Genomic DNA, 54,691 nt, shown 5'->3' on the forward strand with positions numbered 1-54,691 from the left:
CACTGCGCTAACAATTCCAGTGAGAGGTTTTTGATGCGCCACGTTCTTATTCGGCAACAACTCTATGACATGATCTGGGAACGTGCCGTGTCAAAGGGGCGCGGGAACTCGGCATTTTCGACGTGGCGCAAACTCTGCGTGAAACATGCAATACGCTTGCCCGGTGCCACCTATTGGACCCGCCTCAACGCGGAGTATCCCGTCAAGCACAAGCCGCTGAGCGTCGCCAAAAGACTTTAGAGACCGGATCGTCATCGAAGCTCGGCCTCTTCTGCCGCCACCGGCCCCGGTGGAAGCCGCCATTGCGATTGCCAAGCAGCCAGTCGGATCGGTGGTTATGCCAGAAAAGCTCCATCCCCTGGTGAAGAAGACACTTTCGCTCGCCCAGAAGGCCCAATCCGACCGACATTGAGGGTATTGCTAACGAGCGGTTCTATGGACGGACAAGAATCTCCCTATTGGGCCTTTCTGGATTGGGCCCAAAAACGGCTCGACAAAATGAACGCTTGGCTGCTGCGCGAGGTGACTGCTCGCGAACTGGAAGGCATCAAAGCGTTCTCGCCGCCCAACATTCCGTCTAACGGCGACCAGTAGAAGTGACGGATTGCGTGCGGCCTCCTACTTAGCCGCGGTTCACGGGTCGTGATTGACGCCGCCGGACATCCGGTCTCCCCACTATCCTGGCGCGACCTTCGAAACATGCCTTGGGACACTCCTCAAGCCAGTTGTCGATCTCTTCAAGATTCCGAACCGCACAGCGCGGCGAAAAGATTGAAAAATATTATGACGGGTGATTTCAAAATGCTTAGGCAGTGGAACAATCGAGTGGGAATGATTTAGGAGCCAGAGGAGTTCCTGCGCCGTAGTGATCACCAATATCCCGGCGCGGGCGTCGCGACGAAGCGATTGCGACCCGAAGGGCACTTCGCCACAAGGCACGGTTCGCCAGCAAATTGCTGGCGATCGACGATAGACCTGTCGAACTGCGAACGGCCGAAGCTCGACCGCCACGCGCCGGGAACCTCGCCGGGATACCGCTGCAAGCCACCTCCCATACAGGGAATAGGTAAGGGGATAACAGCATGGATCGGGGCATCCGATCGCACCCCGCGAGGACAACTGAGCCGCAACAGCGCGGCAAGGGTTCGGCGCTCTGGCCTGTAGCATATTGTGCCAGACCGCTCATCAGGACGTCGCAACTGTCATGGCTGGGGTTCCCCGGTCCTGGTCGCCGACGTAAGTGGTACGGACAATACCCGGTCGTCGGCCGGACCAGGTGTGTCGCCGCGCCCGTCTGTATTGTTGGTGACGAACCAAAGGGTTCCCTTTGGTCCTTTGATGACATCGCGGATACGCCCATAGATGTCTGTATAATACGCCGTCGTGACCGCTTGTCCGGCTGCGTCTATAGTCACCGACCAAAGCCGCTGACCGGTCAGCCCGGCGATGAAGAACGTGCCGTTGATATAAGCAAGACCGCTTGGCCCCATTTCAGATGTAGGCCATTGTACGACCGGGTCGGTGTATTCCGGTTTTCCGGCGCGGCCCTCGACGGCTGGCCAACCGTAATTCTTGCCGGGCTCGATCCGGTTCAGTTCGTCCCACCCCTTGTCGCCGAACTCCGTCTCCCACAACTGGCCCTTGGCATCCCACGCCAGACCCTGTGGATTGCGGTGGCCAATCGAGTACACAACCGATCTCTCGATTGGGTTGTCCTCAGGGACTTTGCCTTCCGGGGTCATGCGCAGAATTTTGCCGGCAAGTGATCCTTGGTCCTGCGAGAGTGCGGGATTTCGCGTCTCGCCGGTGGTGACGTACAGCATCCCATCGGGTCCAAAGGCAATCCGGCCCCCATTATGTCCGCGTCCTACGGGTACGCCTGTGAACACAATCTCGGGATTACCCAGCGCGCCGTTCGCATAGGGCATGCGGACGATCCGATTGTCCGACACGGTGCTATGAAAGGCATAAAGCCAGACAGTTCCGCCCGTTTCGAACGCGGCGAGGCCGAGCACGCCACCGTCTATCGGTGTGTCCACGCTAGGGACCTTCCGAAGCTGTCTTGGCCTTTCACCGGGTCGGAAGGCCACGATAGTCATTTTGTCGCGCTCGCTTACGAGGGCTTCGTCACCGATGAGCACGACTGACCAGGGGACATCCAACCCCTTGGCCACGCTCGTCGGTATGCCTGATGGCGAGACGCCGATCCCTCCAGCTTCTGTCGAGTTGGAGGTCGCCTCAGACGCGGAACAGGATGACAAGGCCAATGGAGACGTTGCGAGAAGCAGGAGTGCGAAGCCGCTGGCGCAAGGCGAAGAATTTCGCCTTCTAACGTCACCGCCTGGGACCGGCGTTTTCGGCATACTGCGCCAATATATGACCAATGCACCAACTCCCGCCGAAGATGAAGATGTCGTGCAAGCAACGAGAACAATCAACTCTTGCACCCTGTGACTGCCATCGCGGTAGGTCGTCAGGCTGACGATTGGCTTACAATTGCGTCAGCTTCATCATTGTACTGGCATGTCGTGCCGCAAATCGGCGGCACGACGATTGCCTAACGCTTGTAATGAAAGAACGTCGCCTTCAATTGCCGCGTGCCCGCGCCGCCCGCTCGTTCAGTTCGACCAGAGCAGTATCAAACCGGCCTTCGGCTTCTGCAAAGCGCTGGAAGTGGACACGCTGGACCAGGATTTCGGGCGGGGTCGGTTGCTGCCGGAAGAGCGCCATCACTTCATCCGTAAACTCGTCGAGGGGAAGATAACCTGGGCGATTTTCCTGGCCGGGCGTCAGACCTGTCTGCACCGCAGGCGGAGCGAGTTCAATCACCTCTACCTTTCCCTTCAACGCCGCTCGCATTGCGACGGTGTAGGAATGGATCGCAGCCTTTGTGGCATTGTAGGTTGGCGTCGCGATCAACGGTACGAAGGCAAGTCCCGACGTGACGTTGACGATTGTGGCGTCGGGTTGGCTCATCAGATGATCGATCAGCGCATTGGTCAGCCTGATTGGCCCGAGAAGATTGGTCGTGATCGTCGCCTCCGCATCGGAAAGATCGCGCACATGATCCAGCGGCTCGGAGCGCATGATACCGGCGTTATTAATGAGAATGTTCAGCGCAGGATGCGCGGTCAGCACTTGATCCGCAAAGGCGGAGATACCGTCTGCGCTCTCTACGTCCAATTCAAGAACGTGCATGTTCTCGCGGCCCGCTGCCGCCTTCTCTAATGTCTCTCGCCGCCGTCCGGCGACGACCACCGTGTTTCCTACATCGTGGAAGCGATGCGCCAAGGCTTCGCCGATGCCCGAGCCGCCGCCGGTTATGAGGATGGTATTGCCGCTCGCCTTCATGATTACGCTCCTTCGACTTGGAGCCGCTTATCTAATGCACTAAGCTCCAACGGGAAGAAGGCACCTTAAAGTTCTATACTTACCACAAAGAGAGTGAGCTATTATGCCCGGTATTCCTTTCAGCGACGACACTATCCGCCAGGCACGTCGGATCGCAGAAACCACGCCGCCGGATGATTACGACCCTAGAGTGGAGGCGTTGGTCAATGATCTGATCGGTCGGGTAGCGGACAAATGGACGATGATTATTCTGGATGTGCTGCATGAACATGGGGAGCAACGCTTCACTGAACTTGCCCGGCATGTACAAGGCATTAGCCAGAAGATGCTGACTCAGACGCTACGGCAGATGGAGCGGGATGGGATGGTCACCCGAACGGTTCATGCCGTAGTGCCCCCGCGTGTCGACTACAATCTCACCGACCTCGGCTCCAGCCTGGGCAAAGCCTTTTGTGGTGTCTGGATCTGGGCGGAGGATAATATCGCACGTGTTGAGGAAGCTCGAGAAAGGTTTGCGGCTCGGACGGGTTCATAGACCTTCGCAGCGCGGTGGCCATCACGGCGCGCAAGGGGGCGTGGTGTCCGAGCGGCGGTTTGCTACCTTGTGCTAAACCTGGGAGCGTCCCCTATGAACTAGTCCGGCTAGAGACCTCTTGTTTTACAGGCAGGCTTCGAGAAATGGCTGGTCGAACCCGAAGCCGCGTGCCTTTTCCAGCGTGTAGGGGCGAAGGCCCATGGCGCGATATTCGCCGATGATCTTGCCGTTCTCGTCCTCGGATATGTATTCAAACTTGAACAATTCCTGGGTGACGATCACGTCGCCTTCCATGCCGATGACTTCGGTGACGTTGGTGACGCGGCGCGAACCGTCGCGTAGGCGCTTGACCTGAACGATCAGGTCCACCGAGTCCGCGATCTGCTTGGAGATCGCTTCCTTCGGGATCTTGATGTCGCCCATCAGGATCATGTTTTCCATACGGCCCAGGCACTCGCGCGGCGAGTTGCTATGGAGCGTACACATGGAGCCGTCATGGCCGGTGTTCATCGCGGCGAGCAAGTCGAAGCACTCCGCGCCACGAATTTCGCCGAGGATGATCCGGTCAGGCCGCATACGCAGGGCGTTCTTTACGAGATCGCCGATCGTGATAGCGCCTTGCCCTTCCAGGTTGGCGGGTCGCGTTTCCAGCGGGAGCCAGTGCGGCTGTTGCAGGCGGAGTTCGGCGGCGTCTTCGATCGTCAGCACGCGCTCGCCCGGATCGATCATCTTGGAGAGGGCATTGAGCATCGTCGTTTTGCCCGAGCCAGTGCCGCCCGAAATCACGATGTTGAAGCGGCACGCGCCCGCGATCTTCAGCGCGGTACACATCTTCTGGTTCATCGCGCCCCATGTCGCGAGGTTGTCCAGCGTGATCGGCTTGGCGGAGAACTTACGAATGGAGATTGCTGTGCCTTTCAGGCTCAGGGGCGGCACGATCACGTTGACGCGCGAGCCATCGGGTAGGCGGGCGTCGGCCAGCGGCGTGGTTTGATCGACGCGGCGACCGACCTTGTTCACGATCCGCTGCGCGATCTGGAACAGATGCTCTTCGTCGCGGAACTGGATCGGGGCAATGGTAAGCTTGCCCTTCTTTTCGATGTAGGTCTGGAGCGGGCCGTTGACCATGATGTCGGTGATGTCGGGGTCGTTCAGCAACTCCTCCAAGGGACCAAGGCCAAGTAGTTCGTCGACCAGCACCTTTTCTAGCGCGAACTGTTCGCGACGGTTCAGCGTTAGTTTCAGTTCCGCCAGCACTTCCATTATGATCGGCCGGAACTCCTCCGCCAACTCATCCTTGCTGAGCGTCGCCGCGGCTTCCGGATCGACGCGCTCCAGCAGGCGGGGGAGGACCTGTTCCTTTATCTTGTGGACAGACGCTTCGAACCCTTGCGCTTGCTCCTGCGGCGCATGTTCGAGGTTGGCGCGGTCGGACAGGCGCGACATCGCTTCGGCATTCTTGCGGTCTTGTGGCGAAGCTGCCGAAAGCGGATCACTGGTATCTAACGCGGCGGGCGTGATAGGCGGAAACTGCTCGCCGCCACGAACTTCAGAGTCGCGCGGCGCGGCGCCCACGCCCTGTTGCATCGGGCGAGCTACGCCAAAGGCAGGCTTGCCGCCACCGGGTCCACTCTTCCGTCCAAATGCGCTCATGATGTTCCCACAACGAATGATCGATCGCGTTCTGTTACCGCCACCATAACAAAGGGTGGCCGATAAAGGTGAATAGGCCGGAAACTTTGACAAAAGGCTAATGGGTACGAGATTGAAATCGGGCCGTGACCTCAAGGAACTATTAACCAAGAGCAGTTAATTCCTTGATGAATTATACAGGGAAACACGATGTCCTTCGAAACACCTTGGTCACGTGCCGCCATTCAGGATTGGGCCCTAACTTTTGACGTTAGCATCGTCATGCCTTGCCTCAATGAGATTGAGAGTCTCCCGCATTGCATTGCCAATGCGCACGAGGCTTTGGCGACGCTTCTCATATGTCACGGGCTGACGGGCGAAATCGTGATCGCTGACAACGGCTCAACCGACGGAAGCCAAGCATGTGCGGCCGACCTTGGCGCGAGAGTCGTGGCGGTTCAGAATAAAGGATATGGCGCGGCGTTGATCGGAGGGTGCAATGCCGCTTTCGGCCGCTTTTTGCTCATGGGTGATGCCGACGGAAGTTATGATTTCAACGAGGGTGTGGCTATGGTGGAGGCACTGAACGGCGGTGCCGACCTGTGCATGGGGTCTCGCTTTCATGGTGGCATTGCTCCTGGTGCGATGCCCTGGAAAAATCGATACATCGGCAATCCTGCGCTGACAGCCATACTTAATCTTTTTTTTCGCTCGGGCATTGACGATGCGCATTGTGGGCTTCGTGCAATCACCCGCAGTGCGTTTCTTTCCTTGGGGCTGAAGGGAAGCGGAATGGAATTTGCCAGTGAAATGGTGATCAAGGCTAGCCTGAAGTCTTTAAAGATCATGCAAGTTCCAGCCACTCTTTCCCGAGACCTTCGTAACCGTCAGCCGCATTTGCGCCCTTGGCGCGACGGGTGGCGGCACCTGCGCTATTTGTTGATGCTTAGCCCCAATTGGATGTTCGGTCTTCCCGCGATCTTGGCAATGAGTTTGGCCACGATCATTTTAGGTGTGGCGCTTTGCATGTTCGTTGGTGTGATTCCCGGACCAGCGCGGTTTGGCACGAGTTGGACGATCGTGGCAGGGTTCTTGTTCACGACCGGTCACTTGGCAGCAATCATGGCAGTTGCTACTCATCTGCATGGCGTCCGAGAGGGGTATCGACGTCCCCAGAATGTTTTAAAGCGTTATCGCCACTTCCTCACCCTGGAATCGATGCTTGTACTGGGCTTGACCAAAATAACTTTTGCTTCCGGCGGATTGTTGGCAATCGGCTATTATTGGTCGCAGAGTAGTTTTGCAGCTTTACCCACAATCCTGCCGCTAGTTCTAACCGCAGTATTAGGTGCGACGGGGCTGCAGTGGATATTCGGAGGATTTTTGCTTTCCATTATATCAGGACATGACGCTCGCATCGCTGACGCAATTGCGTTTTCTTCCGAAAAAGAATTCGGAGAAAAGGTGATGGATAAAGCGGCGTGATCGCCTCGATACGAAAAAGGGGGCCAAAATATATAGCCGTAGGTATTTTTTTCGCGATAATAAGCAACTTTTTTCTAATTGGTCTTGATGCGCTGGGCTTTGCCTATTGGTTGGCCATTACGAGCTGCGCAGCATTTTGTATTCCTGTAGCGTACCTTGCGCAAAGCTCCTTCACATTTGAGGCCCCCTTGAGTTGGGGAGGATTTGTCTATTATAGTGCTGCACAGCTATTCAATATACCTTTGTCTTTGATGGTTATTTATGTTTTGCACGATAGACTTAACATGGCGATGTTCTTGGCAGCCCCCATTTCGACGGGTCTGTCATTTTTGTCGAATTATGCAGCGGGTCATTTGATCTTGCGACAAGAATAGATTGGTCGACGGCGGGATGGCTTTAGCTACCACTTCACCTTGGCTGACAGTAGTGATGCCGGTGCACGCAGGCGAAGGCTTTTTGGCAGCCACACTGGATTCGCTAGTCGCACAATTTGATGACGGCATAGAGATCATTCTGATCGACAGTAGTCCGGATGAGGTTTGTCTCGAAATCGGACGGCGCTATGCTCACAAATTGCATATTCAGCTAATTCGGCGGCCTGACATTAAGCCTTGGACCGAAAAGACCAATGTTGGTGTTTCGCAAGCGCGAAGCGATCACATCGTGATGCTACATCAGGACGACCTCTGGTTGCCCGGGCGCGTAAAGAGCATGCGCCAATGGATCTCTGCTGCGCCTGGCGCGGCTGTGCAATTTGCTCCCACGGCAATTATCGCGGAGGACGGGCGAAGAGTTGGTGCTTGGAGATGTCCATTGGAGGCAGGGCCAATCGATACTGGCACCATTTGCAGCAGACTTATCGTACAGAACTTTGTCAGTGTTCCCGCTCCGTTATTCCGCCGGGACGCTTTTATCGGCGTAGGAGGAATGGACAACAGTCTGTGGTACACTGCAGACTGGGATTTATGGTTGAAATTGGCACAGCATGGTCCCGTTATCTATAATCCGGAGGTCACTGCTGCGTTCCGAGTTCATGGCAAGTCGCTCACCATGTCCGGGAGTCGAAATCTAGCTGACTTTGTCGATCAGATGGAAATAGTCGTGAAGCGCTATGCTTCGAAATCCTGCTATGAAACTAGTCCTGCTACGCACGCGATGGCAGACGCATCCATTGCAATAAACGCCGTGCTAGCAAGCGCAGCTGCGGGGAAGGCAGAAGGCGTATTCTCTGCTATACGCTCTTTTCTTTCTCTGCGCCCAGTCAGCATGCTGCGGTATTTGCATTATTCGCGGCTGCTAGAGCGCGTGTTGTCTCGGGTCCGGGCCGGCCTCCTCTAAAGACACGCCTTTTCCTGCGAAGTATATTCAGTCTGGACAAGTGAACGGCGCAGGATGAATTGTGTCTGCAATGCCGAAAGTTGATCGGACCGGAGCAAGCGATTTGCTATCCATAATCATGGTGCGACTGCTACGACAAAGCACTTTCAACTGATTGTCAGTCAGGTCTTCAAGGCGTAATCGCAGAGGCCGGTTCGATAAATCAGGTCTATTTAAAACGAGATCTTGGGCAAAAGGGGCGGCAGCGGTTTGGATAATCGCTACGCGTGCATCGGATTGGTTAATAATTTGGTCTAGTTTGGCATAAGGAGCAACCATGCTTTGAGCCATATAGGCGTGCATCGGCAGAACCACGCCAAGGCTAATTGCGGTTCCTAGAACGAAAGCACGTTCCAAGTTTTTACCTTTTTGCATTGCCATGTGCCAACCGTAGGCCCCCAACAGGCAAAGGTTGCCAATGACCCCGTGCAGGTAGCGGTAACCCCATCCATGCCCTTGGTACGGTAGTAATATCAGCATTGCCATTGTCGTGAACAGCACAGAGAGTGCCAACGCACGAAAAATTCCGTTTTCCTGCCATACCGTGCGGAATCCCAGAACCAGTAGGGGGAAAAGAAATACGTGCTGCCATGCTAAAAAACGTAGAAGATTAAGGCTCATGAGCCAGATCGCGCCAGTATCCCATTCCTTAAGGAGCATAGCGATCCTGGCCATGTAACTGATTGGAGTGCCACTTTGGTGTATTGGTGCTGAGATGCCGAAACTGCTAATCCAGACCGGCCAAGCCAACCAGAACATGCATATCAGCCCGTACCATAGAACGTAGAAAAGCAGCATTCGCCACTTCCGTTCGTGAAATAGAAGTAACATGAACGGAAGGACAAATAACGGATGAAAAAGGGGTTGGTGGAGTCCGGTAGCGACGAAGCCAACGGCTACTGCTGCCAAATGCGACGACCGATCATTCCGTAAAAATAGCGCTAGCCAAATTAGATTTAAAGCCAGATGCGCCGACATGGCATAAGAAGTCATGCCCATTATCAGAACCTCGGACGAAGTGGCATAGAGTATTAGGGCTGTCGCCTGGGTAGATTTCGAATGGGGCCACAGACGAAGCGTGATGTGCCAAAGGGCGATTGCGCCAAAACCCACAAGTAACGGACTGGTCAGCGCGGGATCTGCCACAGTGTGAACGGCTGCCCGCAATATGGCGTTGGCAGGAAGATATGTCGAAATCCAGCCCTCGTGATTACCTATCGGCAAAATGAACGTCTGGTTTAAAGCTTCCGCATAATCCAACATTGTAGCGGGTAATGGCCAGAATAGTTTTCCACGGCTGAAAGTCCACGCGTCGAAATTAGCCATTTGCTCATCCCGGCTGAGATCATAGCCTTGTAGAACAGCGTAATGTCCCATCCAGCACACAGTGACGAGAACGACAAAAAGTATCGTTATTGTTGCGGCCGGCCATCTACTTAGTGGGGAGGAGGACGAGCACGGCATGGACCAATTAACTGGTCGCCACAGCACTAGGCTAGCCAAAATAACACAAAATACGGGCACGTCTTGCCGTACAAAGAAAAAGTAGCTGAGCGATCCCGGCTCTGGAGAATGACCCGTGAGGTGAGCAGCCGTGATGAAAATCGAAAGTGCAAAAAATGCGAAAATTGGTGCGATCAGAACTTTGGAGGTTTCTCGCTCAAACCTCAACGGCATGCTCCGCAGGGCCCTGAATTAGCATTCAAAATAGCCCTTTTACAGAAGATAGCTGATTGTATTAATTTGTCCGCTCCGCCAGAACGGTCAGACCCTGATCGTTGACTTCCGCAAAGCCGCCGAAGACCGACACTGTTTCGGGCGCGGCACCTTGCGTCCTGACGATCTGGATTTCTCCGTCCCGCACGGTCGACATGAAGGGGGCGTGGCCTTCCAGAACGCCGAAATCGCCTTCGGTGCCCGGCACGACGACCATATAGACTTCGTCCGAGCGGACGAGCTTTTCCGGGGTTACGAGTTCAAAATGGAGAGGCATGTTCTGGCACCTTAAATCCTCCCCCGCCGCAGCGGGAGAGGAGGATTATGCAATGGCTCAGGCCGCTTCCGCAGCCATCTTCTTGCCCTTTTCGATGGCTTCGTCGATGCCGCCGACCATGTAGAAGGCGCTCTCGGGCAGGTGGTCATATTCGCCATCGACCACAGCCTTGAACGACTTCACCGTGTCCTCGACCGCGACGAACTTGCCGGAGATGCCGGTGAAGACTTCGGCGACGTGGAAGGGTTGGCTGAGGAAGCGCTGGATCTTGCGGGCTCGGGCGACCGTGATCTTATCTTCTTCCGAAAGCTCGTCCATGCCCAGGATCGCGATGATGTCCTGCAGCGACTTGTACTTCTGCAGCGTTTCCTGAACGCGGCGAGCCGTGTCGTAATGCTCCTGACCGACGATCGCGGGCGAAAGCACGCGGCTGGTAGAATCGAGCGGATCGACGGCCGGGTAGATGCCCAACTCCGAAATCGCGCGGTTGAGAACCGTGGTCGCGTCCAAATGCGCGAACGAGGTCGCTGGCGCCGGATCGGTCAAATCGTCTGCGGGAACGTAGATCGCCTGCACCGAGGTGATCGACCCCTTGTTCGTGGACGTGATGCGCTCCTGCAGTGCGCCCATGTCGGTCGACAGAGTCGGCTGATAGCCCACCGCCGAAGGAATACGGCCAAGCAGCGCCGACACTTCGGAACCCGCCTGCGTGAAGCGGAAGATGTTGTCGACGAAGAACAGCACGTCCTGGCCTTCAACATCGCGGAAATATTCGGCGATGGTGAGGCCGGAGAGAGCGACGCGTGCGCGGGCGCCCGGGGGCTCGTTCATCTGGCCAAATACGAGAGCGACCTTGGAGCCTTCCGGCGTCGGGTTGCCGTCGGCATCCTTCGCGATGACACCTGCGTCGAGGAACTCGTGATAGAGATCATTGCCTTCGCGGGTCCGCTCACCGACGCCTGCGAAAACGGAAGTGCCGCCATGGCCCTTCGCGATATTGTTGATCAGTTCCTGAATCAGCACGGTCTTGCCGACGCCCGCACCGCCAAACAGGCCGATCTTGCCGCCCTTTGCATAAGGCGCGAGAAGGTCGATGACCTTGATGCCGGTCACGAGGATCGCGGTTTCGGTGGACTGATCGACGAACTCGGGGGCCTTTGCGTGGATCGGCGCGCGGCTGACGGCGTTGACCGGTCCGCGGTCGTCGATCGGGTCGCCGACGACATTCAGGATCCGGCCGAGTGTCTGCGGGCCGACGGGCACGGAAATCTGTGCGCCGGTGTCCGTGACTTCCTGCCCGCGGGTAAGGCCCTCGGTCGCGTCCATCGCGATCGTGCGGACGGTGTTCTCGCCCAGATGCTGCGCGACTTCCAGAACAAGGCGCTGGCCGTTGTTGCTGGTTTCAAGCGCGTTCAGAATGGAGGGCAGCGCGTCGGGGAAGGTCACGTCGACGACGGCGCCGATGACCTGCGAGATGCGGCCTACGTTATTGGTGGTTGCCATGGTTCGTTTCCTTGCCTTCGAGTCTTTTAGAGCGCTTCGGCGCCCGCGATAATTTCGATAAGTTCAGTCGTGATCGCGGCCTGACGGCTGCGGTTATACTGAATGGTGAGGTTGTTGATGAGGTCGCCTGCGTTGCGCGTTGCGTTGTCCATCGCGGTCATCGACGCGCCTTGCTCCGACGCCATATTCTCAAGGAGCGCCTTGAAGATCTGAATCGCGATGTTGCGCGGCAGCAGGTCGGCGAGGATGGTTTCCTCGTCCGGCTCATATTCGACGGTCGCACTGGTTGCGGCGGCCGTGGTGTTGACCGGAATCTTTACCGGGATGATCTGCTGCTCGGTCGGGATCTGCGCGAGCGCGGACTTGAACGTCGAGTAGAAGAGGTGCGCGACATCGAACTTGCCCGCCAGGAACATCTCGGTCAGTTCATGCGCGATTTCCTGCGCCTGATTATAGCCCGGAGCCTTGGCGCCCGTCGTGTCATATTGCGCGACGATCGTGCCGGGGAAGGTACGGTTGATGACCGGACGGCCCTTGCGACCGATCAGGTAGAACTGAACGGTCTTGCCGTCTGCGATCAGCGCCTTTGCCTTGGCGGCGGCGGCCTTGACGATGTTGGCGTTGAACGCGCCAGCAAGCCCGCGATCGGAGTTGGCGACGACGAGCAGATGCACGTCATCCTTGCCGGTGCCCGCCATCAGCGGCGATGCACCTTCGCCACCCACGGTCGCGGCTAGCGAGGCAACGACGCCTTCAAGGCGCGCGCTGTAGGGGCGCGCGGCCTCGGCAGCGGCCTGCGCCTTGCGCAGCTTAGCGGCGGCGACCATCTGCTTGGCCTTGGTGATCTTCTGGGTCGATTTGACCGAGGCGATCCGCCCTTTAAGTTCCTTCAGGCTTGCCATGCTTAACCCTTATGCGTCTCCCCCAGCGTGAACCGGGGGGAGCGTTACATGTTTCAGGCGAACGTCTTGCCGAAGCTGTCGAGTGCGGCTTTCAGCTTCGACTTGCTGTCGTCCGACAGATCCTTGCTGTCGCGGATCGCGGTCAGCAGGTCCGCATGGTCGTGCCGCAGGAAGGAGAGCATCGCCTCCTCATAGCGGTTAACGTCCGAGACCGGGATGCTGTCCAGATAGCCATTGGTGCCCGCGAAGATCGACGCGGTCTGCTCTTCGAAGGGCAGTGGCGAGAACTGGGGCTGCTTGAGCAGTTCCGTCAGGCGCGCACCGCGGTTCAGCAGCTTCTGCGTGGATGCGTCGAGATCGGAACCGAACTGCGCGAAGGCCGCCATTTCGCGATACTGCGCCAGTTCCAGCTTGATCGAGCCGGAGACCTTCTTCATTGCCTTGGTCTGCGCGGCGGAACCGACGCGCGACACCGACAGACCCACGTTGATGGCCGGACGGATACCCTGATAGAAAAGGTTGGTTTCGAGGAAGATCTGGCCATCGGTGATAGAAATCACGTTGGTCGGAATGTAGGCGGACACGTCGCCTGCCTGCGTTTCGATGATCGGCAGCGCGGTGAGTGAACCTGAACCATTGTCGCTGTTCATTTTCGCGGCGCGCTCAAGCAGGCGGCTGTGGAGATAGAACACGTCGCCGGGATAGGCTTCGCGGCCCGGAGGGCGACGCAGCAGCAGCGACATCTGGCGATAGGCCACGGCCTGCTTCGAGAGATCGTCATAGACGATCAACGCGTGCATGCCGTTGTCGCGGAAATATTCGCCCATGGTGACGCCGGTGTAAGGCGCGAGATACTGGAGCGGCGCTGGCTCCGAAGCGGTTGCCGCAACGACGATGGAATATTCCATCGCGCCATTTTCTTCGAGTTGACGCACAATCTGCGCAACGGTCGAGCGCTTCTGGCCGACGGCGACATAGATGCAATAGAGCTTCTTGCTTTCGTCGTTGCCTGCGTTGACGCCCTTCTGATTGATGAAGGTGTCGATCGCGACGGCGGTCTTGCCGGTCTGACGGTCGCCGATGATCAGTTCGCGCTGGCCACGGCCGACGGGAACAAGCGTGTCGATGGCTTTGAGGCCAGTCTGCACGGGTTCATGCACCGAGGTGCGCGGGATGATGCCCGGTGCCTTCTTCTCGACGCGCATGCGCTGGTCGGAAACGATCGGGCCCTTGCCGTCGATCGGGTTTCCCAGGCCATCGACCACGCGGCCGAGCAGGCCACGGCCCACGGGAACATCCACGATGGTGCCGGTGCGCTTGACGGTATCGCCTTCCTTGATCTCGGCATCGGAGCCGAAGATCACCGCGCCGACGTTATCGGCTTCCAGGTTCAGGGCCATGCCCTGCACGCCGTTGGAGAAGGCGACCATTTCACCGGCCTGCACATTGTCCAGACCGTGAATACGGGCGATGCCGTCACCGACGCTCAGCACGGTTCCGACTTCGGAAACCTGCGCTTCGGTGCCGAAGCTGGCGATCTGGTCCTTGATGACCTTCGAAATTTCTGCGGCGTTGATATCCATGTTCAGCCTTTCATCGGACCCTTGCGGGTCTTCAGCCCTTCATTGCTTGGGCGAGAGTGTTCAAACGGGTACGGATGGAGCTGTCGATCATCTGGCTGCCAATCTTGACGACCAGCCCGCCGAGAATGGCAGGATCGACCTTCGCATCGAGCGCGACTTCGCGACCGACGCGGGCACGGAGGCTCTTTTGCAGAGCCGTGATCTGGGTTGCGTCGAGCGGATGCGCGGAAGTGACTTCGGCACGCGCTTCGCCACGATGATTCGACAGCAGCGTCTCATAGTGGCGGATCACCGCAGACAGTTGGCCGAGGCGGCGGTTCTGCGCGAGGACACCGAGGAAATTGGACGTCAGCGGATCGAGGTTCATCGACTTCGCAACGGCGGCCACCGTCTTCACGGCCACTTCGCGTCCCACGACAGGGCTAACGATCAGCGCCTTGAAATCGCTCGATTCGGCGAGCGCTTTCTTGAGGCCGGACAGGCTCTGCGCGACTGTGTCGAGCGCATTGCTATCGCGAGCCAGTTCGAACAGCGCCACCGCATAGCGACCGCTGAGGCTGGCCTGGATTCCGCCGCTTATACCGCCGCCTGTTTCCACGCTGTGAAAGTCCTCCGCTTGAAAAATGGCACTCATGCCAAGAAGGGGAGGTGGTTGCCCGACCCCCCTGATCTGCGGGCCGGTTAGCAGGAGGGGTGCCGCGATGCAAGACGCCTTGGCGATAACAGGGCGGTAGTATAACTTGAGCGCGAAGTTGACGCCTGAAACGCTGTTTTCACGAACGCCGATTATGGCGTGGCGGCGTCGATCTTGCCCTTGCCGCATTGATAGACCAGCCGTTCGTTGGGCTGTAGTGGCAGGATGGCGCGCAGGTCGTTCTGCATCTGTTTGAGCTTGCCGAGCGATCCGGCGTCTGTGGTGCAGGCTCCCGCGTCGGTACGCGCCCGGATTTCGCGGGCGCGATCCAGGGTATCGGCATCGGCAAGATAGCGTTCGGTGCGTAGCATGCCGGTGGCGGGATCGAAGCGGGCGACGGAGATGGCGGCGTCGTCCGGCGTGGTGTTGACGCGGAGCCAGTCGGTCCCGTCGCGCAGGTATTGCTCCTTGCCGTTCGCGCAGCCGGTATCGGTCCAGTTGAGCGGCACGTCAGTCGTTTCGGTGACGGTGATCCGGCTGCGGCTCTCATCGATCCGGCAGATATTGTCGCCGGTAGCCGCATAGCCGATGGTCTGTGCCGTGGTGACTTCGCCGGTGTCGATGGCGGAGGCAGCCACGCGATCCTCGATGCTGGAGAAACTGGGGCGCAGGAAGAAGGCGAGCAACGCGCCGATCAGCAACAGGCCGCCGCCGATACCGAACCACATGGCCGGTCGCCGCTTGCCCTGCGTATAGGTGAGGCCCGCCGCGCCGGTCGCGAGGACAGCAAAGGCGAGGAGCACGGCGGCCAACGCCATGACATTCTCGCGAGCCGATATGACGTCCTGTTCGGCCGCATTGCGTGCCTTGGTAACGGCGGCTTCGCGCGTGGCGGCGCTGGCGCGTTCGGTGGCTTCCTGTCGTGCAGCTTCCTGTGCGGTGCGGCGCGCTTCGGCCTCGTCTATGTCGGCGAGCGAGCGGCAGGGGGCGGAGGTGCGCAGGAAGGTGACGCCTGCCTGCCTCAGGAAAGATGCGATCTCCCGATTGGATACTGCGAAACCAAATTCGGCGTCGTTGCCATCGGAGATCGAGCCGAAGCTATTTAGGCCCAGCACGCGTCCGCAATCGTCCACCAGCGGCCCGCCGCTGTTCCCGGCCGCGAGGGGGGCGGTATGGAGAACCGTATCGAAATTCTTGCCCGAACGGCCGGACGACACGTTGCCGCCGGTCTTCACGGCGTTCATCGGCTCGACCATTTCCTTGAGGCCCAGACCCTGCGCGCGGTCTACGGTGCCGGGATAGCCGATTGCGGTGACATGCTGCCCGTCGGTCGGCGCGCCGGCGTAGAACGTGGCGGGGGGCAAGCGGCCGCTGTCCATCTGGATCAGCGCCAGATCGTTGCCCGGCGAATAGGCGATGACGCGCCCGCCATAGCTCTTCTTGCCCTCAGAGGGCACGATGCCGATGACGAGATTCTTCTCTTCGCGCGTCAGTTCGACGACATGCGCGTTCGTCAGCACCTTGTCCGGCGCGACCACAAGCCCGCTGCCATGCCCGACGAAATAGGCTTCGGAACCATCGGTGGCGACCAAGGCGACGCGCACGACATTGCGGGCGGCGGCGGTCAAATCCATCTGGTCCGCGCGCGCCGTCGCGGCAAAGCCGAGCAACAGCAGGGCGGCGGCTATGCGCCGAAACGTTACGGGCAGGAAAGATGTCATAGGGCGCGATACATATTGCCAATATGCGCGAAGTAAAATGGAAAGGAGAGGGGACGTGCTTTGAAAGCAAGATGCGGGAAGCCTTTGCGCGGGCCACGGCGCAGGATAAAGCCATGACGATAATGACCGATCCCGTTGCCTTTGCTCCCATAGCTGCCGCGCTCGACCCGGACCTGTGCTGGGATGCGTTCTCCCGGCGTGATCGCGATCTGGACGGTAAATTTGTCGGTGCGGTGCTGACCACGGGGATTTATTGCAAGCCGAGTTGCCCGGCGCGGCATCCGCTCAAGAAGAACGTGCTGTTCTTTGCCGATGGCCCGGCGGCGCGAGCTGCGGGCTTCCGGGCGTGCCTGCGTTGCAAGCCCGATGAGGTCGGGCGCGATCGGCAGGCAGTGGACCGCGCACTGGCCTTGATCGCGCAGGCAGAGGCGCCGCTGGCGCTGGAGGCATTGGCGCAGGCAGTGAGCTATGCGCCGCATCATTTTCACCGTCTGTTTAAGCGGGCCACAGGCGTGACGCCTGCCGCCTATGCGCGGAAGCTGCGGGCGGATCGGCTGGAGAATGCTTTGAAGGAGGATAGTCGCGTGACCGATGCCATTTACGATGCGGGCTATAGCGGCCCAAGTCGGGCCTATGCCGATGCGGAACAGCGGCTGGGCATGACGCCGAGCGCGTGGAAGAAGGGCGGGGCGGGCGTGACCATCCGCTACACCATCGCGGACACGAGCCTGGGGCCGATGTTGGTGGCGGCGACCGAAAAGGGCCTGTGCCGGATCAGCTTCGACGAGGATGAAGCGGAACTGCGGCGGCGGTTTCCGGCGGCCGATATCCGCGCGGCAGACGCGGCGTTCACAGCGCTCGCGAACGAAGTGGTTGCGCTGGTCGACAACCCGGCGCGGATTGCGAACTTGCCCGTCGACGTTCAGGGCACTGCGTTCCAGCAGGCCGTGTGGGACGCATTGCGGGCAATCCCGGCGGGAGAGACGCGCACGTATAGCCAGGTCGCGGCCAGCATCGGCAAGCCCGGCGCGGTACGCGCGGCCGGGTCGGCTTGCGGCGACAATGTGCTGGCGGTGCTAGTGCCGTGCCATCGGGTTTTACGCACCGACGGGACGTTGGGCGGCTATGCTTACGGGTTGGAGCGCAAGGAGAAGTTGCTGGCGCTGGAGCGGAAGGGCTAGCGCGCGAGGCGCGCCATAATGGCGTTACGCTCGGCGTCGGGCATGGTGGACCACCGCCCGATTTCATCGAGCGTGCGCCCGCAACCGATGCAGCGCGTCTGCCGCTGATCGAGCTTGCAGATTTTGGTGCAGGGGCTGGGGATCTGCATCACATGAAGCTGTAGGGGTCGATATCGACCGCTACCCGCGTGCCGGATTTCCAGACGACATTGTCAAGCCATTCGCGGATGGCACCCTGCACATCGAGTTGGCGCGTGGCGTGGACGAGCAGGCGGTGACGGTGACGGCCGCGTAGCACGGCGAGTGGGGCGGGCGCGGGGCCGTAGACGCGCATGCCATCGATGTCGGGCGCGCTCTTGCCGATCAGGCGAGCGACGCTGGAGGCTTCGGCGGGGTCGTCACTGGAGACGATGATGGCGGCGAAGCGGCCGAAGGGCGGTGCGTGCGCATGGCGGCGGCTGGCGGTTTCTGTGGCGTAGAAGGCTTCGGTGTCGCCGCTGATCAGCGCCTTGATGACGGGCGCGTCGGGCATGCGCGTCTGGATGAACACGCGTCCCGGCTTGACGCCGCGACCGGCGCGACCGGAAACCTGCACGATCTGCTGGAAGGTTTTCTCCGAAGCGCGCAGGTCGCCGCCCTCCAGCCCCAGATCCGCGTCGATCACGCCGACCAGCGTCAGGTTGGGGAAGTGATAGCCCTTGGTGATGAGCTGCGTGCCGATAATGATGTCGACGGCGCCGCCTTCCACGCTCCGCACGAAATCGGCGGCTTTGGCGGGCGACCAGAGTGTGTCGGAGGCGGCGATGGCGGTGCGGGCGGTGGGCCAGAGCAGCGCGACTTCATCGGCAATGCGCTCGACGCCGGGGCCGCAGGGGACGAGGGCGTCCTCGCTCTTGCAGTCGGGGCAGGCCTTGGGAACCGGGACCACGTGCCCGCAATGGTGGCAGGCGAGTCGGCGGGTCAGGCGATGCTCCACCATCCACGCGGTGCAATTGGGGCACTGAAAGCGATATCCGCAATGGCGGCACAAGGTCAGGGGTGCATAGCCCCGGCGGTTGAGAAATAGCAGCGCCTGTTCGCCCTTTTCCAGCACTTCGTCGATGGCGGTGACGAGCAGCGGCGCGATCCAGCGGCCGCGATCCGGTGGATGGGTCAGCAGGTTAAGGCCGATGATCTCGGGCATTTGCGCGCCGCCGAAGCGGGCGGGCAGCTTGATTTCGGTATAGCGGCCGACTTCGACCTGATGGCGCGTTTCGATGGCGGGGGTGGCAGAGGCGAGGATGACGGGGCATTTCTCCATCAGCCCGCGCATCACCGCGACATCGCGTGCGTGATAATGGACGCCGTCTTCCTGCTTGAAGCTCGTCTCATGCGCCTCATCCACAATGATCAGGCCGAGGTGCGGATAGGGCAGGAACAGCGCGGATCGCGCGCCGACGACGACCTTGGCCTGGCCCGTCGCGACGGCGCGCCACGCGCGGCGTCGTTCGGATTGGCGCAGGCCACTGTGCCACGCGACAGGCTCCACGCCGAAGCGTTTGGTGAAACGATCGAGGAACGGTTCGGTTAGCGCAATTTCGGGCAGGAGAACCAGAATCTGGCGGTTGTCGCGTAGGGCCTGCGCGATCGCTTCGAAATAGACTTCGGTTTTTCCGGAGCCGGTGACACCGTCGAGCAGGAAGGGATGGAAGTCCTTCTTGTCGACTGCCTCGATCAGCTGCGCGGCGGCGGCGGATTGGTTGTCCGACAGGTCCGGCGGGGCAAAATCCGCGTCCGGTTCGGGGAAGGGCGTGTCGGTGCTGACTTCGATGGGTTCGAACGCGCCGACCTTTACTAGGCCCCGAATCACTGCGTCCGACACCCCGCCGATGGTGGCGAGTTCACGGATCAATCCCTGCCGGTCGCCGATGCGCTCCAATGCCTTTGCGCGCTGTTCGGTGAGGCGGTCGGGAGCTGTGCCGGTGGCGCGATATTCGACGGTGGTGCGGGTGCCCTCCAGCGCGGACTGCGAGGCGAGCGCCATCCGCAGCACAGCGGCGGGCGGGGCTAGGTAATAGTCCGCCGTCCATTCGATCAGGCGACGCAGCGGAGCAGGGATCGGCGGCGCATCCATGACGCCCAGCAGCGGGCGCAAGCGATTGTCGCCCACGGCCTCCACATTGGGAAAGCTATCCTCCTCCCACACCACGCCGACCAGTTGACGCGGACCAAGCGGCGCGACGACGATGCTGCCCGGCTCGACGCTCATGCCGTGCGGTACGCGGTAGTCGAGCGGGCCGAGGGCGGCGTTGAGGATCAGGACGCGGGCGCGAGTCATGATCTGTGCCCTACCCCAGGGAAGTTTGCGCGCCTATAGCCAGCCCCACGCGAATCGCTTAGCCGGAGGGGCAGCCCCATGAAATTCTTCGTAGACACCGCAGACACCGCCGAAATCCGTGATCTTGCCGCCACCGGCCTGCTGGATGGCGTGACGACCAATCCTTCGCTGATCGCCAAGTCGGGCCGCAAGTTCGTCGAAGTGGTCGAGGAAATCTGCGGCATCGTGCAAGGCCCCGTGTCCGCCGAAGTCATCGCGCTCGACCATGAGACGATGATGAAGGAAGCCGCCGTCCTGCGGAAGATCGCGGACAATGTCTGCATCAAGGTGCCGCTGACGCTCGATGGTCTCAAGACCTGCAAGGCGCTTTCGGACGACGGCGTGATGGTGAATGTGACGTTGTGCTTCTCCGCCAATCAGGCGCTGCTGGCGGCAAAGGCGGGTGCGGCGTTCATTTCGCCCTTCGTCGGTCGGCATGACGACAACGGCTTCGATGGTATGGCGCTGATCCAGGATATCCGCCTGATCTACGACAACTATGCCTTCGACACCCGAATCCTGGTCGCCAGCGTGCGGCATCCGATCCATGTGCTGGAAAGCGCCAAGATCGGTGCGGACGTGATGACGGCCCCGCCTGCGGTCATCAAGTCGCTCTTCAACCATGTGCTGACCGAAAAGGGCATTGCCGGGTTCATGGCCGATTGGGCGAAGACGGGTCAGTCGATCCTCTAATCACTGCGGCTTTGCACCACCCCGGCCGGTGCCGGGGTGGTGCAAGTGAAGCGCTTACTCCCCGAAGCCTTTAGGCGCGGCGTCGACCACGGCGATGCTGCCGCTGTTCACCTGATTCACTTCGAGCGCGCGTTCCGCAATGCCGGTGCTGCTGAAGCGGAACGCGCCGTCGATCCCGGAGAACCCGCCCGCATCATTGAGGCGTGCAGCGGGGAAGGGTGTGCCGACTCGCCAGTCGCGGGCGATCCGCACCGTCAGCAGCACCGCGTCATAGCCAAGTGACGATAGACGGAACGGGGCGCTGCCGAAGCGGGCGCGATAGCGCGTCGCCAGTTGGCCATAGAGACCATCCGACACGCTGGCGAACCATGCGCCGCGTAGGGCTGGCGTCGATGCGATCGCGTTGTCGGTGTTCCAGAGTTCGGTGCCGAGCACCTGCGCATTGGCACCTTTGGCGCTCTTGCGCAGGACCGGCGCGGCCTGCATCGCCACACGCCCGCCGTCCGCGATCAGCACCGCATCATAGCGCGAACTGGCGTCCAGCTTCTTGATCGCGGCCGTGATGGAGCCGGGCGAGCGGTCGAACGGCTGCATCGAAACGACCGTGCCGCCGGCGCCTTCGACCGCGCGCAGCAGCGAGGTGCCTGCACGCTCGCCATAGGTGCCGCGAGGGACGAGGGCGGCAAAGCTGTTGAGGCCCTTCGACTTGGCGAAGGTCACGACGCGCTCGATCGACTGCGCGGGTGCGTAGCCCATCGAATAGATGCCGTTGCCCGCAATGCTGGCGTCATTTGAAAAGCTGATGACCGGCACGCGTGCCTTTTGCGCGATCGGACCGATGATACGCGCGTCTTCGGCCATCAGGGGGCCGAGGATCAGGCGGTTGCCTTCGGACAGCGCGCGGTTGGCGGCGGCGGCTGCGCCCAGGTTCGTGTCATAGGTCGTGATGCGCACCTTGTCGGCTTTGGTGTCGAGCAGCGCCAAGGTCGTGGCGTTCGCGATCGACTGACCGACGCCCGCGTTCGGGCCGCTCATCGGCACCAGCAGCGCCACGCGATTGCGCGCGGTGTCCGTGGGGAGGCCGGGTTCGACAGGGCGATCGACCGGCTGTTCGGGCGTTGCGGGACCGACCGGCGGCTCGCCGCGGGGCACGATGGTCTGGCAACCCGCCACCATCAGCGCGCCAAGTACGAAGGCAAATCGCGCGCTGCGCTTCACGGTCGGCAATATGCCTGCTTGCGGTCCGGCATCCGTCTCTGTCATCTGGCGTCCTTATGGAAACTGCTTTTGAATCTGTTCGAGATGAATCTCGTTTGGCGCCCGGCCTTTATATCGTCGCCGGGCCTATCGGCAACCTCGGTGACCTGACGCCACGCGCCGCCGAGATATTGCGCAAGGCCGATGTCGTGGCAGTGGAGGACACGCGAGTCAGCGCCAAGCTGCTGCGTGCGGCAGGATCGGACCGGCCCATGGTGCCCTATCACGATCATAGCAACGACAGCCTGCGGCAACGGCTGGTGGATCGCATGGTTGGAGAGGCTGTGGCGCTATTGTCGGATGCCGGAACGCCGCTGATTTCTGACCCGGGATATAAGCTGGTGCGAGATGCGCGTGCGGCAGGAAGATTCGTAACAAGCCTGCCGGGGCCAAGCGCGGCGATCGTGGCGTTGACGTTGAGTGGCCTGCCGACCGACCGTTTTCTGTTCATGGGGTTTTTGTCTTCCAAGGCAAAGGCGCGCGGCGATGCGCTGGCAGAAGTGGCGGCGTTGCGCGCGACGTTAGTGTTGTACGAAAGCGGCCCGCGTTTGTCGGCGAGCCTTGCGGCTATGGCGGAAGGCCTTGGCGATCGTGATGCGGCTGTCGTGCGGGAGATCAGCAAGACATTCGAGGAGACTGTGACGGGCACGTTGCGCGAATTGTCAGCACGCTATGCCGACGCGCCGCCGCGGGGAGAGATCGTCGTGATCGTCGGGCCGCCGGGCGAAGCGCCTGCCGCCAGCCAGGAGGATGCCGACGCTGCGTTGATCGAAGCGATGGCGCGGCTTCCCGTCTCTAAAGCGGCTGGCGAAGTTGCCAAGGCGCTGGGGTTGGACCGGCGCGAACTCTACGCGCGGGCGATGGTGCTGAAGGGGTGACACGGCAGGCAGCGGAGAAGCGCGGGCGGCAGGCGGAGCGCATCTGTGGTTGGTGGCTGCGGCTGAAGGGCTGGCAGATACTCGGCCGCCGCGTTCGCACGCCGTTGGGGGAAATCGACCTGATCGCGCGCAAGTCGGGGATCGTGGCTTTTGTCGAAGTGAAGGCGCGGGGAAGCGCGCAGGAACTGGACTTCGCGATCGACGAACGGCGGCTGTCACGGGTCGCACGCGCGGCAGAAATCCTGGCGGATACCTACTGCCAGCCGGGCGACGACATGCGAATCGACGTGATGCTCCTTGCGCCGGGACGCCCGCCGCGCCATTTGACCAACGTCTGGCACGGGGGGTGAGCAATTCGCCTCGTTTCCCGTTCGGGCTGAGCGAAGTCGAAGCCTTCGCCTGAACGCAGTGAAGGTGCCTCGCTCCGCTCGGCATATCCCTTCGACTTCGCTCAGGGCGAACGGATGTTAAACTGGAAAGGCCGTTATGCCCCTGAATGTCGCCGTGCAGATGGACCCGATGGAATCGATCAAGATCGGCGGGGACTCGACCTTCCACATCATGCTGGCGGCGCAGGCGCGGGGGCATAAGCTTTACCATTATCTCGCGCCCGACATCACATTCCGCGAAGGCCGCGTTGTTGCGATGGCCCGCCCGGTGGACGTGCGCAAGATTGAGGGGGATCACTTCACTTTCGACGACCCGGTGCGGCTTGATCTTGGCCGCGATATCGACGTGGTGCTGATGCGGCAGGATCCGCCTTTCGATTTGTCCTACATCACCGCGACCCATCTGCTGGAGCGTATTCAGGATGAGACGCTGGTCGTCAACGATCCCACCGCCGTGCGCAACGCGCCGGAAAAGGTGTTCGTGCTCGACTATGCACGCTTCATGCCGCCGACGATGATTACGCGCAGCTTGACCGAAACCAAGAGTTTCCTCGCTGAACATGGCGAGATCGTGGTGAAGCCGCTCTATGGCAATGCGGGCACGGCGGTGTTCCATGTGGACTCCAAGGGCAGCAATCTTTCGGCGCTGGTGGAACTCTTCAACGCCTCATGGGTCGAGCCGTTCATGGTGCAGGCCTTCATCCCCGGCGTCGCGAGCGGCGACAAGCGCATCGTGTTGGTGGATGGCGAAGTGGCGGGTGCGGTCAATCGCGTGCCGGGCGCTGGCGAGATCCGGTCGAACCTCGCGGTCGGCGGATCGGCGGCCAAGACGGACCTCACCGAGCGCGAGCGCGAGATTTGCGCGGCGATGGGGCCGGAACTGAAAAAACGCGGATTGCTGTTCGTAGGCATCGACGTGATCGGCGGCGAATGGCTGACCGAGATCAACGTGACTTCCCCGACAGGCATCGTCTCGATCGACGCGTTCAACGGCACCGATACCGGCGGCATGATCTGGGACGCGATCGACGCCCGCCTGGCTGCGCGGGCCTGATCCGTAGCTGATGACCGATTGGGTTCTCCATCTTATCGACGCAGGCGGCTATTGGGGCATCTGGTTCCTGATGGTGCTGGAGAATGTGTTCCCGCCGATCCCTTCTGAACTCATAATGGGGATCGGCGGCATTCGTGTCGGGCAGGGGCGGATGGACATGGTGCCGTTGCTGGTGGCGGGTACTTTGGGCACCACGATCGGCAATTATTTCTGGTTTCTGATTGGCGTGAAGTTCGGCTTTGCGCGGCTGCGGCCGTTGGTGGAGCGCTATGGGAGGTGGGCGACGCTGGAATGGCGCGATGTGGAGGCGATCAATCGGCTGTTTTCCAAGCATGGCCAGATCATCGTGTTCTTCTTCCGGTTCATGCCCGCATTCCGGACGATGGTGTCGCTGCCTGCCGGACTGTTCCGCATGGGGCATGTCCGGTTTTTGGCTTGGACGGCGGGCGGAGCGCTAATCTGGAACGTGGTGCTGGCCTATGCGGGATATCTGCTCGGCGCCCACTTCAAGGAAGTGGATAAATATATTGGGCCAGTGACGACGGTGACCATCGCGCTGGCGGTGATCTTTTATGTGTATCGTCTGATTACGTGGCGGCCGGCAGCAACCGAACAAAGCTAACGCGTCAGGCGCGTGGGTGCGCGTTGCGGTAGACGTCGAGAAGGTGCGCGGCATCGACATGCGTATAGACTTGCGTCGAGGACAGGCTCGCGTGGCCCAGCAATTCCTGCAACGATCGCAGATCCGCCCCGCGACCCAGCAGATGCGTTGCGAAACTGTGGCGCAGGGCGTGGGGCGTGGTGCGCTCCGACAAGCCAAGGCGGCCTCTTGCACCCTGCACCGCGCGGCGGATCAGCGAGGCGGAGAGCGGTCCGCCGCGTGCGCCTTTGAACAGCGGTTCGCCGCATTCCGCCGGGTAGGGGCAGACCGCCAGATAAGCGTCGATGGCTTCGCGCACCTGGGGCAGCAGCGGCACGATCCGGGTCTTGTTGCGCTTGCCGGTGACGCGCAGGGTCTCCTGTAGCGGCAGGATTTCGCCCGTGAGCGACATAGCCTCACCGATGCGCAGGCCCGCGCCATAAAGCAGCAGTAGCACTGCCCAGTCGCGCGCACCGATCCAGCCATCACGCGCAGTTTCGGCCACGTCGTGCGCCAGCGCGATGACATCGTCGGGAGAGACGGGCCTGGGGATGCCGCGCTTGACGCGGGGGCCTTTGATGGCGGGCACGTTTGCGCCTTCGCCGCCGACGAACCGCAGGAACCCGCGGATGGCAGAGAGTTCGCGCGCGGCGGAGAGATTTCCGATATCGTCTGTGATCCGGCGCTCGGCGAGGAAGCTGCGAATGTCCGCGGTCTTCAGGCTGGTGAGGTCGTTGCGAGTGACACTGCCGCCCTGATGTTCCTGCAGGAAGGCGACCAGCCGCTCGGCGGTGGCGATATAGGCGCGTACGGTGTGGACCGACCGGCGGCGATCCTGTGCGAGATATTTACGCCAGTCTTCGATCAGGGATTGGGCGGCGGACATGGCAGCGTTGTAGAGCGGCAGACAGCTAGAGTGCAACGACTTGCGGCAGGATCGCGTCGAGCAGCAACATGCCTGCGGGGAGAACCTGAAGGTGAGAGCCACTGGCCTGTACGAAACCCAGATCGGACAGCCGCTCTATCGCCTGACGATCAACCAGCGCGGCGGGCGCGATCCCGGATATGGCGGCGATGCCGTCGAGGTCCACGCCCTCGCGCAACCGCAAGCCCATCAGCAGCGCCTCCGTCGCGCGTTCCTCAGGGGCCAGCGCGTCCTCGCTCTTTAGGCCATGGCCATTGCGGGCGACGGCGCTCATCCAGTTCTCGGGCTTTTTGTGTCGCTGCGTCGCCTGCGCGTTGCGCCGCCCATGCGCGCCGGGGCCGATGCCGACATAATCACGATAGCGCCAGTAAGTAAGATTGTGGCGGCTCTCCTGCCCCATGCGGGCGTAGTTGCTGATCTCATAGGCGGGCATTGCCGCTGCATCGGTTAAAGCCTGCGTGACTTCGTAGAGCGTCGCGCAATGATCGGGATCGGCGGGAACAAAGTCGCCGCGCCGGACCATGCTTTCGAAGCGCGTGCCGGGTTCGATAGTGAGTTGATAGAGCGAGAGATGGCCGGTGCCGAATCTCAGCGCGCGGGACAGTTCGGCCTGCCAATCCGCTTCGCTCTGATCGGGGCGGGCATAGATGAGGTCGAAGGTGACGCGATCGAACACATGCTGGGCGGAGTCGAGGGCGGCCAATCCTTCGGCGACGCCATGCGCGCGACCGAGGAAGCGCAACGCGTCGTCGTCCAATGCCTGTAGCCCGAGGGAGACGCGGTTCACGCCAGCGGCGGCCAGATCGGCGAAGCGGGCGGACTCTACAGAGCTTGGGTTGGCCTCCAGCGTTATCTCGATGTCCGGCGCGAAGCCCCAATGCTGCTCCGCCGCGACGATCAGCGCTGCAGCGATCTTCGGCGGCATCAGCGATGGCGTGCCGCCGCCGAAGAAGATCGAGCTTAGCCGCCGTCCCGACGTCAGCGCGGCCTCATGCGCCATGTCGGCGAGCAGCGCGGCTTCCCACGCGTCCGCGTCGATCGTCTCGCGGACATGGCTATTGAAGTCGCAATAGGGACATTTGGAGACGCAGAACGGCCAATGAATATACAGCGCCAGATCGCCGGTTAGGGAAGCGTTCAGAGTCAGGGGAGCAGGATGCGGCAACATGATGGGGCGTCTGTATGCGGATTTGGCCGGGGTTGCTACTTGCTGTTGCGATGATGCCGGGTGTGGCCATCAGCCAGACCGAGCGACAATCGCATATTCAGTCGGACTGGTATGATCCGGAGGAGGCGCGGCCTCGGGGTACGGACTTGCTGCGCAGGACCATGATGCGCGCGCATGAAGAGGCGCGGCGCGATGTGAACGTGCCGCCGCTGAAATGGGATGACGGGCTGGCGGCGCAGGCGATGATCTATGCCCGCGAACTCGCGCGTACCAAGCGCTTCCAGCATAGCGACAAGGCGTTTCGCCCGACGCCGCAGGGCGAGAACCTTTGGATGGGGACTCGCGGCGCGTTCACCTATGCGGAAATGGCGGCGAGTTGGGAAAAGGAGCGCCGCTACTACCGCCATCGCCCGGTGCCCGATTTCAGCACAACGGGCGACTGGCGCGATGTGGGGCACTATACCCAGATGGTTTGGCGAGACACGACGACGCTCGGCTGTGCGCTGGTATCGAACGAACGGGACGATTATCTGGTGTGCCGATACACGCCTCCGGGCAACGTCTATGGGCGCACGATCTTCGGCGAGATGAAGTAGCGCTTACTGCCAGTCGAAGGGCAGCGGGGCTTCCCGGAACGCGAAGCGATTGAGATGATCGGCGACGACGCCCTTCATTCGCTCGACTGTCTCGGCTTCGGGCGCTTCGACCGTCACCAGCAGCGACGCGGGCTGCGCCTCCATCGTGGCGACGGCATTGGGGAAAGTGACCGTGCCCTTTTGCGCGTCGAATTCGACGGTCAGCTTGTGGCTCCAATGCTTGCAGAGTTGCTGGAGATATTTGCTGCCGTTTTCGGTCGGGACGGTGGCGGTTGCCTGTGCCATTTACTTGAGCCTTTCGATCTTGCTGGCGGCTTCGTCGATAAGGGCCGCGACGTTGAGGATGGTGTCCGCTTCCGTGGCTTCGCTGCTGAGGCGATTATGGAGAGCGGTCTTGAGATTATCCATGGCGCGACGGATCGGCGCGCCATCTGTCCGCTCGGCTCGCTTGGCCAGGATGTCGAGACGACCGAGCGCGTCGAGTGCGTCATTGCGGTTCTGCTCCAGGAACGCCGCACCAGCTTCGGTGATGCCGAAGAGCTTGCGACTACCTTCTCCGGGCTGTTCTGCGACAAGTTCCATGTCGGCGAGCAGCGTCAGCATCGGATAGACCACGCCGGGGCTGGGGGCATAAACGCCGCCCGAAAGCGTCTCGATCGCGCGGATCAGGTCGTAGCCATGGCGGGGGCTTTCGGCGATCAGGTTGAGCAGGATGAGCTTCAGCTCGCCTGCGTCGAACAGCCTCCGCCGTCCGCGCATCGGCCCGCCGCCGCCCATGCCGTCGCCGCCAAAGCGTCCGCCGCCATGCCTGCCGCCACCATGACGGCCACGTTCCCCAAAGCCTTCGGGGCCGCAGTGGCGATGGCCACGCATTCTATGTCCTGAATGTGAAGTATAGGAGTGCATCGATAATTCCTTGTATGTTTCGATGCACTCAAGATATATCTTATATCAAGTCAGTCAAGATATATCGCAACTATTTTTTCACGCTGCCGACAACAAAAAAGGTGGCGATGAACCGTCAAGTTCACCGCCACCTTCGCGATCATCTTTGCGGGTCGTTTATTCGGGTGCTTTCGCGACGCCCACGAAGGCAGGCCGCAGCAGGCGGTCCTTAATCATGTATCCCGCCTGCATTTCCTGCACCACGGTTCCCGGCGCAGCATCGGCGGAGGGGAGTTCCACCATCGCCTGATGCTTGTTCGGGTCCAGCGGCTGGCCGACGGCTTCGATCTTCTCGATCCCGTTCTTGCGGAACACGCTTTCCAACTCGCGACCCGTGGCTTCCAGGCCGACGACGAGGCTCTTCATCTTCTCGTCCTCGCGCAGGTCGGCGGGAATCGCGGCGAGGGCGCGCACGAGATTGTCCGCGATCGTCAGCATGTCGCGCGCAAAGCCGGTCGCGGCGTAAGAGCGCGTGTCCTGCAATTCTTTTTCCAGGCGGCGGCGCACATTCTGCGTCTCTGCATGGGCATAGAGCACGTCCTGCTTGGCAGCGGCGAGTTCATCCTCCAGCGCGGCGATGCGCTGCTCATGGGGATTCGCGGTCTCTTCTTCGGGAGCGATTTCGGCGGGGTTTTCGTTCATTGTTTCTTCGGTCATCTCATCAATCTCGAAAGGGTCTGCGCAGTGAAGTCCACCATGGGTATCACGCGCGCATAGTTCAAGCGCGTGGGGCCGATCACCCCGACCACGCCAACGACGCGGCCATCGCCTGCGCGGTACGGCGCGGCTATGACCGATGAACCGGACAGGGAAAAGAGCTTGTTTTCCGATCCGATGAATATCTTGGTCGCGCTGCCTGCCAGCGCGCTTTCGAGGAGGCGGGATATCTCCTGTTTACCCTCCAGTTCGTCAAGCAATTGCCGCACACGATCGAGGTCTGCCGATGCGGTGTCATCGATCAGGTTCGCCTGACCCCGGACGATCAGCACGGGGCGGTCCGCGCCGTCTGTCGACCAGATGGCAATGCCGCGATCGACCAGTTCGCGCGCGGCGCTGTCCAGTGCGCGGCGGTCGGCGTCGAGTTCCTGACCAAGCACAATTTCCGCTTGCCGCAGCGTCATCCCCGCGAGGCGCTGCGACATATAGTTGGCGGCTTCGGCGAGGTTGGAGGGGGTGACGCCGGGGGGCAGGTCCAGCACCCGGTTCTCGACCGAACCATCCTGCGCGACAAGGATGGCAAGCGCCTGATGATCGTTGAGGGCGACAAAGCTGAATTGACGCAATATCGGTTCGCGCTTCGGCACCATGACAATCCCTGCGCAGGCAGAGAGACCGGACAGTGCAAGCGTCGCGGCGGAGAGCGCATTCTCGATGGGGCCGCCTTCGCCCACTTGCGCCTCTATGGTGCGGCGTTCTTCCTGAGAGGGTTCGGCCGCCTGCATCATGCCGTCCACGAACAGGCGCAGGCCAGTCTCGGTCGGCATCCGGCCCGCGGATGTGTGGGGCGAGGCGAGCAGACCCAACTCCTCCAAATCCTGCATCACGTTTCGGATCGAGGCTGGCGAAAGGTTCAGCGTGTGCAGCCGCGCGATCGTGCGCGACGCCACGGGCACGCCGGTGCCGAGGTAGTTCTCCACTACCAGCCGAAACACGTCGCGCGCGCGGTCATTCAGTTCGCTGATCGGAATGGTCGCCATCGCTTGTATGTAGGGCGGATTGCGGAACGGCTCAATGCCAGTGCTCAGGGCCGGTATGCTAGGGGCGACGACTGAGGCGCACCGACAGGATCAGCATCACTATGCCCGCACCAGCCAGCGCGGCGCCGCGCCATGCCCAGGGCCGCACGTCGATCATGAAGCTGGACTCGGGCCACTTGATCAACCCCAGACCCTGGCCGATCCAGAGCAGGCCCATAAGCAGCGCCGCCGTGCCGAAGATTCGCAGTAGGCGGGGAAGAACCTTGTTCATCATTGTTTTCCTGTCGTGCCGGGCGCTGGTTTCAGCATCGCCTCTATGTTGAGCACTTTGGGCACCGCTGCAATGGCGGCGCGCAGGCGTGTGTGCTGCGGATCATGGCAGCCACCGTAATAATCGAGTTCCGACGGCTTTTGCGGCGCACGGTCCCAGACGATGCGATAGCCGGGCATATCCGTTGCCATCCGTTTGCAGGAGGGATCACCGGGGCCGATATTCTTCTTCGTGCCGGTCGCGGGGCGGAAGGGCGCCAGGCTGTCGCGCAAACGGCGATATTGTTGAGGCGTGACCGTGAAGCGCGTCTCGCCGGGGACCGAGGTGAATTTCTCGGGGAACAGCACCCCCGATCCATCTGGCTCCACCGTCACCTTGTAGACGGGGCACGCGCCGAAACAACGTCCGGCTGCGAAGCTGATCGTGTCGGCCTTGGCGGCTGGCTTCGGCGGGGACGGTGCGGTTGCGCACCCGCTTACCAGTGCGATCATGCCTATCGTCAGTGCCCGCATTGCGATCTCCTTTTTTAAGTTTGCCCTGCGTTTAGCCTGTTTTTGTCCGCGATGCACTGGCCAGCGAGACAAGGGGACGCTAAGCCGCGCGCCTAGGTTCAATAAGGAGTCATGTTCATGCGCCCATCCGGCCGCACCCCCGATCAGATGCGGGCCATTTCGATGGAGCCCGCCTTTACCATCCATGCCGAGGGTTCGTGCCTGATCAGCTTCGGCGACACGCGGGTGCTATGCACTGCGTCGGTCGAGGAGAAAGTGCCGCCATTCCTGCGCGGCAAGGGCGAGGGCTGGGTGACGGCGGAATATGGCATGCTCCCCCGCGCAACGCATACGCGCGGCAGCCGTGAAGCGGCGAAGGGCAAGCAGTCGGGTCGCACGCAGGAAATTCAGCGGCTGATCGGGCGCTCGCTTCGATCTGTGGTGGACCTCAAGAAGCTGGGTGAGCGGCAGATCACGATCGATTGCGACGTGTTGCAGGCCGACGGCGGCACGCGCACCGCGTCGATCTCCGGCGCATGGGTGGCGTTGCGGATCGCGGTCGATGGATTGATGGCGAAGGGCTTGCTGAAGGAAGACCCTATCCTGCAGAAAGTCGCGGCGATCAGTTGCGGCATCCATCAGGGAACGCCGGTGCTCGACCTCGACTATATCGAGGATTCGAGCGCGGAGGCGGACGCCAACTTCGTGCTGACCGGCGACAGCAAGCTCGCCGAAGTGCAGGCGACGGCGGAAGGCGCGACTTTCGACGAGGAAGAATTGCTGCGTCTGCTGCGGCTTGCGCGGATTGGTTGTGGGCAGATCTTCACGGCACAGGATAAGGCAACCGGCCGGTGAGCGATTTCATCGCCGACGATCCGAATGCGCCACAGGCGATCCGGAAACTGAAACCCGGCAAGCTGGTGATCGCCAGCCATAATCCGGGCAAGGTGCGTGAGATCCGCGCGCTGCTCGCGCCCTATGGGATCGAGCCGGTGTCGGCGGCGGACCTTGACTTGCCCGAACCGGAGGAGACCGGCACGACCTTCATCGCCAATGCGGAGCTGAAGGCGATGCAGGCGGCGGACCTGTCCGGCCTGCCCGCACTGTCTGACGACAGCGGCCTGTGCGTTGACGCGTTGCTGGGCGAGCCGGGCATATTCTCGGCGCGCTGGGCGGGGCCGGAGAAGGACTTCGACATGGCGATGGGTGCCGTGTGGCAGAAGCTGGAGGCGACCGGGCCCGAGGCAAGCAAGTCCGCGCATTTCATCTGCGCGCTGGCGCTGGCGTGGCCTGATGGGCATGTCGAGGCGTTCGAGGGGCGCGTGGACGGGACACTGGTCTGGCCGCCGCGTGGCAATCAGGGGTTCGGCTACGATGCGATGTTCGTGCCGCTGGGCCATGACATCAGCTTCGGCGAAATGAACCCTGACGCGAAACACGCGATGAGCCACCGTGCCGACGCTTTCGCCAAGTTCGTGGCGGCGGTGTTTTGAAGCCAGGCTAAGGTTGCTGGCTGACGAAGACCGCCAGTTGCGCGTCGAAGGCTCGTTTGAAGGGGGCCGTGCTTCGCCGCGGGCGATGTAGGCGGAGATGCTGGGATATTCCTCCAACAGGGACGATCCGTTCAACCTGCGCAGCACCGTCACCATCAGCAAGTCGCCCGCGCTGAATGCACCGTCGAGCCAATCGGCATCGCCGATTCGCTGGGAAAGCTCGCCTAACCGCTTGCGGACGCGCTCCGCCAGCATGGACTGGCGTTCCTCGAACCATGGTTTGCCGCTTTCAAGAATGCGGGCGATGGAAAATTCCCAGACGGGCGGCTCCACGGTGTCCAGCGCTGCGAACATCCAACTGATCGCGCGCGCCTTCGCGTTCGCATCTGCCGGTAGCAGGCCCGTATGGCGATCCGCGATATGGAATACGATCGCGCCCGATTCGAACAGCGCAAGATCGCCTTCCTCATAGGTTGGGATCTGCCCGAAAGGCTGCAAGGCGCGGTGCGCGGGGTCGTTCAGCGCGTCGAATGAGATGAGGCGGACGTCATAAGGCTGCCCCACTTCTTCCAGCGCCCAGCGGACGCGCATGTCGCGCGCCAATCCCCTGCCGCGATCTGGGGAGTTTTCGAAAGCGGTGATCGTGATCGTCATCGGTAGGCTCCCACTGTTCCCGCCATCCGTAGCGCCCTTGGCAAATCTCGCAACTGTCCCGAATGTGCGGAGATCACTGGAAAATCGGCGCCAGACTCCCTATCGGATGGGGATGATCACCTATGTCGACGTCACTGCGGACACACCACGGTCCAGAACAAGCGCTATAAAGCTTTACGGAGCGGACGCGTTCGAAGGGATGCGACGGGCTGGCCGGATCGCTGCCGAGACGCTCGACGCGCTCGTGCCATTGGTGGTGCCGGGAGTCACGACAGGCGAGCTCGACGATTTCGCCCGCAATGCGATCGTTGCGGCTGGCGCGATTCCCATCAACATCGGCTATAGCGGCTATGCCCATGCGACCTGCATTTCGGTGAACCACGTCGTGTGTCATGGCATTCCGGGTGCGAAAACCCTCATGGCGGGGGATATTCTTAATATCGACCTGACCGCCGTCATCGATGGCTGGCACGGCGACACCAGCCGGATGTTCCTGGTCGGGGACGTGCCGTTAAAGGCAAAGCGCCTGGTCCATGTCACATATGAATGCATGATGCTGGGCATCGAGCAGGCGCATCCGGGCAACCATCTGGGCGACATAGGGCACGCCATTCAGCGTCATGCGGAAAAGAACCGCTATGGCGTGGTGCGGGACTTCGTGGGCCATGGCGTTGGCCTTGTCTATCATGATGAGCCTGATGTGGCCCATTATGGTCGCCCCGGCACGGGACCTGAACTGCGTCCCGGAATGATGTTCACTATCGAGCCGATGATCAATATCGGCAAGCCCGGCGTCAAGATTCTGGATGACGACTGGACCGCCGTCACTCGGGATCGCTCGCTATCGGCGCAATTCGAGCATTCGATCGGCATCACCGAACAGGGGGCTGAGATCTTTACGCTCAGCCCCAAGGGACTTCACCACCCGCCCTATCGCTGAATTGCGTTCGAGGGGGAAGGCAGCCGGTCCCTCCGATCAGGCCGGCACTGCCGCCCTGCATTCCCCGGTGCGCTTGCCCGACAGGTCGTGCGTCGTCCGTAGCACGGCTTTGCCGCCTTCGGTCCTGGTCATACTGACGCCGAGCGTCATGGTTTCGGGCGTGTAATTGCCTTCCATCACCAGTTCGGACGTGCCCTTGCCTGCCTTGCAGGAAAGAGTACCGATGAAGCGCCCCTTGCGGATGCTCGTTTCCTTGTAGGTGCAGTCCTTGCCCTCTTCGCCCGCAAGCGCGTCGGCATCCGGATAGCCATTGGATGCCACCGCGACGCAGACCTCCGCCGTGCTCTTGGTGCCGACCATCCGGGCATATTCTTCCGCAGTGATCGTGGGCGTGTTGTAACCGGTAATCGTGCGGTTCATCGTCCACTGGCCCGCCTTCAGCAGGATCGGCGCATCTTCCTTTTCGGGCGGAGGCGCTTCCGCCGCGCTGCATCCTGCCAATAGCATTACGGTCGCCGCTAATATCCCGCGCATCCTCTTGTCCCCCTTATTTATAGTTGGTGGAACAGATGCTCTACCTCCGCGTCGGCAAGTGCAAGCCCGAATTGCCCGATCAGCACTTCGCGGTAGTCGGCAACGGTTTCGATCAAACGACTGTCATTTTGGCCGTTGCGGTGGACGGACAGTTGCCGGTCGAAGAGCGAGATGAAGCCGTCCGCCATCACCCGGCTGGCGATTGTCAGCGTCGTGAAGCGCGTGTCCGGTCGCGTCGCCGTCCAGTGATTGGAAAGTTCGAGGTCGATGGCTTCGACGGGATCGAGAGTGAAGCTATATTGCGCTTGCCAATCGCGCGTGGCGGCGCTGCGACCATCTGTTGCACCGGGATCGCCTGCGCGTTCCAGCATCCATGTGCGTTCGTCCCGCAGGATCAGGCGATGCGCGGTGCCGTCCGGGGCTAGCGTCTGTGCGCCGTCTTCAAGGGGCAGGGGCGGGGAGAAGCTGCCGCCGAAACCCGCGTCGGCGATCCATTCGCGGCCCTCGATCGTCACCAGATTGAGCGTGTGTGTGAGCGGCGGCGTCGCGGTCGCCAACAGCCATACGCGGGCGAGCAGCGGGCGCGCCGTGAAACCTAGGACATGCAAGGCGCGCAGGAATAGTGAGTTCTGCTCAAAGCAGTAGCCGCCGCGCTTCCGCTTCACCAGCTTAGCGAACACCGAAGGCCCGTCGATGGCGATGCCGCGTCCTAAAGGAATGTCGAGGTTCTCGAACGGGATTGCAAGCCGGTGCGCACGATGCACCGCTGCCAGCCCGCCTAAGTCCGGGGCTGGTGCAACGGGCAGGTCTATGCGGTCGAGATATGCGGGCAGGTCGAACGGGGCGATCAGTGGTCGGGTCCGATGCAGAACGCCGCAAGCTTGTTGCCCTCGGGATCGCGAAAATATGCGCCGTAAAAGGCTTGCGGTCCCTCCGGTCCGCGCAATCCCGGTGCGCCCTCGTCCGTACCGCCGAGTTCCAGCGCCTTGGCATGAAAAGCATCGACATCCGCGCGGGTTGGGCGCTCGATCCCTACCATATTACCGTTTCCCGGAGAGGCCGCTCCGCCATCGAAGGGGCGGGTGATGGCGATGCCAGGGGCTTCGAAAGATGTTGCGTACATCGTGAGGAAGTTGCCGTCCTCACCCTGCTCGAACAGCCGCGACGCGCCGATGCTGCCCAGTAGGCCGTCATAATATGCGCGCGCCGTTTCGACATTGTTGATGCCCAAAGTCACGTAACCGATCATGCTGCCTGTCCTTTCGTCTTCATCCGATGTGTGTCAGTCTCCAGCCTTCGGGGTCGTGGCTGCACCAGCGGGACAATCGCCGATGCGCTTGCCTTCGCTCTTGATCTTCATGGTCATGCCCATGCCGCCGCCCATGCCTTCGGACTGCATCTCCATCGCCATTGCATAGCTGGTGGGCTGATAGGTGCCTTTCAGCATCATCTTCATGACTGCCTTGGGATTGTTCGGCGCGCTGCAGGTCATCGTGCCGCTGATGATGCCGTTGTTCATGTCCATGTTCGCGTAAGCGCACTTCGCGTCCTTCTGCGCGGCCAGAAAATCCGCGCCAGGCTTGGCCGCCTGTTCGGGCGTGATGCAGTGTTTGACGGTGTTCTTCTGCCCAACCATCTGCTTCATCGCATTGGCGGGCGCGTCCTTGGGCAGGCCGGTCATCTGGACGTCCAGAATTTCCTGAGTCGCTTCCCATTCGCCGGGTTCCAGCTTCACTTCGTCCATCTTGCTGGCGACCTGTTCGGCGGTCATCGGACCCGTCGCGGCCTTGTCGTTCTTGCCGCAGCCGGTAAGCAAGAGCGCCGCGCCAAACACCAATATCGCCGCTTTCATGCCAGCCGTCTCCCGTGTCGCCGCACATCCATTGCGCGGCCCATTGCGAGCGACCATATCAGTGCGCGATGGCTATTCAAATCCGAACCTCGCTTGCCGAACCAGAGACCGGCGAAGACTTCGTCCCTCACCGCCCGGCGCGTCCCGAAAAGACCGAAGGCGGGCGTCCGTTCACGCTCGTCTCCGACTACGAACCGGCGGGCGACCAGCCGACCGCGATCGCGGAATTGGTGCAGACGGCGCTGGCGGGGGAACACGACCAGGTGCTGCTGGGCGTCACCGGATCGGGCAAGACGTTCACGATGGCGAAGGTGATCGAGGCATTGCAGCGGCCAGCGCTGATCTTGGCCCCGAACAAGATTTTGGCCGCGCAATTATATGGGGAGTTCAAGAGCTTCTTCCCCGACAATGCCGTCGAATATTTCGTGTCCTACTACGATTACTATCAGCCGGAAGCCTATGTGCCGCGTTCCGACACCTATATCGAGAAGGAGTCGAGCACCAACGAGAGCATCGACCGGATGCGCCATTCCGCGACGCGTGCGCTGCTGGAGCGGGACGACGTGATTATCGTGGCGTCGGTTTCCTGCCTTTATGGCATCGGCTCGGTCGAGACCTATTCGGCGATGACTTTCCCGATCAAGAAGGGCGAAGTCGCCGACCAGCGCGAGATGATCCGCAAGCTGGTGGCGCTGCAATATAAGCGGAACGACATGGGCTTTGCGCGCGGCAATTTTCGCGTGAAGGGCGACAATCTGGAGATATTTCCGTCGCACTATGAGGACACGGCTTGGCGCATCAGCTTCTTTGGGGACGAGGTCGAGGAGATTGCCGAGTTCGATCCGCTGAGCGGCAAGCGCATAGCGACGCTCGACTATGTAAAGGTCTTCCCGAACAGCCACCATGTTACGCCCGGCCCGACGTTGAAGCAGGCGATGGACGCGATCCGGCATGAACTGTCGGAGCGGCTGAAGGAACTGATCATGGAAGGCAAGCTGCTGGAGGCGCAGCGGCTGGAGCAGCGCACGAATTTCGATCTGGAGATGATTCAGGCGACCGGTTCCTGCGCGGGGATCGAGAACTACTCGCGCTTTCTTTCGGGCCGCCTGCCGGGTGAGCCGCCGCCGACCTTGTTCGAGTATTTGCCCGAAAATGCGCTGCTCTTCGTCGACGAGAGCCACCAGACCGTGCCGCAGATCGGGGCGATGGCGCGGGGCGATCATCGGCGGAAGATCACGCTGGCGGAATATGGCTTTCGCCTGCCGAGCTGCATCGACAATCGCCCGCTGCGCTTCAACGAATGGGACGCGATGCGACCGCAGACAGTCAGCGTTTCTGCGACGCCTGGCAATTGGGAAATGGAGCAGACAGGCGGCGTATTCTCCGAACAGGTGATCCGTCCCACGGGGCTGATCGATCCGCCAGTGGAGATCAAGCCGGTCGAGGATCAGGTCGACGACCTCATCAACGAGGCGCGCAAGACGGCGGCGGCGGGATATCGCACGCTGGTGACGACGCTGACCAAGCGGATGGCGGAGGATCTGACCGAGTTCATGCATGAGGCGGGGCTGAAGGTCCGCTACATGCACAGCGACGTGGAGACATTGGAGCGCATCGAGCTGATCCGCGATTTGCGGCTAGGCGTCTATGACGTGCTGGTCGGCATCAACCTGCTGCGCGAGGGGCTGGATATCCCGGAGTGCGGACTGGTTGGGATCTTGGACGCGGACAAGGAAGGCTTCCTGCGCTCCGAAACTTCGCTGATCCAGACGATCGGGCGCGCGGCGCGTAACGTCGATGGCCGCGTGATCCTCTATGCCGACCGCGTGACCGGCAGCATGGAGCGGGCGCTCAACGAGACCGGGCGGCGGCGCGAGAAGCAGGAGGCATACAACCTCGAACATGGCATCACGCCGACAACGATCAAGCGCAACATCGGCGACATCATCGCCCATGTTTCGAACAAGGACAGCGTGCTGGTCGACACGGGCGACGCGGATCGCCCGCACATGGTGGGCCACAACCTGCGCGCGTACATCGAAGACCTGGAAAAGAAGATGCGCGCAGCCGCCTCCGACTTGGAGTTCGAGGAAGCCGGCCGCATCCGTGACGAAATCCGCAAGTTGGAAGCAGAGGAACTTGGATTGCCGGTCGATCAACAGGTCGCCGCGCCAAGGGGCCGCGCGAGCGAAGGCAAGCCGGGCACGCGGAAGATGCGCTATGGGAAGACGCAGCGGAAATTTGGGTAGCGCCCACGCCGATTAGCGGTTGAGGCTGTTGCTTGGCTGGGCCATACCCCGGCGATGCGATTTTTCCGATTTCCGCTCGCCGCTCTTGTCCTTGTTGCGTCGTGCGTTGCGCCGCCTCGGCAGGAGCCTGCGCCCGCGCCGCTGCCACCTGTCCGAGCACCCGCGCCAGCACCGGCGCCTGTGCAGCCGAAGGACTGGCGCGACTGGCCCCTGACGGCGGGGGAGTGGCGCTATCAGACGGGGGGATCGTCCAGTAGCGCGACTTTTGGCGTCGCGGGCGCTTTGCCTGTATTGACGATACGGTGCGAGCTGCCTTTGCGGCAGTTTGTGTTCGCGCCGGCTGCGGCGAGAGTGGCAGGGCAGATGGTTGTGCGGACGACCTTCGGTGTGGCGTCGTGGCCGTTGCAGGCGTCGACCGCGAACCCGGCGCAGTTCGTTGCCGTGCGGGCCGGGAGCGACCCGGCGCTCGACCAGATTGCGTTCAGCAGGGGGCGGTTTGTGGTCGAAGTACCAGGCGCTGCGCCGCTGGTTCTACCGACATGGGCGGAAATCACGCGGGTGATCGAGGATTGCAGGGGTTGACCATGCCGCAGGTTTCGCCGCACGAGCGAGCAAGTATGATGGCAAAAAAGATTATTTCAAGCCTTGATCGAAAGTCGCAATTGATTCACTAATCGGGTGTCGCCGGAACAGGCAACTGCCCAAACCGGCACGCAGTGTTCAACATAGCGAAAGGAGGTGATCCGATGTCTCATGGTTCAGTATTGGGGTCGGTCAAGTCCATTCAGGAAACGCGCCGCTGAGCGACGCCTTTAGCGTCGATTTTCGAAAATCCGGCATCATTTTACCGTCAGCGCGGTGGGTGCCTCTGTATCGAAAATAGCGCGATCAACGTTTCCCTTGGGCGGCATTTCCGGCCGCTGACCATGCAAATGATGGGCCGTCGGGCATGACCCGGCGGCCCCTCTCATGCTTGCGGTACATGCCCTCTATTCAGTCGCACAGTATGTGGGCGCACTCAGTGTAATGTGCGTGCGAGAGTTATCGCCAGTATGGAATGCAGCATAGCTCACTTGGACAGCTTTGGTCGTTTGCCGCGCCGCCGACACGAATGGTATTCGCCGGAGCGACGCATTCCTGAGCAGGCGACGGAATGGTGGTATGCCCGGACATTCGCGTGATGATTAATGCCGCGCAGCAATTAGAAGCGCTAACTCAATTCCTTGGAGCGGCGTGCATAGGCGGCTTGCCATAGCATCAGGCAGGGAACGACGCCGAGTTCCATGGCAAGGCCGAGCAGATGGCCCTTTGACGGCGCGCCGACCGACAATAGCGAGTAGGCCCGTGCGAGGCCGCCAATCACAACGAACATGCCGAGCATCCGAAAGCGTTCGCCCTTCATCTCGATGTTCGGCACGCAGGAACAGAAAGCGAGGCCAACGCCGAAGAATATGCCACTCATGTAGCGGAAGTGGCTGTCCAGATCGACAGGCGCCGCACCCACGCCGCGCAGCCATTGCGGACCGTGCAATATGCCCGTGCTGCCCGTCACCAGCGGCACGATGCAGGCGAGGGCAACGATAACCTGCAAAAGACGCTTTTCGATCATGCGCCTTCATCCTCCTCCGCTTTGTGGAAGAGGACTTCGTTGCGGATGTGAATGGTGCGAGACGCCAAGCGAATCTCGATGATGAAGGTGACGAACGCCGCTGCCTGCAGCATCATCGCAGCAATGAAGAGGAACGCTATCGGACGACCGATATGGCCGTGGAACAGCTCGGACCCGAACAGGAGGATGACGACTAGGCAAACCGATGCGCCACTCGCAACGGTCAGGAAGATCGCGCTGTTCACCACGGTCATGCGGCGGTCGAGCTTGCGGATCTCATCGACGAATCGGTCATGTTCCTTGCCACGCGTCGCCAATACGAGACTTTCAACGACGCGGGCGCGGTCGATCACACGGGCGAGCCGACCGGTGCAGACGTTGAGAAACGCGCCGAGTCCCGCAAGCAGGAAAACCGGGGCAAGGGCGAGTTGGATCGTTTGCGCGACTTGAGCGACTTGCGGCATCGGAATCACAGAATGGCTGTCTCCGCTTCCGGAGCCGGCGTGGGCGCAACTGCATGTGGCGCCAGACCCCAGCCGAACTGCGCCCAAAGGCGCTCATGACCGTAGTACAGGAGAATCTTGGTGACGACTTCGGTCGAGGCGATCGCGCCCGCTGCCTTGACATCATGCGTGAAGAACAGGCCCAGGAGGAATGTGTCGATGCTGCCGAGGGTGCGCCAGCTTACGGCTTTTGCGAAGGACCGGGGATTGGATTCCTTGCCTCTGAAAAGCAGCATCGCGATTCCTTGGGTCTAGGAGGGGTGGGGTTTTGAAGGGCAGGATGGCCGCCGGACGGCGCAAACCGTCCGGCGGAAAGCAATTTCAGACCGCGGCTTTCGTATTCGGCGTATTGACGCCCATGCTCTGGAGGTAGCGTTTCACGTTGCGCGCTGCCTGGCGCAGCCGCTGCTCGTTCTCGACCATAGCGATGCGGACATAGCCTTCGCCGTCCTCGCCATAGCCGACGCCGGGCGCGACCGCGACCTTGGCATGGGTGAGCAGCTGCTTGGAGAACTCCAGGCTGCCCATATCTTTCAAGGCTGGAGGCAAGGGCGCCCATGCGAACATGGATGCACGCGGAGCGGGGATGTCCCATCCGGCGCGTGCGAAGCTTTCGACCAATATGTCGCGGCGCTTGTGATAGAGTTCGCGGTTCTTCTGGACGATATCCTGCGGGCCGTTCAACGCGGCACAGGCGGCGGCCTGAATGGGGGTGAAGGCACCATAGTCGAGGTAGCTTTTCACGCGTGTCATCGCCGCGATCAGCGTCTTGTTGCCGACTGCGAAGCCGATGCGCCAGCCTGCCATGGAGTAGGTCTTGCTAAGCGAGGTGAACTCCACCGCAACATCTTTCGCGCCCGGCACCTGTAGGATGGAAGGCGTCGGATTGCCGTCGAAATACAGTTCCGAATAGGCAAGGTCGGACAAGATCCAGACCTTGTTCTCCTTCGCCCAGGCGACCAGCCGCTCGTAGAAGGCGAGATCGACGGTCTCGGCGGTCGGATTCGACGGATAGTTGACGACCAGGATCGACGGGCGCGGCACGGTGAACGCCATGGCGCGATCGAGCGAGCGGAAATACTGCTCATCAGGCGTGGTTGGCACCGAACGGATCGTGGCCCCGGCGATGATGAAGCCGAAGGTGTGGATCGGATAACTTGGGTTAGGCGCGAGCACGACATCGCCGGGTGCAGTGATCGCGGTGGCGAGGCTCGCCAATCCTTCCTTCGATCCCATCGTCACGACGACTTCCGTCTCGGGATCGACGTCTACACCGAAGCGCCGCCCGTAATAATTCGCCTGCGCCTTGCGGAGACCCGGAATACCCTTCGACGCGGAATAGCCATGCGCGTCGGGCTTTTGCGCCACCTCCACCAGTTTCGCGATGACGTGATCGGGCGGCGGCAAGTCGGGATTGCCCATGCCAAGATCGATGATGTCCTCACCCGCCGCACGCGCCGCGGCCCGCATCGCGTTCACTTCGGCGATGACATAAGGGGGCAGGCGTTTCATGCGGTAGAATTCTTCGGACATTGGTCGATACTTTCCTTGGGTTGTGCGTAGTAGCCCTAGTTGCCTATTGTGCGTAGTCTCCAGCGGATGGCAAAGTGCTCACACTGGAGCGAGTGCGGTATAGACCGGTGCAGCACGGCTGGCCAGAAGAAGCGCGCGGTTTTCTGCGCAGGAGAGTGTGATGGCGAAGGCGGATAAAAAGCAGCGTGCGGCAAAGGAAGAGGCTGCTGCTGCTCCTGAAGCGGAAGCCGCGCCGGAAAAGCCGAAGTCCGCGCAAACGTCGGCCTTCAAGCCAGCCGATGCCATTACCGGGGCGGTGCTGCCGACACTTGAACAGATGCAGCAATGGACTCATGCAATCGGTCGGGCGCAGCAGATGATGCTTGAGCACAGCACGCGGCAGGTTGCACGTGGCGAACCGCCGTTCGACGCCACCGCCGTTGCCCGCGTGCAGACCGACTACATCAACGAAAGCGTCGCGATGTGGCAGCGTTTCGTTGATGGATCGGGCTGGCTTAAAAGCAACCCTGATCCCGCGCCCGCCGACAGCCCGGCCGCGCGCAAGGACCGGCGCTTTGCCGATCCCGCTTGGCAGCAGCATCCGTTCTTCGATCTCATTCGGCAGAGCTATCTCCTGACGTCGGATTATCTGACGCGGCTGGTCGATAACGTCGATGGCGTCGACCCGAAGCAAAAGGCGCAGCTTCGCTTTGTCACCAACGGCATCATCGATGCGCTTTCACCCAGCAATTTTCCGATGACCAATCCCAAGGTCCTGGAAAAAACGCTGGAGAGCGGCGGCGAGAATCTGGTCAAGGGCATCAAGCATATGCTCGCCGACATGGAGAAGGGCCAACTCACGCACACCGACGGCACTCAGTTCGAAGTGGGGCGCAACATCGCCGCTACACCGGGCAAGGTGATCCATGAAACGCCGCTCTATCAGTTGATCCAATATACGCCGACGACCGAGACGGTGCTGAAGACGCCGCTCATTATCTTCCCGCCATGGATCAACCGCTTTTACATTCTCGACCTCGCGCCCGAAAAGAGTCTCGTGAAATGGGTCGTGGATCAGGGGATCACGCTTTTCATGGTCTCTTGGAAATCGGCGGACGAAAGTCTGATCGACATTCAGTGGGACGATTACATCCTGAAGGGGCAGGTGGACGCGATCGACACGGTCCGTGACTTGCTGGATGTGGAGAGCGTCCACACCGTCGGCTATTGCGTGGCGGGCACGACCCTTGCGGCGACGCTGGCGCTGCTCGCCGCGCGCGAGGAAGCGGACAAGGTGGCGAGCGCGACGTTCTTTACCGCGCAGGTCGATTTCGCACAAGCAGGCGACCTCACGCTGTTCGTCAATGACGAGCAACTGGCGGTGATCGAGAAGCTGACGACCTCGGGCGTGCTGGACGGCCGCTATATGGCCGCGACGTTCAACCTGCTGCGCGGGCGCGACCTCATTTGGAACTATGTCGTCAACAATTACCTGATGGGGCAGGATTATGCGCCGTTCGACTTGCTCTACTGGAACGGCGACACGACGAACCTGCCCGCGAAATGGCACCGCAGCTATTTGAAGGATCTGTATCGCGACAATAAGCTGGTGATCTCGAATGCGATCAGCATCGATGGAACGCCGATCAACCTGACGCTTGTGAAAACCCCGGTCTATATCCAGGCGGGTAAGGAGGATCATATCGCACCGCCGCAAAGCGTGTGGAAACTGGTCGATCACTTCACGGGGCCGCACCGGTTCGTGCTGGCAGGATCTGGGCATATCGCCGGAGTCGTCAATCCGCCCGCCGCGAACAAATATCAGTATTGGACCTCTGCCACACCTGCCACATCTCTGGAGGAATTCACGGCCAAGGCACAGGAAACGCCCGGAAGTTGGTGGCCGGATTGGGTGGAGTGGCTGCGCGGCCACGATCCCGAAACCGTGGAGGTGCGTGGGGCGCGGCGTCCGGGCGAGGGGCGACTCCCCGCCATTGAAGACGCTCCTGGGCGTTATGTAAGGAGCCGTTGATACCAGCGATTATTGCCCTACGATTTCATCCTCGTGACGTTTTTGCTGCACTGCAACAAAAGCCTTGATTCGTTTGTATGTTTCCTATATTGTGCAGTGCAGCATTGATGGGAGACCGTTTGTGGCGGACGAACCAAAGAAGACCAGGACGAGGAATGTGAAGCCGGCGCCCGTTGGCGGCAAGGGCGTCGCCCTTACTGCGCGACAGGCCCTGCAGGCTTCCGAGAAGGCGACCGGCCAGGCTGCGAAGCCGGCTCCGGTGAAGCCCTCCGTCGTATCGAAGGCTAAAGAAATCGCGGTCAAGGCGCCTGTAAAGGCTCCTGTCGCAAAGAAGGTCGCGGCTAACCCCGTGGCGGTAACAGCGCCTGCCGCAAAGGCGCCCCTCGTGAAAGCTCCTGTCGCACAGGTGGAGGTTCCGGTTCTGCCGGCGGCCGCTGCCGCCAACGCCGTTACAACCGACAAGGTAGCGCAAGATACTCCCACCTCGCAGATCACATCCGCGCCGGAGACGGAAAAGTCCGCACTCCCGGCGGCAGCAGAAGGAACGAAAACCGTGAACGACGTTATCGAGAACACCAAGAAGTACACCGACGAAGCCAAAACCCGCTTCCAGTCCGCCTTCGCCGATATGAACGAGAAGGCGAAGAGCGGCGTCGAGAAGTCGACCAAGGCAATCGAGGAAATGGCAGACATTGCCAAGGGCAACGTCGAAGCCATCGTAGAATCCGGCAAGATCGCGGCCAAGGGCGTTGAAGCCATGGGCCAGGACGCCGCCGAATATGGCCGTCTGACCTTCGAGAAGGCCAGCGCAACGATGAAGAGCCTGGCCGCCGTTAAGTCGCCGACCGAATTCTTCCAGCTTCAGAGCGAAATGCTCTCCAGTGCGTTCGACGCCTTTGCCAAGGAAAGCGCGAAGACCAGCGAAGCGCTCATCAAGCTCGCCGGTGAAGTCGCGCAGCCGATCAGCAGCCGCGTTTCGATCGTGACCGACAAGGTCAAGTCGCTCGCGGCCTGACGCCTGATCTTCGGGCGGTATGCCGCTCGAAGGCTTGTAATTGCAAGGGGCGGTTGCTTCCACGGGAGCAGCCGCCCTTTTCTTGTCAGGTCTGTGCGCATGGGAGCACGCGGGCAGTCGCCGTCTTTTGATGGTGAACGGGGAGCGCAACCCCTTGCGCTGCACCCGATAGTTGCCATATCCTGACTTGGCATGAGCAAGCAGACCCTAGAAAACTGGCGGACGGCGCGTATGAGCGACGACGGCAAAGATGATGAAGGCGGCACGGGCACCACAGGTCCGGGCGTTGGCATAGCGACGCGCACGCGTACGCGGACCAAGAAGCCATCGCTCTACAAGGTGCTGATGCTCAATGACGACTACACGCCGATGGAATTCGTGGTTCACGTCCTGCAAAGCTTCTTCAAGATGGACATGGAGGAAGCGACGCGTGTGATGCTGCATGTGCATCAACGCGGCGTCGGCGTCTGCGGCATATTCAGCTACGAAGTCGCCGAGACCAAGGTCAATCAGGTGATGGACTTCGCACGGCAGAACCAGCACCCGCTGCAATGCACGCTGGAGAAGGCGTAAGCGTTGACATTGGAAGGTGCCTGATCTGATCTCGGCTAATTACCGCCGTTTCAAAGATCGTGGGGACGGCCTGAGCCGGAAACGTGCGACCGTTCCATCGGTTAGCGGGATAATTGCGCTTTTCATTAGCTTTTAGTCTAACTCCGGCGCTCTTACCGCCCGCCTTTTAGCTGGCGTTAATGATCTCGCCATATTTCAACCATCCATGAAGATGCCGTTGAAATCGCAAGATCTTTCACTCCTCCGGCGCTTGGCAAGTTTGACGCCGTACATCCTCCGGCTGATTGCCCTCCTGATCGCCTCACTATCCCCGCCCGCGATCGCCTGCCAGGTCACGACGCCTACCGCTGTAAACATCGGCACCTACTCGCCCTCCGCAGTGAAGGTGGGCAACGCTCCGCTGACTAAGACCGGCGCGGGCTTTAGCTGCGAGAGCGCCAATGTCCTTACGCTGCTCAGCGGCAACTTCCTGAAGGCTAGGGTGAAGAGCGACGCTACGCTCGTTCTCACCTCGGCCACCGCGACGGACAGGATATCCTATCGCCTGTTCGCCGATGCGGCCGCCACGACCGAATTGAAGCCCGGAATCGCGGCTTATTACATGGAGGGGACTGTGGTGAACCTCCTGAACCTGCTGGGTCCGGCGCGATTGACGTGCCCGTGTATTTCCGGCTTGCCAGCACCGGATTTGTGAAGCCCGACACCTACAAGGGCAGCTTTTCGGTAAAATGGGACTGGTACTTCTGCAATGGAATCGGCTTGCTTGGATGGTGCCCGGCAGGCCTGACGCGGACAGCAAGTCCGTGACCGTCAACGTGACGCTGAGCGTGGAACCCAAACCGCCGCTCATCACTGTGGCGATGGGCCCGACAAGCTGGAACGCGCTGGAAGGCACGCTCCGGCCCAAAGCGATTCCCGGCAGCAAGCGGCGCGTTACCCTGACGATCACCAATCCCGACGTCGTACCGACCGAGGTCAGCACTTTATCGGTTGTTTTGCCTACGCCCGCCTATATGGCCGTTGCTCTGGGTGGCGACGGCACAGGATCGGGGGCGGTGGTCCAGACGAGCGAGGGAAGCCCTGCGTCCACTCTCACCATGACCTATAGCGCGCCAAGCAGCACGACCGATAATGTTGACTTCTCCAGCAATGGCGGAACCGATTGGAGCTATGCTCCGGTGGCCGGGAACGCTGTGGCCCAATCGGCCGTTACGCATATCCGCTTCCGGCCGCAGGGTAGCATGGCGGCGCAATCCTCCTATTCGATCTCCATACCCTATTCCGTCATGTGACCGATGTGGGCGTGTCGCGTCTCAGCCGACCGCCGCCGCATAGAGCGCGGTCGCGTCTCAGCCGACCGCCGCCGCATAGAGCGCGATCGCCGCGGCATTTGAGACGTTCAGCGACTCCATGCGCGGGCTGATCGGCAGCTTCGCCAAGATGTCGCAATGCGCCATGCTGTTGTGACGCAGCCCTTCGCCTTCCGCGCCCAGCACCAGGGCCACGCGCGATTCGCCGATAGCCTTGTCGAGCGTTACCTCGGCTTCGCCATCCAGACCGATGCGCCAGTAATTCGCCTCCGCAATCTCATCGAGCGCCCGGGCCAGATTGACGACACGCACCCACGGCACGATCTCCAGCGCGCCGGATGCCGCGCGGGCCAGAACGCCCGTTTCGGCAGGGGAATGGCGGTCCTGCGTCACGATCCCCAATGCGTCGAAAGCAGCGGCCGAGCGCAGGATCGCGCCGACATTATGCGGGTCCGTCACCTGATCGAGCACCAGGATCGGCCGGCTGTCATCGCGCCCTTCCTCCAGAATGTCGCCCAGCCAGATGTCGTCCAGCGGCTCCACCTCGGCGACGATGCCCTGATGCGGCGCGTCCGACGGCACCATCCGGCCAAGGTCGGCGACATCGGCATAGACGATGGGCAGGACAGGCGGGAGTTCCAGCGCGGCCAAGGCCTCCCGCGTCCCCCATATCTTGCGCACGATGCGGTTCTCATTGGCGAGCGCTGCAGTGACCGCATGACGGCCATAGAAGCGGGGGAATCCCCCCTTGGGCTTTCCGGTACGATGTCCTCTTTTCATGGGCGCGTTCTTTTCACGGGAAGCATTGACAGGCAAGCCTCCTTTCGTCATTGAGCGCCCTCCCGATCGCGATACGGCACGATTTTTCGGCCGCGGCGGTTATGGACAGGTGGCCGAGTGGTTAAAGGCAGCAGACTGTAAATCTGCCCGGGTTTCCCGTACGCTGGTTCGAATCCAGCCCTGTCCACCAATTTCCTATCTGCCGGTATCCCTAGACATCCATGGAAACTCTTGGATTTCTGCGGTATATTACCCCTATTCCGTCCCCGCACGACCATCGCGATCCACTCTCATCCGATGCCCTGTGTGGGGAAGGTGTGGGGAAAGATGTCAGCTTCCCCACACTTGAGTTTTCCGGAACGGCCCGAAGGAATGTGGGGAAGGAAATGGGCAAGCTCTCGGCGGTAGCGGTGAAGGCCGCTTCGAAGAATCCTGGCACCTATCAGGACGGTGACGGTCTTTTCCTGAAAGTGGGGAAGAGCGGTGCAGCATCATGGCTGCTTCGAGTCCAGCAGGATGGCAAGCGAAGGGACATCGGGATCGGCAGCGCGAAGCTCGTGACGCTGGCTGAGGCGCGCGAGAAGGCCAACCAGTTGCGCAAGGCTGTCAAGGTCGAGAAGCGTGATGTGCTCGTTGAGAAGAAGGATGAAGCCGCAGCGAGAGTGACGTTAAAGGAAGCGGCGCTTCAATACCATTCCGAGAACGAGGCAGGCTGGAAGAGCGACGTCTACACCCGCCAATGGCTCGCGAGCTTGCAGAACTATGTCTTTCCCAAGCTAGGCAACATACCGACGGGCAGCATCACAACTGCCGATATAATCGAAGTCCTGACCCCGATCTGGCAGGAAATCCCCGAAACCGCGCGCCAGGTACGCAACCGGATCTGCGCGGTGCTGGACTACGCACACGCCAAGGGCTGGCGCTCCCGCGAAGCCCCATCGGGAAATGGAAGCTTGAAAGCCGGACGCGGCTTACCCCGGCAGGTGAAGTCGCGAGAGAATCGCAAGTCCATGCCATATATTGCAGTGCCCGGCTTCATCACCGCTTTGCGGCGCAAACCTTCCTTCGGACGGCTGGCATTAGAATTTCTAATACTTACCGGCGTGCGTAGCCAGGAGGTGCGCCTTGCGACATGGGCGGAGTTTGATCTCGATGGGCACCACTGGGCGATTCCTGCCGATCATATGAAGCGGGGTAAGGCGCATGTGGTTCCACTCTCCAACGCGGCTTTGGCGGTGCTCACGAAAGCGCGTGCGCTGCAACTTCCGGATACAGATGTCGTTTTCCCCGGCGTGGCTGGCAATCCGATGTCAGACATGACTCTGCTGAAGGTTCTGCGCGACATGAGCGAGCCATTTCACGTTCACGGTTTTCGTTCGAGCTTTACAGACTGGGCAGCAAACGAAGGCTTTGCCGATGCCGTTGTCGAGGCTGCTCTGGCTCACAAGACACCTGACGCTGTGCAGGCCGCCTATCGCCGCACGACATATCTAGGCACGGCAAATCAGCCAGGTGCCCGCGTCAAACTGATGGAGGCTTGGGGGAGCTATTGCGTCAGTCGTTCATAAAGCTAGAAACGCGCGGAAACAATCTGCCCAATTAACAACTCCGTCGATGCGGAATTGACTGGTGGAAATGTAAGGTTTGCAGCGTCGATAGTCCGGATAGCAGACATACGCATCGCGTCGCGGTCGACCCTTTGTCGCCATTCAGCCGCCAATTTTACGTTCCTAGATGCGGTCCGTCCGCTAACCGGCAGGTCGCGACCAGAGCCGGTCATTCACATCCGCGTCGATGAACGTCTTGTCCTGACGGAAGCTGTCGCTCGGACTGATCGGCTGCACATTGGCTCTGGGTGGATCGGCCTTATGGGCCGTTTCGCTCCTAAGGGGGCGATTCCGCAGGGCGAACATTCTTCAACCTGCGGAGTAGTTACCCTTAGAGCAGAAAGTCGCTTCGCGTTAGCGCACCCACGCCCCTTAGCTGGATCGCAAAGTCAGCCAGACCATCACCGTTGACGTCTCCTTCTACGATGGCATCGCCATTGGTAACCGAATAACGCAGTAATTCCGCGATCATCGGCCTCCGTCGGGTCGGTAAAGGTATGGCAGCTTTCCACCTCGGCGCAAGGTTTCCAAATCAGGCCAGAGTGTTGCCGTCACCAGTTCGACATTCATCATGATGTACGCCACACGGCCATTGCCATCGACGAACGGATGCACCTTCCGACACTAGACACATCAGGAATACTGCGCGCAAACGGCGCATCGCGCGCCGCCCATCTTCGACGCCGCAGCTTCTGTAGAGCAGTCATCAGCCAGCGAAGCGGCGTACGCTTGGAACAACCCTGACTTCCAACCAATGTTCCGGTAGGTCCATAATGGCTGTCAGTACTCGACAATGGATGATTCAGCTGCAATGGCCGAATTAGATAACCGACCCGCATGCTTAAGGTTCGGTTAAGATAATTCGGAGTGATGAGATGCCTAATGTGACCTTTCTGACGACAGGCAATGACACGGTGTTGCCTTTGGATGGTGATCAGGTTGTTGCAGCGACTTCGGCGACGCTGACGGCAATGACCATGACCTACGACGGTACGACAACACGCTACTTTGGTGACCAGCTCGATGGCGGAGCTGGTTATGATGTTCTTTCGCTTACCGGTTCGGGCAACTTCAACCTGTCCACGCTGCTCCAGTTCACCGGCTTTGAAGAGGTGCGACTGACCAACGCCACGTCCAGCGCTGCCAGCCTGACCTTGCGGGACGGGGTGGACATCACCGTCACATTGAGCGACGGCACTGCGCCTTCGACCGGCAGCTACCCTTCGACAGGCGGTATCAGCGTGGCACTCGGCACGGGCCGTGTCACGCTTCAAGGCGGTAACGAGAGCGACACTATCTCCGCTTCGGCCGCAGGCAAGCTGCGGGCAGGCAGCATCATCGATGGCGGCGTTGGCTATGACACGCTGAACCTGTCCTATGATTACAGTCAGTCAAACGGCTCGTCTCAAATCGATCCGGCGACTGGCAACATCATCTATGTGCCGCCTGTGTACCGCGACACGGTGTACGACCTGACCAGCATCAGCCTGAGCCACATGGAGGCATTGAACTTGTCGGGCAACTCGGGCGGCGGGTATGGCAACACCTCGACGGTCGCCAAGGTCGATACCGCCGCACTGGCCGGTATAACCCAGATATATGCGTTTGGCGGCGCCAAACTCGTCACGGCTTCTGCGAGCCTTGACCTGAGCGGCAAGTCCATCAGCGGCGCGCTGGTCGAGAGCAGCAACACCACCGGCACGACCTTCACGGTCAACAGCGCCTCCACTGCGCTTCAGGTGCAGGGCGGCACTGGCCAGGACAGCATCGTGGTCAGTGGCCTGACCCTCACCAGCGCCCAGCGCGACCAGATCTTCACAGGATCGGTCGAGCGCATCACCGACGCCTCGGGCACCTACACCAAAGCTGCCGTGCCTGCAGGAACGACCGTTCTGACGACAGGCAATGACACGGTGCTTCCTCTGGGTGGCGATCAGGTCGTTGCGGCGACCTCAGCGACGCTGACGGCAATGACCATGACCTACGACGGTACGACAACACGCTACTTTGGTGACCAGCTCGATGGCGGAGCTGGTTATGATGTTCTTTCGCTTACCGGTTCGGGCAACTTCAACCTGTCCACGCTGCTCCAGTTCACCGGCTTTGAAGAGGTGCGACTGACCAACGCCACGTCCAGCGCTGCCAGCCTGACCTTGCGGGACGGGGTGGACATCACCGTCACATTGAGCGACGGCACTGCGCCTTCGACCGGCAGCTACCCTTCGACAGGCGGTATCAGCGTGGCACTCGGCACGGGCCGTGTCACGCTTCAAGGCGGTAACGAGAGCGACACTATCTCCGCTTCGGCCGCAGGCAAGCTGCGGGCAGGCAGCATCATCGATGGCGGCGTTGGCTATGACACGCTGAACCTGTCCTATGATTACAGTCAGTCAAACGGCTCGTCTCAAATCGATCCGGCGACTGGCAACATCATCTATGTGCCGCCTGTGTACCGCGACACGGTGTACGACCTGACCAGCATCAGCCTGAGCCACATGGAGGCATTGAACTTGTCGGGCAACTCGGGCGGCGGGTATGGCAACACCTCGACGGTCGCCAAGGTCGATACCGCCGCACTGGCCGGTATAACCCAGATATATGCGTTTGGCGGCGCCAAACTCGTCACGGCTTCTGCGAGCCTTGACCTGAGCGGCAAGTCCATCAGCGGCGCGCTGGTCGAGAGCAGCAACACCACCGGCACGACCTTCACGGTCAACAGCGCCTCCACTGCGCTTCAGGTGCAGGGCGGCACTGGCCAGGACAGCATCGTGGTCAGTGGCCTGACCCTCACCAGCGCCCAGCGCGACCAGATCTTCACAGGATCGGTCGAGCGCATCACCGACGCCTCGGGCACCTACACCAAAGCTGCTGCGCCTGTCGAGGGCACAAGTGGTAACGACATACTTGATGGTGGCCCAGGCGCTGACCGCTTGACGGGCCTGGGTGGCGACGACACCTATCTAGTCGATAATTTCGGCGACATAGTCATAGAGGCTGCCAACAATGGCACGGACTTGGTGCGAACCAGCCTGACCAGCTATACGCTGGGAGCCAATGTCGAAAACCTGATCTATACGGGCACGGGCGCATTCATCGGCACCGGTAACGAGCTGGCCAATACCATCACCGGCAGTTCAGGCGCAGACACACTCGATGGCAAGGGCGGGGTCGACACCCTGAGAGGCGGGGCAGGCAATGACAATTATACTGTCGACAATGCCGGCGACGTGGTCAGCGAGGAGACTACGCCTGGTTCGAAGCAAGATGCGGGCGGCATTGATTTGGTTAGCAGTTCGGTGTCCTACACACTAGGCGCTTTTGTCGAGAACCTCACTCTCACTGGATCTTCCGCGATCAGAGGAACCGGTAATGAACTCGCTAATTCCTTGACTGGCAACGCGGGTGCAAATTCGATCAGCGGCTTGGCAGGCAATGACGTTCTGCTGGGTCACGGGGGAAATGACACGCTGAACGGCGGCATCGGAGCGGACCGCCTGGAGGGTGGCTCGGGTGACGACATCTACTTCGTGGATAACGTGGGAGATGTCGTAGTAGAAGTGACAGAAACCGGAGCCGACGCTACCGGCACTGACCTTGTCAACAGTTCGGTCTCCTTCACGCTAAAGGCGTTTTTAGAAAACCTTACTCTGACAGGATCAGATGCAATCAACGGTACCGGGAACGGGCTTGCGAATAAGATCATGGGAAACGCCGCCCCTAATACCCTCTACGGCCTGGCAGGCGATGACACGCTGGAGGGTGGTGCGGGCGCCGACATGCTGGCAGGCGGTGACGGTCTCGACTTTGCGTTTTATGGGGCCGCAACCCAAAGTGTCAAAGTGGACATGCTGACGCCCTCGCTTAACACCGGTGACGCCCTGGGTGACATCTTTCAGTCCATCGAAGGTTTGAGCGGTTCGGCTTATAACGACTGGCTCGCCGGTGATCACGCTTCCAATACGCTTAGCGGCGGCGCAGGCGAAGATTACCTTATCGGGCGTGGTGGTAACGATCTTATCATTGGTGGCGCAGGGAAGGACACGCTGAACGGGGGCTGGGGGAATGACACTTTCCAGTTCGGGGTAGGCGGCGGTCGTGACGTGATCGAGGACTTCGGTGTCACCGGCGGACAAAAGGATTATATCAGCCTGGATGCTGGGCTAGGTGTTTCCAGCTTCGCTGAGGTGATGGCACATGCTAAGCAAGTCGCGAACAATACCCTGATTACGTTCGACACTGGCGACTCAATTTTGCTCTACAATACGCAGATGACGAAACTCGTGGCCGACGATTTCCTGCTTTAGGCTTAGTGCCCACTTCGCTTGTCGATCGAGCCTGTTCAAAGCTCGATCTATAAGCGAAGGAAAAACCTTTACTCTTACGGACACAGGATCTGCGAGATCGGCTCATTGAAGGTCGCAAGGTCGATGGCCAGCTCGAACCGACCGAACCCCGATCGTCATAATCGCGGGGTTGCTGTCATCTACGTCGGATTCGACCGTCGACGTCGCTGCAGTCGTCAACGGAAATTTGCTGGGCAGAATTGTCCCTGGGCATCTGAAACTGATCGTGATGTTGCCTCCATCAAGGGCAGAAGCCTACCGAACTGTCGAGATACCTGCGATGCCGGTCTGATAAACGCTGGATGTCGGCTCCTGACGAGACTTTCCGTTCAACATATCATTAGCAATGGCAGCAAAGTCCCAAAGCAAGGCTTTCAGGTTCCGGCAAGTGCCGACCCTTTATGGTCGCTCAGAGCGAGATTTCGGCT

At 60.8% G+C, this 54,691-nt stretch carries 59 protein-coding genes, 1 tRNA gene and 1 pseudogene; 26 read left to right on the forward strand and 35 right to left on the reverse strand.

The genetic code is table 11. The features are described 5' to 3' along the window. Nucleotides 1-435 precede the first annotated feature (435 nt). Nucleotides 436-594 carry a hypothetical protein gene (locus C1T17_RS21250; protein WP_189338546.1) on the forward strand — a complete coding sequence of 53 codons (159 nt, stop codon included), beginning with the start codon at nt 436-438 and terminating at the stop codon, nt 592-594. Nucleotides 595-869: 275 nt separating this feature from the next. On the opposite strand, the gene C1T17_RS21255 is transcribed toward C1T17_RS21250, so the two are convergent. Together C1T17_RS21255 and C1T17_RS08365 are read right to left on the reverse strand one after the other, a co-directional pair. Further along, nucleotides 870-1,043 carry a hypothetical protein gene (locus tag C1T17_RS21255; protein WP_189338547.1) on the reverse strand — a complete coding sequence of 58 codons (174 nt, stop codon included), beginning with the start codon at nt 1,041-1,043 and terminating at the stop codon, nt 870-872. 159 nt (nt 1,044-1,202) lie between these two features. Further along, the gene (locus tag C1T17_RS08365) at nt 1,203-2,174 is read right to left on the reverse strand and encodes a PQQ-dependent sugar dehydrogenase (RefSeq protein ID WP_223262860.1); all 972 of its coding nucleotides are present in this window, start codon (nt 2,172-2,174) and stop codon (nt 1,203-1,205) included. Between C1T17_RS08365 and C1T17_RS21620 the strand changes: the two genes are divergently transcribed. Continuing rightward, on the forward strand, nt 2,167-2,454 hold the full coding sequence (locus tag C1T17_RS21620) for a hypothetical protein (protein ID WP_223262861.1): 288 nt from the start codon (nt 2,167-2,169) through the stop codon (nt 2,452-2,454). The two genes, C1T17_RS08365 and C1T17_RS21620, sit on opposite strands and share 8 nt — an antisense overlap. A 132-nt stretch (nt 2,455-2,586) precedes the next feature. On the opposite strand, the gene C1T17_RS08370 is transcribed toward C1T17_RS21620, so the two are convergent. Further along, the gene (locus C1T17_RS08370) at nt 2,587-3,351 is read right to left on the reverse strand and encodes an SDR family oxidoreductase (RefSeq protein WP_104953059.1); all 765 of its coding nucleotides are present in this window, start codon (nt 3,349-3,351) and stop codon (nt 2,587-2,589) included. Between the two features lie 103 nt (nt 3,352-3,454). Here C1T17_RS08370 and C1T17_RS08375 point away from each other — a divergent pair, with 103 nt between their 5' ends. Further along, the gene (locus tag C1T17_RS08375; protein WP_104953060.1) at nt 3,455-3,886 is read left to right on the forward strand and encodes a winged helix-turn-helix transcriptional regulator; all 432 of its coding nucleotides are present in this window, start codon (nt 3,455-3,457) and stop codon (nt 3,884-3,886) included. A 123-nt stretch (nt 3,887-4,009) separates the two neighbouring features. Here the strand turns inward: C1T17_RS08375 and C1T17_RS08380 are convergent, their stop codons facing one another. Then, nucleotides 4,010-5,539 carry a CpaF family protein gene (locus C1T17_RS08380; protein WP_104953061.1) on the reverse strand — a complete coding sequence of 510 codons (1,530 nt, stop codon included), beginning with the start codon at nt 5,537-5,539 and terminating at the stop codon, nt 4,010-4,012. A 189-nt stretch (nt 5,540-5,728) separates the two neighbouring features. Between C1T17_RS08380 and C1T17_RS08385 the strand changes: the two genes are divergently transcribed. From C1T17_RS08385 to C1T17_RS08395, 3 genes are read left to right on the forward strand one after another with little or no spacing between them, the layout of a single operon-like run. After that, a complete protein-coding gene (locus C1T17_RS08385; protein ID WP_104953062.1) occupies nt 5,729-7,003 on the forward strand; it encodes a glycosyltransferase family 2 protein in 1,275 nt (424 codons plus the stop codon). Further along, complete coding sequence (locus C1T17_RS08390) at nt 7,000-7,377, forward strand: GtrA family protein (RefSeq protein ID WP_104953063.1); 378 nt, start codon at nt 7,000-7,002, stop codon at nt 7,375-7,377. The genes C1T17_RS08385 and C1T17_RS08390 overlap by 4 nt, the downstream gene beginning before the upstream one ends. 16 nt (nt 7,378-7,393) lie before the next feature. Next, entirely contained in the window at nt 7,394-8,341 is a 948-nt protein-coding gene (locus C1T17_RS08395) for a glycosyltransferase (protein ID WP_145958976.1), read from the forward strand. Nucleotides 8,342-8,368: 27 nt separating this feature from the next. Here the strand turns inward: C1T17_RS08395 and C1T17_RS08400 are convergent, their stop codons facing one another. The 7 genes from C1T17_RS08400 to C1T17_RS08430 all read right to left on the reverse strand — a co-directional run bounded on the left by C1T17_RS08400 (nt 8,369) and on the right by C1T17_RS08430 (nt 16,716). Then, nucleotides 8,369-9,706, reverse strand: a complete 1,338-nt coding sequence (locus C1T17_RS08400) for a hypothetical protein (protein WP_145958977.1) — start codon at nt 9,704-9,706, stop codon at nt 8,369-8,371. A gap of 412 nt (nt 9,707-10,118) precedes the next feature. Next, nucleotides 10,119-10,373: an ATP synthase F1 subunit epsilon gene (locus tag C1T17_RS08405; protein ID WP_104953066.1), complete on the reverse strand. Its 255-nt coding sequence runs from the start codon at nt 10,371-10,373 to the stop codon at nt 10,119-10,121. A 57-nt stretch (nt 10,374-10,430) separates the two neighbouring features. Continuing rightward, the gene (gene atpD / locus C1T17_RS08410; protein ID WP_104953067.1) at nt 10,431-11,876 is read right to left on the reverse strand and encodes a F0F1 ATP synthase subunit beta; all 1,446 of its coding nucleotides are present in this window, start codon (nt 11,874-11,876) and stop codon (nt 10,431-10,433) included. Nucleotides 11,877-11,902: 26 nt separating this feature from the next. Further along, nucleotides 11,903-12,778: a F0F1 ATP synthase subunit gamma gene (locus C1T17_RS08415; RefSeq protein ID WP_104953068.1), complete on the reverse strand. Its 876-nt coding sequence runs from the start codon at nt 12,776-12,778 to the stop codon at nt 11,903-11,905. Between the two features lie 53 nt (nt 12,779-12,831). After that, on the reverse strand, nt 12,832-14,361 hold the full coding sequence (atpA, locus tag C1T17_RS08420) for a F0F1 ATP synthase subunit alpha (protein WP_104953069.1): 1,530 nt from the start codon (nt 14,359-14,361) through the stop codon (nt 12,832-12,834). Between the two features lie 31 nt (nt 14,362-14,392). Further along, nucleotides 14,393-14,995 (reverse strand): F0F1 ATP synthase subunit delta, encoded by a 603-nt coding sequence (locus tag C1T17_RS08425; RefSeq protein ID WP_104953070.1) that lies wholly within the window; start codon nt 14,993-14,995, stop codon nt 14,393-14,395. Between the two features lie 152 nt (nt 14,996-15,147). After that, complete coding sequence (locus C1T17_RS08430) at nt 15,148-16,716, reverse strand: S1C family serine protease (protein ID WP_104953071.1); 1,569 nt, start codon at nt 16,714-16,716, stop codon at nt 15,148-15,150. A 113-nt stretch (nt 16,717-16,829) separates the two neighbouring features. Between C1T17_RS08430 and ada the strand changes: the two genes are divergently transcribed. Next, a complete protein-coding gene (gene ada / locus C1T17_RS08435; RefSeq protein WP_104955090.1) occupies nt 16,830-17,897 on the forward strand; it encodes a bifunctional DNA-binding transcriptional regulator/O6-methylguanine-DNA methyltransferase Ada in 1,068 nt (355 codons plus the stop codon). Here the strand turns inward: ada and C1T17_RS08440 are convergent. Beyond that, the gene (locus tag C1T17_RS08440; RefSeq protein ID WP_104953072.1) at nt 17,894-18,046 is read right to left on the reverse strand and encodes a DUF1289 domain-containing protein; all 153 of its coding nucleotides are present in this window, start codon (nt 18,044-18,046) and stop codon (nt 17,894-17,896) included. The two genes, ada and C1T17_RS08440, sit on opposite strands and share 4 nt — an antisense overlap. Continuing rightward, entirely contained in the window at nt 18,046-20,214 is a 2,169-nt protein-coding gene (locus C1T17_RS08445; protein ID WP_104953073.1) for a primosomal protein N', read from the reverse strand. Before C1T17_RS08445 ends, C1T17_RS08440 begins: the two co-directional genes overlap by 1 nt. Before the next feature lie 78 nt (nt 20,215-20,292). Here C1T17_RS08445 and fsa point away from each other — a divergent pair, with 78 nt between their 5' ends. After that, the gene (fsa, locus tag C1T17_RS08450; RefSeq protein ID WP_104953074.1) at nt 20,293-20,946 is read left to right on the forward strand and encodes a fructose-6-phosphate aldolase; all 654 of its coding nucleotides are present in this window, start codon (nt 20,293-20,295) and stop codon (nt 20,944-20,946) included. A gap of 54 nt (nt 20,947-21,000) precedes the next feature. Here fsa and C1T17_RS08455 read toward each other — a convergent pair whose 3' ends face one another. After that, complete coding sequence (locus C1T17_RS08455; RefSeq protein WP_104953075.1) at nt 21,001-22,209, reverse strand: penicillin-binding protein activator; 1,209 nt, start codon at nt 22,207-22,209, stop codon at nt 21,001-21,003. Nucleotides 22,210-22,220: 11 nt separating this feature from the next. Between C1T17_RS08455 and rsmI the strand changes: the two genes are divergently transcribed. From rsmI to C1T17_RS08475, 4 genes are all read left to right on the forward strand, one after another. After that, nucleotides 22,221-23,081: a 16S rRNA (cytidine(1402)-2'-O)-methyltransferase gene (gene rsmI, locus C1T17_RS08460; protein WP_104953076.1), complete on the forward strand. Its 861-nt coding sequence runs from the start codon at nt 22,221-22,223 to the stop codon at nt 23,079-23,081. Next, on the forward strand, nt 23,078-23,431 hold the full coding sequence (locus tag C1T17_RS08465) for a YraN family protein (RefSeq protein ID WP_104953077.1): 354 nt from the start codon (nt 23,078-23,080) through the stop codon (nt 23,429-23,431). The genes rsmI and C1T17_RS08465 overlap by 4 nt, the downstream gene beginning before the upstream one ends. Before the next feature lie 136 nt (nt 23,432-23,567). Continuing rightward, a complete protein-coding gene (gene gshB, locus C1T17_RS08470) occupies nt 23,568-24,524 on the forward strand; it encodes a glutathione synthase (RefSeq protein WP_104953078.1) in 957 nt (318 codons plus the stop codon). A 10-nt stretch (nt 24,525-24,534) separates the two neighbouring features. Beyond that, entirely contained in the window at nt 24,535-25,146 is a 612-nt protein-coding gene (locus C1T17_RS08475; protein WP_104953079.1) for a DedA family protein, read from the forward strand. A gap of 4 nt (nt 25,147-25,150) precedes the next feature. Here the strand turns inward: C1T17_RS08475 and C1T17_RS08480 are convergent, their stop codons facing one another. Both C1T17_RS08480 and hemW read right to left on the reverse strand, forming a co-directional pair. Then, nucleotides 25,151-26,050 carry a tyrosine recombinase XerC gene (locus tag C1T17_RS08480; protein WP_104953080.1) on the reverse strand — a complete coding sequence of 300 codons (900 nt, stop codon included), beginning with the start codon at nt 26,048-26,050 and terminating at the stop codon, nt 25,151-25,153. Between the two features lie 25 nt (nt 26,051-26,075). Next, on the reverse strand, nt 26,076-27,257 hold the full coding sequence (hemW, locus tag C1T17_RS08485; protein WP_104953081.1) for a radical SAM family heme chaperone HemW: 1,182 nt from the start codon (nt 27,255-27,257) through the stop codon (nt 26,076-26,078). 14 nt (nt 27,258-27,271) lie between these two features. Here hemW and C1T17_RS08490 point away from each other — a divergent pair, with 14 nt between their 5' ends. After that, complete coding sequence (locus tag C1T17_RS08490; RefSeq protein WP_223262862.1) at nt 27,272-27,853, forward strand: CAP domain-containing protein; 582 nt, start codon at nt 27,272-27,274, stop codon at nt 27,851-27,853. 3 nt (nt 27,854-27,856) lie between these two features. Here the strand turns inward: C1T17_RS08490 and C1T17_RS08495 are convergent, their stop codons facing one another. The 6 genes from C1T17_RS08495 to C1T17_RS08520 form a co-directional block, all read right to left on the reverse strand. Further along, a complete protein-coding gene (locus tag C1T17_RS08495; RefSeq protein ID WP_104953082.1) occupies nt 27,857-28,138 on the reverse strand; it encodes a DUF2218 domain-containing protein in 282 nt (93 codons plus the stop codon). Next, on the reverse strand, nt 28,139-28,726 hold the full coding sequence (locus C1T17_RS08500; protein ID WP_223262863.1) for a PadR family transcriptional regulator: 588 nt from the start codon (nt 28,724-28,726) through the stop codon (nt 28,139-28,141). 189 nt (nt 28,727-28,915) lie between these two features. Further along, nucleotides 28,916-29,455 carry a nucleotide exchange factor GrpE gene (grpE, locus tag C1T17_RS08505; RefSeq protein WP_104953084.1) on the reverse strand — a complete coding sequence of 180 codons (540 nt, stop codon included), beginning with the start codon at nt 29,453-29,455 and terminating at the stop codon, nt 28,916-28,918. Next, nucleotides 29,452-30,495, reverse strand: a complete 1,044-nt coding sequence (gene hrcA / locus C1T17_RS08510; RefSeq protein WP_104953085.1) for a heat-inducible transcriptional repressor HrcA — start codon at nt 30,493-30,495, stop codon at nt 29,452-29,454. The genes grpE and hrcA overlap by 4 nt, the downstream gene beginning before the upstream one ends. A 58-nt stretch (nt 30,496-30,553) precedes the next feature. Then, nucleotides 30,554-30,769: a hypothetical protein gene (locus C1T17_RS08515; protein ID WP_317617070.1), complete on the reverse strand. Its 216-nt coding sequence runs from the start codon at nt 30,767-30,769 to the stop codon at nt 30,554-30,556. Continuing rightward, on the reverse strand, nt 30,766-31,278 hold the full coding sequence (locus C1T17_RS08520) for a DUF6438 domain-containing protein (RefSeq protein ID WP_189338548.1): 513 nt from the start codon (nt 31,276-31,278) through the stop codon (nt 30,766-30,768). Before C1T17_RS08520 ends, C1T17_RS08515 begins: the two co-directional genes overlap by 4 nt. A gap of 117 nt (nt 31,279-31,395) precedes the next feature. Here C1T17_RS08520 and rph point away from each other — a divergent pair, with 117 nt between their 5' ends. Together rph and rdgB are read left to right on the forward strand one after the other, a co-directional pair. Next, entirely contained in the window at nt 31,396-32,112 is a 717-nt protein-coding gene (gene rph, locus C1T17_RS08525) for a ribonuclease PH (protein WP_104955093.1), read from the forward strand. Beyond that, nucleotides 32,109-32,750 carry an RdgB/HAM1 family non-canonical purine NTP pyrophosphatase gene (gene rdgB / locus C1T17_RS08530; protein ID WP_411269224.1) on the forward strand — a complete coding sequence of 214 codons (642 nt, stop codon included), beginning with the start codon at nt 32,109-32,111 and terminating at the stop codon, nt 32,748-32,750. The genes rph and rdgB overlap by 4 nt, the downstream gene beginning before the upstream one ends. A gap of 462 nt (nt 32,751-33,212) precedes the next feature. On the opposite strand, the pseudogene C1T17_RS21900 reads toward rdgB, so the two are convergent. After that, nucleotides 33,213-33,404: pseudogene (locus C1T17_RS21900) on the reverse strand (glutathione S-transferase N-terminal domain-containing protein); the annotation flags it as partial. Between the two features lie 112 nt (nt 33,405-33,516). Between C1T17_RS21900 and map the strand changes: the two are divergent. Further along, nucleotides 33,517-34,344, forward strand: a complete 828-nt coding sequence (gene map / locus C1T17_RS08540; protein ID WP_104955095.1) for a type I methionyl aminopeptidase — start codon at nt 33,517-33,519, stop codon at nt 34,342-34,344. Between the two features lie 36 nt (nt 34,345-34,380). Here map and C1T17_RS08545 read toward each other — a convergent pair whose 3' ends face one another. The 4 genes from C1T17_RS08545 to C1T17_RS08560 are packed head-to-tail and all read right to left on the reverse strand — an operon-like array spanning nt 34,381 to nt 36,787. Beyond that, the gene (locus C1T17_RS08545) at nt 34,381-34,878 is read right to left on the reverse strand and encodes a DUF3617 domain-containing protein (RefSeq protein WP_104953087.1); all 498 of its coding nucleotides are present in this window, start codon (nt 34,876-34,878) and stop codon (nt 34,381-34,383) included. A 17-nt stretch (nt 34,879-34,895) separates the two neighbouring features. Then, the gene (locus C1T17_RS08550) at nt 34,896-35,786 is read right to left on the reverse strand and encodes an arylamine N-acetyltransferase family protein (protein ID WP_411269233.1); all 891 of its coding nucleotides are present in this window, start codon (nt 35,784-35,786) and stop codon (nt 34,896-34,898) included. Then, a complete protein-coding gene (locus C1T17_RS08555) occupies nt 35,726-36,127 on the reverse strand; it encodes a VOC family protein (RefSeq protein WP_104953089.1) in 402 nt (133 codons plus the stop codon). The genes C1T17_RS08550 and C1T17_RS08555 overlap by 61 nt, the downstream gene beginning before the upstream one ends. A gap of 33 nt (nt 36,128-36,160) precedes the next feature. Next, nucleotides 36,161-36,787 carry a DUF3617 domain-containing protein gene (locus tag C1T17_RS08560; RefSeq protein ID WP_104953090.1) on the reverse strand — a complete coding sequence of 209 codons (627 nt, stop codon included), beginning with the start codon at nt 36,785-36,787 and terminating at the stop codon, nt 36,161-36,163. An 11-nt stretch (nt 36,788-36,798) separates the two neighbouring features. Here C1T17_RS08560 and uvrB point away from each other — a divergent pair, with 11 nt between their 5' ends. Beyond that, complete coding sequence (gene uvrB, locus C1T17_RS08565) at nt 36,799-38,979, forward strand: excinuclease ABC subunit UvrB (RefSeq protein WP_104953091.1); 2,181 nt, start codon at nt 36,799-36,801, stop codon at nt 38,977-38,979. Nucleotides 38,980-39,033: 54 nt separating this feature from the next. Continuing rightward, the gene (locus C1T17_RS08570; protein WP_104953092.1) at nt 39,034-39,561 is read left to right on the forward strand and encodes a hypothetical protein; all 528 of its coding nucleotides are present in this window, start codon (nt 39,034-39,036) and stop codon (nt 39,559-39,561) included. Nucleotides 39,562-40,189: 628 nt separating this feature from the next. Here the strand turns inward: C1T17_RS08570 and C1T17_RS08575 are convergent. The 4 genes from C1T17_RS08575 to C1T17_RS08590 form a co-directional block, all read right to left on the reverse strand. Continuing rightward, complete coding sequence (locus tag C1T17_RS08575; RefSeq protein ID WP_104953093.1) at nt 40,190-40,588, reverse strand: DUF4345 domain-containing protein; 399 nt, start codon at nt 40,586-40,588, stop codon at nt 40,190-40,192. After that, the gene (locus C1T17_RS08580) at nt 40,585-41,061 is read right to left on the reverse strand and encodes a DUF2721 domain-containing protein (protein WP_189338549.1); all 477 of its coding nucleotides are present in this window, start codon (nt 41,059-41,061) and stop codon (nt 40,585-40,587) included. The genes C1T17_RS08575 and C1T17_RS08580 overlap by 4 nt, the downstream gene beginning before the upstream one ends. Next, complete coding sequence (locus tag C1T17_RS08585) at nt 41,058-41,327, reverse strand: DUF2061 domain-containing protein (protein WP_104953094.1); 270 nt, start codon at nt 41,325-41,327, stop codon at nt 41,058-41,060. Before C1T17_RS08585 ends, C1T17_RS08580 begins: the two co-directional genes overlap by 4 nt. Before the next feature lie 85 nt (nt 41,328-41,412). Beyond that, nucleotides 41,413-42,624 carry an LL-diaminopimelate aminotransferase gene (locus C1T17_RS08590; protein WP_104953095.1) on the reverse strand — a complete coding sequence of 404 codons (1,212 nt, stop codon included), beginning with the start codon at nt 42,622-42,624 and terminating at the stop codon, nt 41,413-41,415. A 316-nt stretch (nt 42,625-42,940) separates the two neighbouring features. Here C1T17_RS08590 and C1T17_RS08595 point away from each other — a divergent pair, with 316 nt between their 5' ends. The 5 genes from C1T17_RS08595 (at nt 42,941) to C1T17_RS21635 (ending at nt 47,515) form a co-directional block, all read left to right on the forward strand. Further along, the gene (locus tag C1T17_RS08595) at nt 42,941-44,635 is read left to right on the forward strand and encodes a PHA/PHB synthase family protein (RefSeq protein ID WP_223262918.1); all 1,695 of its coding nucleotides are present in this window, start codon (nt 42,941-42,943) and stop codon (nt 44,633-44,635) included. Between the two features lie 157 nt (nt 44,636-44,792). Beyond that, entirely contained in the window at nt 44,793-45,650 is an 858-nt protein-coding gene (gene phaP, locus C1T17_RS08600) for a phasin family protein (protein ID WP_104955097.1), read from the forward strand. 231 nt (nt 45,651-45,881) lie between these two features. After that, nucleotides 45,882-46,223, forward strand: coding sequence for an ATP-dependent Clp protease adapter ClpS (gene clpS / locus C1T17_RS08605; protein WP_104953097.1), 342 nt, complete (start codon nt 45,882-45,884; stop codon nt 46,221-46,223). 250 nt (nt 46,224-46,473) lie between these two features. Further along, complete coding sequence (locus C1T17_RS21630) at nt 46,474-46,917, forward strand: spore coat protein U domain-containing protein (protein WP_223262864.1); 444 nt, start codon at nt 46,474-46,476, stop codon at nt 46,915-46,917. A gap of 34 nt (nt 46,918-46,951) precedes the next feature. After that, a complete protein-coding gene (locus C1T17_RS21635; protein ID WP_223262865.1) occupies nt 46,952-47,515 on the forward strand; it encodes a hypothetical protein in 564 nt (187 codons plus the stop codon). A gap of 57 nt (nt 47,516-47,572) precedes the next feature. On the opposite strand, the gene rlmB is transcribed toward C1T17_RS21635, so the two are convergent. Continuing rightward, nucleotides 47,573-48,313 (reverse strand): 23S rRNA (guanosine(2251)-2'-O)-methyltransferase RlmB, encoded by a 741-nt coding sequence (gene rlmB, locus C1T17_RS08615; protein WP_104955098.1) that lies wholly within the window; start codon nt 48,311-48,313, stop codon nt 47,573-47,575. Between the two features lie 103 nt (nt 48,314-48,416). On the opposite strand from rlmB, the gene C1T17_RS08620 reads away from it, so the two are divergent. Both C1T17_RS08620 and C1T17_RS08625 read left to right on the forward strand, forming a co-directional pair. Then, a tRNA-Tyr gene (locus C1T17_RS08620) sits at nt 48,417-48,503 on the forward strand. Nucleotides 48,504-48,534: 31 nt separating this feature from the next. Beyond that, nucleotides 48,535-49,881 (forward strand): tyrosine-type recombinase/integrase, encoded by a 1,347-nt coding sequence (locus C1T17_RS08625; protein ID WP_223262866.1) that lies wholly within the window; start codon nt 48,535-48,537, stop codon nt 49,879-49,881. 180 nt (nt 49,882-50,061) lie between these two features. Here C1T17_RS08625 and C1T17_RS21260 read toward each other — a convergent pair whose 3' ends face one another. From C1T17_RS21260 to C1T17_RS22115, 3 genes are read right to left on the reverse strand one after another with little or no spacing between them, the layout of a single operon-like run. After that, nucleotides 50,062-50,226, reverse strand: a complete 165-nt coding sequence (locus tag C1T17_RS21260) for a hypothetical protein (RefSeq protein WP_189338550.1) — start codon at nt 50,224-50,226, stop codon at nt 50,062-50,064. Between the two features lie 25 nt (nt 50,227-50,251). Continuing rightward, the gene (locus C1T17_RS21265; RefSeq protein WP_189338551.1) at nt 50,252-50,392 is read right to left on the reverse strand and encodes a hypothetical protein; all 141 of its coding nucleotides are present in this window, start codon (nt 50,390-50,392) and stop codon (nt 50,252-50,254) included. Continuing rightward, complete coding sequence (locus C1T17_RS22115) at nt 50,389-50,535, reverse strand: Fic family protein (protein ID WP_104953099.1); 147 nt, start codon at nt 50,533-50,535, stop codon at nt 50,389-50,391. The genes C1T17_RS21265 and C1T17_RS22115 overlap by 4 nt, the downstream gene beginning before the upstream one ends. Nucleotides 50,536-50,795: 260 nt before the next feature. Between C1T17_RS22115 and C1T17_RS21270 the strand changes: the two genes are divergently transcribed. Next, complete coding sequence (locus tag C1T17_RS21270) at nt 50,796-54,224, forward strand: beta strand repeat-containing protein (RefSeq protein ID WP_189338552.1); 3,429 nt, start codon at nt 50,796-50,798, stop codon at nt 54,222-54,224. Nucleotides 54,225-54,691 lie beyond the last annotated feature (467 nt).

Origin of the sequence: Sphingobium sp. SCG-1 (assembly GCF_002953135.1) — a bacterium.
Taxonomy (GTDB): domain Bacteria; phylum Pseudomonadota; class Alphaproteobacteria; order Sphingomonadales; family Sphingomonadaceae; genus Sphingobium.

Excerpts from the sequence above, each read along its gene's own strand:
- C1T17_RS08430 (WP_104953071.1), bottom strand. The coding sequence starts at position 16,716 with ATGACATCTTTCCTGCCCGTAACGTTTCGGCGCATAGCCGCCGCCCTG.
- C1T17_RS08440 (WP_104953072.1), bottom strand. The coding sequence starts at position 18,046 with ATGCAGATCCCCAGCCCCTGCACCAAAATCTGCAAGCTCGATCAGCGG.
- C1T17_RS08490 (WP_223262862.1), top strand. The coding sequence starts at position 27,272 with ATGCGGATTTGGCCGGGGTTGCTACTTGCTGTTGCGATGATGCCGGGT.
- C1T17_RS08495 (WP_104953082.1), bottom strand. The coding sequence starts at position 28,138 with ATGGCACAGGCAACCGCCACCGTCCCGACCGAAAACGGCAGCAAATAT.
- C1T17_RS08425 (WP_104953070.1), bottom strand. The coding sequence starts at position 14,995 with ATGAGTGCCATTTTTCAAGCGGAGGACTTTCACAGCGTGGAAACAGGC.
- rph (WP_104955093.1), top strand. The coding sequence starts at position 31,396 with ATGCGCCCATCCGGCCGCACCCCCGATCAGATGCGGGCCATTTCGATG.
- atpD (WP_104953067.1), bottom strand. The coding sequence starts at position 11,876 with ATGGCAACCACCAATAACGTAGGCCGCATCTCGCAGGTCATCGGCGCC.
- C1T17_RS08520 (WP_189338548.1), bottom strand. The coding sequence starts at position 31,278 with ATGCGGGCACTGACGATAGGCATGATCGCACTGGTAAGCGGGTGCGCA.
- fsa (WP_104953074.1), top strand. The coding sequence starts at position 20,293 with ATGAAATTCTTCGTAGACACCGCAGACACCGCCGAAATCCGTGATCTT.
- C1T17_RS08405 (WP_104953066.1), bottom strand. The coding sequence starts at position 10,373 with ATGCCTCTCCATTTTGAACTCGTAACCCCGGAAAAGCTCGTCCGCTCG.
- C1T17_RS08380 (WP_104953061.1), bottom strand. The coding sequence starts at position 5,539 with ATGAGCGCATTTGGACGGAAGAGTGGACCCGGTGGCGGCAAGCCTGCC.
- rlmB (WP_104955098.1), bottom strand. The coding sequence starts at position 48,313 with ATGAAAAGAGGACATCGTACCGGAAAGCCCAAGGGGGGATTCCCCCGC.
- C1T17_RS08570 (WP_104953092.1), top strand. The coding sequence starts at position 39,034 with ATGCGATTTTTCCGATTTCCGCTCGCCGCTCTTGTCCTTGTTGCGTCG.
- C1T17_RS08475 (WP_104953079.1), top strand. The coding sequence starts at position 24,535 with ATGACCGATTGGGTTCTCCATCTTATCGACGCAGGCGGCTATTGGGGC.
- C1T17_RS08595 (WP_223262918.1), top strand. The coding sequence starts at position 42,941 with ATGCAGCAATGGACTCATGCAATCGGTCGGGCGCAGCAGATGATGCTT.
- C1T17_RS08375 (WP_104953060.1), top strand. The coding sequence starts at position 3,455 with ATGCCCGGTATTCCTTTCAGCGACGACACTATCCGCCAGGCACGTCGG.
- C1T17_RS08590 (WP_104953095.1), bottom strand. The coding sequence starts at position 42,624 with ATGTCCGAAGAATTCTACCGCATGAAACGCCTGCCCCCTTATGTCATC.
- C1T17_RS08585 (WP_104953094.1), bottom strand. The coding sequence starts at position 41,327 with ATGCTGCTTTTCAGAGGCAAGGAATCCAATCCCCGGTCCTTCGCAAAA.
- C1T17_RS21635 (WP_223262865.1), top strand. The coding sequence starts at position 46,952 with ATGGGACTGGTACTTCTGCAATGGAATCGGCTTGCTTGGATGGTGCCC.
- hrcA (WP_104953085.1), bottom strand. The coding sequence starts at position 30,495 with ATGGCGACCATTCCGATCAGCGAACTGAATGACCGCGCGCGCGACGTG.
- C1T17_RS08560 (WP_104953090.1), bottom strand. The coding sequence starts at position 36,787 with ATGGTCGCTCGCAATGGGCCGCGCAATGGATGTGCGGCGACACGGGAG.
- C1T17_RS08515 (WP_317617070.1), bottom strand. The coding sequence starts at position 30,769 with ATGATGAACAAGGTTCTTCCCCGCCTACTGCGAATCTTCGGCACGGCG.
- C1T17_RS08545 (WP_104953087.1), bottom strand. The coding sequence starts at position 34,878 with ATGCGCGGGATATTAGCGGCGACCGTAATGCTATTGGCAGGATGCAGC.
- C1T17_RS08625 (WP_223262866.1), top strand. The coding sequence starts at position 48,535 with ATGGAAACTCTTGGATTTCTGCGGTATATTACCCCTATTCCGTCCCCG.
- C1T17_RS08370 (WP_104953059.1), bottom strand. The coding sequence starts at position 3,351 with ATGAAGGCGAGCGGCAATACCATCCTCATAACCGGCGGCGGCTCGGGC.
- ada (WP_104955090.1), top strand. The coding sequence starts at position 16,830 with ATGACGATAATGACCGATCCCGTTGCCTTTGCTCCCATAGCTGCCGCG.
- C1T17_RS08500 (WP_223262863.1), bottom strand. The coding sequence starts at position 28,726 with ATGCGTGGCCATCGCCACTGCGGCCCCGAAGGCTTTGGGGAACGTGGC.
- C1T17_RS21260 (WP_189338550.1), bottom strand. The coding sequence starts at position 50,226 with ATGTTCGCCCTGCGGAATCGCCCCCTTAGGAGCGAAACGGCCCATAAG.
- C1T17_RS08385 (WP_104953062.1), top strand. The coding sequence starts at position 5,729 with ATGTCCTTCGAAACACCTTGGTCACGTGCCGCCATTCAGGATTGGGCC.
- grpE (WP_104953084.1), bottom strand. The coding sequence starts at position 29,455 with ATGACCGAAGAAACAATGAACGAAAACCCCGCCGAAATCGCTCCCGAA.
- map (WP_104955095.1), top strand. The coding sequence starts at position 33,517 with ATGATCACCTATGTCGACGTCACTGCGGACACACCACGGTCCAGAACA.
- C1T17_RS08575 (WP_104953093.1), bottom strand. The coding sequence starts at position 40,588 with ATGATCGAAAAGCGTCTTTTGCAGGTTATCGTTGCCCTCGCCTGCATC.
- C1T17_RS21250 (WP_189338546.1), top strand. The coding sequence starts at position 436 with ATGGACGGACAAGAATCTCCCTATTGGGCCTTTCTGGATTGGGCCCAA.
- uvrB (WP_104953091.1), top strand. The coding sequence starts at position 36,799 with ATGGCTATTCAAATCCGAACCTCGCTTGCCGAACCAGAGACCGGCGAA.
- C1T17_RS08555 (WP_104953089.1), bottom strand. The coding sequence starts at position 36,127 with ATGATCGGTTACGTGACTTTGGGCATCAACAATGTCGAAACGGCGCGC.
- C1T17_RS21265 (WP_189338551.1), bottom strand. The coding sequence starts at position 50,392 with ATGATCGCGGAATTACTGCGTTATTCGGTTACCAATGGCGATGCCATC.
- C1T17_RS08395 (WP_145958976.1), top strand. The coding sequence starts at position 7,394 with ATGGCTTTAGCTACCACTTCACCTTGGCTGACAGTAGTGATGCCGGTG.
- gshB (WP_104953078.1), top strand. The coding sequence starts at position 23,568 with ATGCCCCTGAATGTCGCCGTGCAGATGGACCCGATGGAATCGATCAAG.
- C1T17_RS08400 (WP_145958977.1), bottom strand. The coding sequence starts at position 9,706 with ATGGCTAATTTCGACGCGTGGACTTTCAGCCGTGGAAAACTATTCTGG.
- C1T17_RS08415 (WP_104953068.1), bottom strand. The coding sequence starts at position 12,778 with ATGGCAAGCCTGAAGGAACTTAAAGGGCGGATCGCCTCGGTCAAATCG.
- C1T17_RS08455 (WP_104953075.1), bottom strand. The coding sequence starts at position 22,209 with ATGACAGAGACGGATGCCGGACCGCAAGCAGGCATATTGCCGACCGTG.
- C1T17_RS08445 (WP_104953073.1), bottom strand. The coding sequence starts at position 20,214 with ATGACTCGCGCCCGCGTCCTGATCCTCAACGCCGCCCTCGGCCCGCTC.
- C1T17_RS08480 (WP_104953080.1), bottom strand. The coding sequence starts at position 26,050 with ATGTCCGCCGCCCAATCCCTGATCGAAGACTGGCGTAAATATCTCGCA.
- rsmI (WP_104953076.1), top strand. The coding sequence starts at position 22,221 with ATGGAAACTGCTTTTGAATCTGTTCGAGATGAATCTCGTTTGGCGCCC.
- atpA (WP_104953069.1), bottom strand. The coding sequence starts at position 14,361 with ATGGATATCAACGCCGCAGAAATTTCGAAGGTCATCAAGGACCAGATC.
- clpS (WP_104953097.1), top strand. The coding sequence starts at position 45,882 with ATGAGCGACGACGGCAAAGATGATGAAGGCGGCACGGGCACCACAGGT.
- C1T17_RS21270 (WP_189338552.1), top strand. The coding sequence starts at position 50,796 with ATGCCTAATGTGACCTTTCTGACGACAGGCAATGACACGGTGTTGCCT.
- hemW (WP_104953081.1), bottom strand. The coding sequence starts at position 27,257 with ATGTTGCCGCATCCTGCTCCCCTGACTCTGAACGCTTCCCTAACCGGC.